General features: G+C 50.4%; 39 protein-coding genes and 1 tRNA gene (2 of these 40 running past the window's edge). 29 read left to right on the forward strand and 11 right to left on the reverse strand.

All coding sequences use genetic code 11. The features are described from left to right. The 3 genes from Q5866_RS01820 to Q5866_RS01830 form a co-directional block, all read left to right on the forward strand. On the forward strand, nt 1-411 hold the 3' portion of the coding sequence (locus tag Q5866_RS01820) for an efflux RND transporter periplasmic adaptor subunit (RefSeq protein WP_186975037.1). Its footprint begins 729 nt before the window's first position; only the last 411 of its 1140 coding nucleotides appear in the window; its start codon lies off the left edge, out of view; the stop codon is at nt 409-411. Next, nucleotides 408-3509 carry an efflux RND transporter permease subunit gene (locus Q5866_RS01825; RefSeq protein WP_303178399.1) on the forward strand — a complete coding sequence of 1034 codons (3102 nt, stop codon included), beginning with the start codon at nt 408-410 and terminating at the stop codon, nt 3507-3509. Before Q5866_RS01820 ends, Q5866_RS01825 begins: the two co-directional genes overlap by 4 nt. Before the next feature lie 167 nt (nt 3510-3676). Then, complete coding sequence (locus Q5866_RS01830) at nt 3677-5050, forward strand: efflux transporter outer membrane subunit (protein ID WP_186975035.1); 1374 nt, start codon at nt 3677-3679, stop codon at nt 5048-5050. Between the two features lie 682 nt (nt 5051-5732). Here Q5866_RS01830 and Q5866_RS21060 read toward each other — a convergent pair. Next, nucleotides 5733-6107 (reverse strand): hypothetical protein, encoded by a 375-nt coding sequence (locus Q5866_RS21060; RefSeq protein ID WP_366482480.1) that lies wholly within the window; start codon nt 6105-6107, stop codon nt 5733-5735. Here Q5866_RS21060 and Q5866_RS01835 point away from each other — a divergent pair. From Q5866_RS01835 to Q5866_RS01845, 3 genes are read left to right on the forward strand one after another with little or no spacing between them, the layout of a single operon-like run. Further along, entirely contained in the window at nt 6021-6725 is a 705-nt protein-coding gene (locus Q5866_RS01835; RefSeq protein ID WP_368502001.1) for a FimB/Mfa2 family fimbrial subunit, read from the forward strand. The two genes, Q5866_RS21060 and Q5866_RS01835, sit on opposite strands and share 87 nt — an antisense overlap. Before the next feature lie 42 nt (nt 6726-6767). Continuing rightward, entirely contained in the window at nt 6768-8912 is a 2145-nt protein-coding gene (locus tag Q5866_RS01840) for a fimbrillin family protein (protein ID WP_186975033.1), read from the forward strand. 32 nt (nt 8913-8944) lie between these two features. Beyond that, the gene (locus Q5866_RS01845; RefSeq protein ID WP_303178403.1) at nt 8945-9856 is read left to right on the forward strand and encodes a hypothetical protein; all 912 of its coding nucleotides are present in this window, start codon (nt 8945-8947) and stop codon (nt 9854-9856) included. Nucleotides 9857-10014: 158 nt separating this feature from the next. On the opposite strand, the gene Q5866_RS01850 is transcribed toward Q5866_RS01845, so the two are convergent. Continuing rightward, a complete protein-coding gene (locus Q5866_RS01850; protein ID WP_186975031.1) occupies nt 10015-12315 on the reverse strand; it encodes a bifunctional dihydroorotate dehydrogenase B NAD binding subunit/NADPH-dependent glutamate synthase in 2301 nt (766 codons plus the stop codon). A 172-nt stretch (nt 12316-12487) separates the two neighbouring features. Between Q5866_RS01850 and Q5866_RS01855 the strand changes: the two genes are divergently transcribed. From Q5866_RS01855 to Q5866_RS01895, 9 genes are all read left to right on the forward strand, one after another. Further along, nucleotides 12488-12826: a translation initiation factor gene (locus tag Q5866_RS01855; protein WP_186975030.1), complete on the forward strand. Its 339-nt coding sequence runs from the start codon at nt 12488-12490 to the stop codon at nt 12824-12826. A gap of 12 nt (nt 12827-12838) precedes the next feature. Beyond that, nucleotides 12839-14173, forward strand: a complete 1335-nt coding sequence (locus Q5866_RS01860; protein ID WP_186975029.1) for a sigma-54 dependent transcriptional regulator — start codon at nt 12839-12841, stop codon at nt 14171-14173. A 404-nt stretch (nt 14174-14577) separates the two neighbouring features. Beyond that, nucleotides 14578-14658 carry a potassium-transporting ATPase subunit F gene (locus Q5866_RS01865; protein WP_186975473.1) on the forward strand — a complete coding sequence of 27 codons (81 nt, stop codon included), beginning with the start codon at nt 14578-14580 and terminating at the stop codon, nt 14656-14658. Nucleotides 14659-14663: 5 nt separating this feature from the next. After that, nucleotides 14664-16370 (forward strand): potassium-transporting ATPase subunit KdpA, encoded by a 1707-nt coding sequence (kdpA, locus tag Q5866_RS01870; protein ID WP_186975028.1) that lies wholly within the window; start codon nt 14664-14666, stop codon nt 16368-16370. A 22-nt stretch (nt 16371-16392) separates the two neighbouring features. Next, complete coding sequence (gene kdpB, locus Q5866_RS01875) at nt 16393-18426, forward strand: potassium-transporting ATPase subunit KdpB (protein ID WP_303178407.1); 2034 nt, start codon at nt 16393-16395, stop codon at nt 18424-18426. Between the two features lie 9 nt (nt 18427-18435). Continuing rightward, on the forward strand, nt 18436-19014 hold the full coding sequence (locus Q5866_RS01880; RefSeq protein WP_303178409.1) for a K(+)-transporting ATPase subunit C: 579 nt from the start codon (nt 18436-18438) through the stop codon (nt 19012-19014). A gap of 301 nt (nt 19015-19315) precedes the next feature. Continuing rightward, a complete protein-coding gene (locus Q5866_RS01885) occupies nt 19316-20020 on the forward strand; it encodes a hypothetical protein (RefSeq protein WP_303178411.1) in 705 nt (234 codons plus the stop codon). 14 nt (nt 20021-20034) lie between these two features. Next, nucleotides 20035-21159, forward strand: a complete 1125-nt coding sequence (locus Q5866_RS01890) for a sensor protein KdpD (protein WP_303178413.1) — start codon at nt 20035-20037, stop codon at nt 21157-21159. 14 nt (nt 21160-21173) lie between these two features. Further along, nucleotides 21174-22622: an ATP-binding protein gene (locus tag Q5866_RS01895; RefSeq protein ID WP_303178414.1), complete on the forward strand. Its 1449-nt coding sequence runs from the start codon at nt 21174-21176 to the stop codon at nt 22620-22622. A 159-nt stretch (nt 22623-22781) separates the two neighbouring features. Here the strand turns inward: Q5866_RS01895 and glgP are convergent, their stop codons facing one another. The 5 genes from glgP to Q5866_RS01920 all read right to left on the reverse strand — a co-directional run bounded on the left by glgP (nt 22782) and on the right by Q5866_RS01920 (nt 33805). Next, nucleotides 22782-27026: an alpha-glucan family phosphorylase gene (gene glgP / locus Q5866_RS01900; protein WP_303178416.1), complete on the reverse strand. Its 4245-nt coding sequence runs from the start codon at nt 27024-27026 to the stop codon at nt 22782-22784. A gap of 5 nt (nt 27027-27031) precedes the next feature. After that, the gene (locus Q5866_RS01905) at nt 27032-28381 is read right to left on the reverse strand and encodes a glycoside hydrolase family 57 protein (RefSeq protein WP_303178418.1); all 1350 of its coding nucleotides are present in this window, start codon (nt 28379-28381) and stop codon (nt 27032-27034) included. Between the two features lie 93 nt (nt 28382-28474). Continuing rightward, on the reverse strand, nt 28475-29758 hold the full coding sequence (locus Q5866_RS01910; RefSeq protein WP_099291986.1) for a glycosyltransferase family 4 protein: 1284 nt from the start codon (nt 29756-29758) through the stop codon (nt 28475-28477). Between the two features lie 35 nt (nt 29759-29793). Beyond that, a complete protein-coding gene (locus Q5866_RS01915) occupies nt 29794-31737 on the reverse strand; it encodes an amylo-alpha-1,6-glucosidase (RefSeq protein WP_303178420.1) in 1944 nt (647 codons plus the stop codon). Nucleotides 31738-31822: 85 nt separating this feature from the next. Continuing rightward, the gene (locus Q5866_RS01920) at nt 31823-33805 is read right to left on the reverse strand and encodes an alpha-amylase family glycosyl hydrolase (RefSeq protein WP_303178422.1); all 1983 of its coding nucleotides are present in this window, start codon (nt 33803-33805) and stop codon (nt 31823-31825) included. Nucleotides 33806-34180: 375 nt separating this feature from the next. Between Q5866_RS01920 and Q5866_RS01925 the strand changes: the two genes are divergently transcribed. After that, nucleotides 34181-34795: a WbqC family protein gene (locus Q5866_RS01925; RefSeq protein WP_303178423.1), complete on the forward strand. Its 615-nt coding sequence runs from the start codon at nt 34181-34183 to the stop codon at nt 34793-34795. A gap of 93 nt (nt 34796-34888) precedes the next feature. Here the strand turns inward: Q5866_RS01925 and lpxB are convergent, their stop codons facing one another. Continuing rightward, complete coding sequence (gene lpxB / locus Q5866_RS01930) at nt 34889-36025, reverse strand: lipid-A-disaccharide synthase (protein ID WP_303178425.1); 1137 nt, start codon at nt 36023-36025, stop codon at nt 34889-34891. Between the two features lie 146 nt (nt 36026-36171). On the opposite strand from lpxB, the gene mtaB reads away from it, so the two are divergent. The 6 genes from mtaB (at nt 36172) to Q5866_RS01960 (ending at nt 41725) form a co-directional block, all read left to right on the forward strand. Then, nucleotides 36172-37473 carry a tRNA (N(6)-L-threonylcarbamoyladenosine(37)-C(2))-methylthiotransferase MtaB gene (gene mtaB, locus Q5866_RS01935; protein ID WP_292268171.1) on the forward strand — a complete coding sequence of 434 codons (1302 nt, stop codon included), beginning with the start codon at nt 36172-36174 and terminating at the stop codon, nt 37471-37473. Between the two features lie 13 nt (nt 37474-37486). Next, the gene (locus Q5866_RS01940) at nt 37487-38506 is read left to right on the forward strand and encodes an NAD-dependent epimerase/dehydratase family protein (RefSeq protein ID WP_303178428.1); all 1020 of its coding nucleotides are present in this window, start codon (nt 37487-37489) and stop codon (nt 38504-38506) included. Beyond that, the gene (locus Q5866_RS01945) at nt 38479-39345 is read left to right on the forward strand and encodes an EFR1 family ferrodoxin (RefSeq protein WP_303178430.1); all 867 of its coding nucleotides are present in this window, start codon (nt 38479-38481) and stop codon (nt 39343-39345) included. Before Q5866_RS01940 ends, Q5866_RS01945 begins: the two co-directional genes overlap by 28 nt. 197 nt (nt 39346-39542) lie before the next feature. After that, entirely contained in the window at nt 39543-40193 is a 651-nt protein-coding gene (locus Q5866_RS01950) for a hypothetical protein (protein ID WP_227215139.1), read from the forward strand. A 67-nt stretch (nt 40194-40260) separates the two neighbouring features. Beyond that, nucleotides 40261-41598: a Na+/H+ antiporter NhaA gene (gene nhaA / locus Q5866_RS01955; RefSeq protein ID WP_303178432.1), complete on the forward strand. Its 1338-nt coding sequence runs from the start codon at nt 40261-40263 to the stop codon at nt 41596-41598. Nucleotides 41599-41640: 42 nt separating this feature from the next. Then, nucleotides 41641-41725: transfer RNA gene (locus Q5866_RS01960), tRNA-Ser, on the forward strand. Nucleotides 41726-41802: 77 nt separating this feature from the next. Here the strand turns inward: Q5866_RS01960 and Q5866_RS01965 are convergent. Continuing rightward, nucleotides 41803-42384: a DNA-3-methyladenine glycosylase I gene (locus Q5866_RS01965; protein ID WP_186978569.1), complete on the reverse strand. Its 582-nt coding sequence runs from the start codon at nt 42382-42384 to the stop codon at nt 41803-41805. Between the two features lie 138 nt (nt 42385-42522). On the opposite strand from Q5866_RS01965, the gene Q5866_RS01970 reads away from it, so the two are divergent. Then, complete coding sequence (locus tag Q5866_RS01970) at nt 42523-43050, forward strand: GNAT family N-acetyltransferase (RefSeq protein WP_303178436.1); 528 nt, start codon at nt 42523-42525, stop codon at nt 43048-43050. A 521-nt stretch (nt 43051-43571) separates the two neighbouring features. Here Q5866_RS01970 and Q5866_RS01975 read toward each other — a convergent pair. Both Q5866_RS01975 and Q5866_RS01980 read right to left on the reverse strand, forming a co-directional pair. Next, a complete protein-coding gene (locus Q5866_RS01975; RefSeq protein WP_099291977.1) occupies nt 43572-44654 on the reverse strand; it encodes a trypsin-like peptidase domain-containing protein in 1083 nt (360 codons plus the stop codon). A gap of 21 nt (nt 44655-44675) precedes the next feature. Then, nucleotides 44676-46034 carry a YbjN domain-containing protein gene (locus Q5866_RS01980; protein WP_227215081.1) on the reverse strand — a complete coding sequence of 453 codons (1359 nt, stop codon included), beginning with the start codon at nt 46032-46034 and terminating at the stop codon, nt 44676-44678. Between the two features lie 188 nt (nt 46035-46222). Between Q5866_RS01980 and Q5866_RS01985 the strand changes: the two genes are divergently transcribed. The 6 genes from Q5866_RS01985 to gadC all read left to right on the forward strand — a co-directional run. Then, nucleotides 46223-49549, forward strand: a complete 3327-nt coding sequence (locus tag Q5866_RS01985; protein ID WP_303178439.1) for a carboxypeptidase regulatory-like domain-containing protein — start codon at nt 46223-46225, stop codon at nt 49547-49549. Between the two features lie 5 nt (nt 49550-49554). After that, on the forward strand, nt 49555-51798 hold the full coding sequence (locus Q5866_RS01990) for a sensor histidine kinase (RefSeq protein ID WP_303178441.1): 2244 nt from the start codon (nt 49555-49557) through the stop codon (nt 51796-51798). 164 nt (nt 51799-51962) lie between these two features. Then, nucleotides 51963-54827, forward strand: a complete 2865-nt coding sequence (locus Q5866_RS01995; protein ID WP_303178443.1) for an ATP-binding protein — start codon at nt 51963-51965, stop codon at nt 54825-54827. Between the two features lie 29 nt (nt 54828-54856). Then, nucleotides 54857-56056: an SAM-dependent methyltransferase gene (locus tag Q5866_RS02000; protein ID WP_303178444.1), complete on the forward strand. Its 1200-nt coding sequence runs from the start codon at nt 54857-54859 to the stop codon at nt 56054-56056. A 128-nt stretch (nt 56057-56184) separates the two neighbouring features. Continuing rightward, nucleotides 56185-57393, forward strand: a complete 1209-nt coding sequence (locus Q5866_RS02005; RefSeq protein WP_099291974.1) for an MFS transporter — start codon at nt 56185-56187, stop codon at nt 57391-57393. A gap of 114 nt (nt 57394-57507) precedes the next feature. Further along, nucleotides 57508-57671: the 5' portion of a putative glutamine/gamma-aminobutyrate antiporter GadC gene (gene gadC / locus Q5866_RS02010; protein WP_099291973.1), read on the forward strand. 1375 nt of this gene lie beyond the right edge of the window; only the first 164 of its 1539 coding nucleotides appear in the window; it begins with the start codon at nt 57508-57510; its stop codon lies beyond the right edge, outside the window.

A 57671-nucleotide genomic window follows, 5' to 3' on the forward strand; every position in this document is an offset into this window, starting at 1 on the left:
TCGGTCTACCCGCTGACGGGTATCGTCGATTTCGCCGACCCGCAGGTAAACCCGAAGACGGGAACTTTCGGCGTGCGTGCCGAATTACCCAACCCCGAACGCAGGCTGTTGCCGGGGCAATTCACGAAAGTGAAACTACTGCTCGACGTGCGGGAAAACGCCATCGTCGTACCCACCAAAGCGGTCATTATAGAGAAAGGCGGCGCCTACATCTACGTCGTGCGCAGGGATAGCACGGCAGAAAAGCGCTTTATCGAGATAGGTCCCGAAGTGAACAACACCACCGTCGTGGAACGCGGACTGGGACCCGACGAACTGGTCGTGGTGGAAGGCTACCACAAGCTCACCCCGGGAGCACTCGTGAACCCGGTCAACGCCGCCATTAAAGAAGAAGAGGAGGTACAACCATGAAACCGGGCTTCTTTATCGACCGCCCCATCTTCTCGGCGGTACTTTCCATACTGATTGTCATCGTCGGCGTCATCGGCTTGTTTCAGCTGCCCGTCGACCAATACCCGCAAATCACCCCACCCGTGGTTAAAATCTCGGCATCTTACCCCGGGGCGAGTGCCGTCACCGTGTCACAAGCCGTGGCGACACCCATCGAGCAGGAATTGAACGGTACGCCGGGTATGCTATACATGGAATCGAGCAGTTCCAACTCGGGAGGCTTGTCCATCACCATCACTTTCGACATCTCCACCGACGCCGAACTGGCGGCAGTGGACGTGCAGAACCGGGTGAAACTGGCAGAATCGCGCCTCCCCGCCGAAGTCGTGCAAAACGGCATCAAGGTGGAAAAACAATCCGCCAGCCAGTTAATGACACTCGCGCTCACCTCCGAAGATCCCCGCTTCGACGAGATATACCTCAGTAACTTCGCCACGATGAATGTGCTCGACGTGCTGAAACGTATCCCCGGCGTGGGACGGGTATCCAACATCGGCAGCCGTTACTACGCCATGCAGATATGGATACTCCCCGACCGCATGGCGAACTTCGGGCTGACCATCAAAGACCTGCAAAACGTGCTTAAAGACCAGAACCGCGAGTCGGCAGCAGGTGTACTGGGACAACAACCCATGACGGGCGTCGATATCACCATCCCGATTACCGCCCCCGGGCGTCTGTCCTCCGTCGAAGAATTCGAAGACATCGTCGTGCGGGCAAACCCCGACGGTTCAATCATCCGCCTGCGGGACATTGCGCGGGTATCGCTGGAAGCGAGTTCCTACAACACGGAGAGCGGGCTCAACGGCGAGAACGCCGCCATTCTCGGCATCTTCATGCTCCCCGGCGCCAACGCCATGGAAGTTGCCGACAACGTGAAAAAAGCCATGGAAGAAATCAGCCGCGACTTCCCCGAGGGCTTGGAATACAACATACCGTTCGACGTCACCACCTACATCGCCGAGTCCATCCACGAGGTGTACAAAACCTTGTTCGAGGCACTGTTCCTCGTGATTCTCGTCGTGTTCCTGTCGCTGCAAAGCTGGCGGGCATCCCTTATCCCGCTCGTGGCGGTTCCAGTGTCGCTGGTCGGCACCTTCGGGTTCATGCTGGCGTTCGGGTTCTCCATCAACATGCTGACGCTGCTCGGTCTGGTACTCGCTATCGGTATCGTCGTCGATGACGCCATCGTCGTCGTCGAGGGCGTGGAACGTATCATGGAAGAAGAAGGACTCTCCCCCCGCGAGGCAACGGGTAAAGCCATGAAAGAACTGACGGGAGCGCTCGTCGCCACCTCGCTCGTGCTGGGTGCCGTGTTCGTGCCCGTGAGCTTCCTGCCCGGCATCACGGGGATGCTCTACCGCCAGTTTGCCATCACTATCGTCGTGTCCGTGCTGATATCACTGGTCGTGGCATTAACGCTCAGCCCCGCCATGTGCGCCCTGCTGTTGCGCCCCTCCACGGGCAAAAAAGGCTACGTGTTCCGCAAAATCAACGATTGGTTGGCACGCGGTAACCACAAATACATCCACCTCCTGCAACGGGCACTCGCCCACCCCCGCCGCATCGTCGCCGGGTTCGGTATCGCCATCGTCTTTATCTTCGTCCTCAACCGGGTAATTCCCGGCAGTTTCCTACCCGAGGAAGACCAAGGGTATTTCAAAGTGGAACTGGCTCTGCCGGAAGGCGCCACGCTCGAACGCACGCGTAAGGTGACCGACCGGGCCATAGAATATATCAAGCAGCATCCCGCCGTCGCCCACGTGCAGAACGTGACGGGAAGCAGCCCCCGCGTCGGTACGGCACAATCGCGCGCCGAACTGACCGTCATCCTCAAGCCGTGGGAAGAACGCAAGAAAGGCGATATGTCCCTCAAAGAGGTCATGGACGACATCCGCACCGAATTCTTCAAGTACCCGGAAGCACAGGTATTCCTTTCCACGCCGCCCATCATTCCCGGCTTGGGTGCGTCCGGCGGTTTCGAGTTGCAAGTGGAAGCCCGCAACGGCGCCACCTTCGAGAACCTCGTCGACGCCGTCGACACCTTGCTCAAATACGCGGCACAAGACAAGGCTCTCGCCGGGGTATCCTCGTCCCTGCAAGCGGAAATCCCGCAGTTATACTTCGACGTCGACCGCGATAAAGCCCAACTGCTAGGCATCCCGCTAGCGGACATATTCTCCACCATGAAAGCCTACACCGGCTCGGTATACGTCAACGATTTCAACATGTTCAACCGGGTATACAAAGTGTACCTGCAAGCCGAGGCGCCCTACCGGATGCACAAGGAAAACCTGAACATGTTCTTCGTCAAGACCTCCGCGGGCGACATGGTTCCCCTCACCGCGCTCGGTGCCCCGCAATACACCACAGGTCCCGGCTCCATCCGCCGTTTCAACATGTTCACGAACGCCATCGTGAACGGCGAGGCAGCCCCCGGGTACAGCTCCGGTGACGCCATGCGGGCGATAGAACGGATTGCCCGCCAGCACCTCCCCAACAACATCGGGCTCGAGTGGAGCGGTCTGTCCTTCCAAGAGAAAAAGGCAGAAGGACAAACCGGAATGGTCATGGCGCTCGTGTTCATCTTCGTGTTCCTCTTCCTTGCCGCCCTCTACGAGAGTTGGCTGGTGCCTGTCGCCGTGCTGCTCTCCCTGCCGATAGCCGCCTTGGGCGCGTACCTCGGCGTGTGGGTGTTCGGGTTGGAAAACGACGTCTACTTCCAAATCGGGTTGGTAACCCTGATCGGTCTTGCCGCCAAAAACGCCATTCTGATCGTCGAATTTGCCAAAGTAGAGGTGGACAAGGGAGTCGGTGCCGTCACCGCCGCACTCACTGCCGCGCGTGCCCGCTTCCGTCCCATATTGATGACGTCCCTCGCGTTCGTGCTGGGCATGCTCCCCATGGTGCTCGCCAGCGGCCCCGGCTCAGCCAGCCGCCACTCCATCGGTACCGGAATCTTCTTCGGTATGCTCGTCGCCATTACCGTGGGTATCGTCCTCGTGCCGTTCTTCTTCGTGCAAATAGAAAAAGTTGTTCATAAAATGAAAAAACGATGAGAGTTCGTAAAGTTCATAAGGTTCATAAAGTTCATAAAGTGACGGGTGTCCTTCGGACAATGTTTAACGGCAGCCCTCGCTGCCGTGGACAAAGCGCCCCGCAGGGGTCCATAGAACCTTATGAACCTTATAAACTTTATAAACCTTATAAACTAAAAAACACCGCCATGAAACAATATACAACCATAACCCTCCTCTTCCTCGTCGGAGCTACCTTCTTTTCCTCCTGCAAGCTGGGCAAAGAATACACCCGACCGGAACTCGATCTGCCGGAACAGATTGCCGACACGCCCGCCACCGGTACGCGGACGGTCGCCGACATCCAATGGCCGGAGATATACACGGATACCGTGCTGCAAGGCCTGATACGCACCACGCTCTCGTATAACAAGGATTTACTGGCAGCGGCGGCACGGGTAAAAGAGAGCAGCTTCGCCCACCGCGTGGAAAAATCCAAACTATTCCCGCAACTCAGTGCCGACGGACTGGCGGAACGGGAATACGACCGTTCCCCCGGCAACACTTTCAACGCGGAAGCCGTTCTCTCGTGGGAACTCGACCTTTGGGGCAAACTCCGCTGGGGTTCACAAGCCAGCCTTGCCACCTACCTCCAGACCGTGGAAGGACAACGAGCCATGCAAATGACACTCGTGGCGCAAGTGGCACAAGCCTATTTCGAGTTACAGGCATTAGACATGGAACTGAGCATCGTGCGGCAGACCTACGACGCCCGTGTCGAAAGCGTGCGCCTCGCCAAATTGCGTTTCGAGGGTGGACTGACTTCCGAAACGGCTTACCGTCAGGCGGAAGTGGAGCTTGCCAAGACCCGCACCCTCATACCCGACCTCGAGCGAAAAATACGCCTGAAAGAAAACGATATTTCCCTGCTCACGGGACACTACCCCGGTCGCATTCCCCGCGGCAAGAACATCGACGAACAAACGCTGACTCACGAATTGCCCGTGGGATTGCCATCCACCCTGCTGGAACGCCGCCCCGACTTGCGGCAGGCTGAATACAAGCTGAAGGCAGCCAACGCGAAGGTCGGTATCGCCTACACCAGTATGTTCCCGCAACTGACGCTCACCGCCCGCTACGGACGCGAGGCAGGTGAATTAAGCGACTTTCTTTCCGCCCCTTACTTTTACGTCGGCGGCAAACTGCTCGCGCCCTTGCTGAACGCCGGGAACAACCGGGCAAAACTCAAGGCATCCCGTGCCGCGCTGGAAGCTGAAACGTACAACTACCAGCAAACCGTCCTCACGGCATTCAAGGAAGTCGACAACGCCCTCACCACCTTCTACAAGATACGCGAAATCCGCGAGTCGCGCTCCCGGCTCGAACAAGCCGCCCGCTCGTACATGGAACTCGCCACCCTGCAATACATCAACGGAGTCATCAGCTACCTCGACGTCCTCGACGCCCAGCGCGGTTACTTCGACGCCCAAATCAGCCTCAATAACGCCGTCCGCGACGAACTCCTCTCCGTGGTCAGCCTGTACTCGGCACTCGGGGGAGGATGGGAGACAATTGAAAATTGAAAATTGAAAATGAACGTGCCGCTGAAGCGGGAAAGCCGGGATATTGCTGAAGGTGGCAGTATCCCGGCTTCTTTTCCGGCTATTTTAGATTGAAGGATCTTCACTGCAACTTGCGTTTGCCCTCTTTTTTCAAACGACACCATGATGCAATATTAAAACAATCAGATTACAAAACAATGAATACATCAACATGCTTTTGTATTGTTTTTACAATACTTGTCTAATTTCAACCCAACATTATCCAAAATAAACACAAGACACATTGCTCTGTTTTATAGCAACTTACACTTTTTTTTCCCGTTTTACCCTCTCGAAACCCGCGCCACCAAAGGGCTAGGAACCTTCATAACCTGCCCATAACCTGCTTAAAACCTGCTCATAACCTGCTATAGGCAGGTTATAACAACGTCATTACGACAACATATTTAGTTAATCAGACAGCTCGACGCTTTTCCGGGTTCACACAAGCACGGGTACAAGCACTGTCATGGCTATCGGGCAGGCAGCAAACACATCCACGCTTCAAATACATCGCGTTTTTGTCAAAAAACGACTATTATAGCCCGAAATTGAGCGTTTTTACCTTTTTGCACCAAATTACGATTTGGCAAGTGAAAAAAATACCCTTATTACGATTTGGCAAGTGATATTTTGTTGAATTGTCTCCCCGTGGATTCTATTTTTACTTAGTTTTACATTCTCGAACCACCGCACGCGGTGCTATCCCGGCGAACAAAACACTTATATATAAAAACAGCTTCATGAAACTTTTTCGACGAACTAAAAACAACCTATGACAACAAAAACAATCATCACACGACTCGGGTGCGCCGCCCTGCTCCTCGGCGGATGCGACGTGAAAGACCCGATTCACGATACCCCGCACCCCGACAGCGGACGAATCACACTCGTGACCGAGTGGCACGACTGCTCGGCAGGTACCGGTATCCCCGCCACCTACACGGTGAAGGTGGGCGAATATTCCGCGACGGTAAGCGGCACGACGGTCACGGTAGACCACCTCTTCGAGCCGGGCAACTACCGCCTCGTCGTCCACAACACGCCGGACGCCATCACCGTGAACGGCACCGTGGCGACCGCGGCAGCGGCTGCCACCCCCGCGGGACAGACCGGAACATTCATACACGCCACCCCGGGATGGCTGCACGCCGGCGTCACGAATGTCGCGATAAAGAAGGACAAGGAACATACCGTCACGGTGGTCGCGCGCCAACAAACGCGCCAACTCACGCTCGTTATCGAACCCGCGGGAGGCACGGCGGGTAAAATCGAAAGCATCGAAGGCACGCTTTCCGGCGTTGCCGGAACGCTGGACATAGACGCCGGAACGTGTACTGCCCCCTCGAACGTGGCACTGGCGTTCACGAAGATAACTGACGGCGCGAATACCGGGAAATGGTCGGCTACCGTACGGCTGCTGGGTGTAGCGGACGGGCAACAGAGGCTAAACGCCAAAATCCGCTTTACCGGCGACACCCCCACCCCCGTCACCCTCGACAGCGACCTTTCCACGGCACTCGCCGCGTTCAATACCGACAAGCACATGCCCGTCACGCTGGACGGCGCGGTGGTGGAAACGCCCACGGGTGCGGTACTCTCCGCCACGATTACCGACTGGAATCCCGTCAACGGCAGTCCCGTGGTGGCAGACTGACAACATTGGAAACTGATAAGTAATAATTAAAAAAGCAATGATATGACAATAGCAAATTGCAAGAAACTCCTGCTGCTCGCGGCGCTTCCGGCCATGATGCTGGCATCGTGCAGCAAGGAAGAGCCGGGTGGCAACGACGCCGACAGCCGCATCCCCGCGGCATTTACAGCCGTGGTGCAATCCACCGCTTTGCCGCCGCATACGAATACCGGTGGCTCGTCACCTGCCACCCGCACAGCCCTCGGCCCCGATGGCAACACCGTGTGGACCGCGGGCGACGTCGTGAGCATCTCCATGCTCACCCCCGGCGGCACGCTGCCCGACGACCTCGTCCCCGGCAGTGCCAACGTGCTTCACAACGTAAACCCGGAGGACGGAGCACTGACCCCTGCCGACGGCACGCCGATGTATTACCCGCAAAACACAGCGGTGGACATCATCGCTTGGCACACGAGCAAAGCCCCTGACGACAATTATATCCTCACCCTGAACACCACCGACCAGACCACCGTCGAAAAACAGCTCGCGCTCGACCCCCTCTACAGTAAATTCGAGGGCGTTCCCCGCGGCAATAATCTCGTCGTCCTCGTATTTCACCACCTGATGAGCAAAGTCAAGTTCGATATCACCCTCGGATTGGGGCTGTCCGGCGGTACGCTGACGGATGTACGACTGGCAGGCTTCCCCGAAGAAGGAAGTTTCGATATGCGTGATGGTTCTGTTAATAAGGCGCTTATCACCGATAAGCCTGTTCGTGCGCTGAAATCGGGGGTGGCGGCAGATGGAACGGACGCCAGCTACACCGCCCTGCTTATCCCACAGGAGGCAAATTCCACCCCTCGCACGATAGTGGTCACCGTGAATGGCAAGGAATACACCGGCACCCTCCCCGCAACCGATGCCTACGCTGCCAACACGATGTACACTTATCCCGTCAGCGTGCGCGAAACCGGCGTTGAAGTGGGGATGCCCACTACCGACGTGCCTTGGACGGAAGGCGAACTGCCCACCGTGACCCTCGACGGTAAAATATTCCGAATTATCCGCAATGCCGACGACCTCAAGCGTTTTGCTGACGATGTGAATAACGGACAGCAGAACCTCAATGCCATACAGACAGCGGATATTGACTTGGGTGGCATTGACAATTGGAAGCCTATCGGTATGCAGTACAGCTCTGATCTTCGGCCATTTACCGGCATTTATAACGGTAATGGATTCACTATCTCCAATCTGAAAATCAGTAATATGCAAAAAGGATCAGCTGCCGGCCTTTTCGGGATGACAGACGGCGATGCTCTGCTGACCGGCATTCACCTGCGCAAGGTGGAGATAATATCAGGCAAGGCAATAAATGTCGGAACCCTCGTTGGATTTAATGGTAGTGCTTCCACTGTTTCCCTATGCTCCGCTCAGGGGAAAATCAATACGAGCGAACATGACCCAAATGTCGGCGGATTAGCGGGATTTAACAATGGTACTATTACCCGTTGCCGGACGGACGTCGAGATAATAGCAGATCGCATAAGACTATTCGGACAACGTTCAGCAGGCGCCGGAGGAATAACAGGAAGAAACTTCGGTGGCCTACTATTTGCCTGCCACGCCATCGGCAGCGTCACTATGGAGGTAAATACATCTGAAGGTAACTCTATATATGCTGGAGGAATTGCCGGGTATAATTCGAATGATTCTGGCTCCACTATCTACTGTTGTATAGCTGAAGGTGATGTCTCCGTTACATCTGAAACAGAAGACATCAATATCTATGCCGGAGGATTGGTAGGCTGTCACTATGGACACTATGGAGGACTACTCAATAGTTGCTACGCCAGCGGCACCGCTACAGCCAGCACTATAGAGGCAAAGGTAGGCGCTATCGTCGGATTCATGAGCGGCGATAATGTAGATTGCTGCTACGGCGCCGGCGTCGGTGGTAAAGGCACATCCAATTGCGGAAATACAGCACGTCTTATCTGCAATATCAACCCTGGAAAGGGCGAGATACTCCAACTCATGAGTAGATCCTATTCGGCGCCCGGCACCATCACTTGTTACGACCCCGACGCCACGCCCGCCTATGGTATCGACACCTACAGCTCTGGGGATGTAAAATCAAGCGACTTCTGGTTAGCAGGCGACGGAACATGGCCCGTCTTGTACTTTACCCGGAAAACTCTTAAATAACCCATCCATTCACATTAAAACGTAATAACGATATGAAACATAAACTCCTTTCCACCGCCGCCGTACTCCTCCTCGTCCTGCTGACCTGGAGCTGCACCGCCACCGACGACCCCGTGCCGGCGCCCGTCACGTCCGCCTCCCGGGAACTGAGCATCACCATCGGTCCCCGCCCGGCATACACTGCCGGAGCCACCCTCCCCGCCACCCGTGCCGTCCAGACCCCCGACGCCGCGCAGTGGGAAACGGGCGATGTCATCTGGCTCCACGTCGGTTTCGATTGGACACCTGCCGGAGGCACCCAAGCGAATAAAACCTATATCTCCGCCCTCCGCTACAACGGTGCCGGGTGGTCTCCCCTCAGTGTGCAGGACTCTATAGACCTCAATACCTCCGGCATCAAGCCTGCCATTGGCGGACCCATTAATTTCTCCGGCTTCAAACGCCACCCCCGTTGGCCCGCCGAAGCCCTTGCCGACGGCACCACCGATGCAAAAGTCCGGTTCGAAGCATACTATCTGGGCAAAAGCATCCCCGTTGATGGCATCCTCTCTCTGGGCTATACCACAGACGTGATGACAGGTAGCGATAGCTTCTCTCCCGGCGTCCCTGCCGTCATCAGCCTTGAACACAGGTATGCCCGTATGCACGTTGCAAACGAGGTTGACGGGGCTGAGCTCATGCTTAGTAATGCAAAATACTATTACGAGTGGAATCTTAGTAACATGACCGCTAAAGAACGGGAAAACGGATATTTCTTAAGCGTCCCCGCCAAAGGTGGATATCACTTCGCGGCGATCGACAACAGCTCCAAAGTCTTTCTTAACCGCCGCAACTACAACCTCCTCCCCGGTCGCACCGACGAGTCCGGCAACGAGGTATACAACGGCTTCACCTACACCCTCATCCCGCTGAAGAACGGCACGGTGACGCCCGGTGACTGGTAAAGGAACAAAAATCGGCCCTCGCTTACTCGCCAGTTTCCTCTATAAACAGAGGAGGAACTGAAATACATTCCGAAACGCTAGAAAAGCGACCTGTAACTTGCCGCCTTCGGCAAATGCAACTTGCAACTCGCCGAAGGCGACTCTAAACAAAGGCGACTTCAAGCTTTGAACATCTCGTCAATATGTCGCGCGGCACGACGACCGTCACCCATGGCGAGAATCACGGTAGCACCACCCCGCACGATGTCCCCTCCGGCGAAGAGGTCGGACAGGTTGGATTGCATCGTTTCTTCGTTGACCACGATTGTGCCCTTGCGGGAAACTTCCAGTCCGGCAACAGAATTCGGGATAATCGGGTTGGGCGACACGCCCACCGCCACCACCACCACGTCGGCGTCAATCGTGTACTCGGAACCTTCCACCGGTACCGGGCTACGACGTCCGCTGGCATCGGGTTCTCCCAATTCCATCTTCTGCACCCGTACTTGTTTCACGCGTCCCCGTTCGTCAGCGATATACTCCACGGGATTCGTCAACGTGATAAACTCGCATCCTTCTTCCTTGGCGTGTTTCACTTCTTCCAGACGGGCAGGCATTTCCTCCTCGCTCCGGCGGTAGACAATCATCGCGCGTTCGGCACCCAGCCGTTTCGCCGTGCGCACGGAGTCCATCGCCGTGTTACCGCCACCCACGACCACCACGTTACGACCGTGATATACCGGGGTATCGGAATCCTCGCTGTCGGCACCCATCAGGTTTACCCGCGTCAGGTACTCGTTGGAGGAAAGGATACCGTTGTAGTTCTCCCCGGGAATATTCATGAAACGGGGAAGCCCCGCTCCCGAAGCCACGTAGAACGCCTCGAACCCTTCCGCTTTCAAATCAGCCACGCTGTCGGTCATTCCCACGATAAAGTTCGTGACGAATTTCACGCCCATTTTCTTCAGGTTCTCGATCTCCACGTCCACCACGCTATTGGGCAAACGAAATTCCGGGATACCGTATTTCAACACGCCGCCAATCTCGTGCAACGCCTCGAACACGGTAACGTCATACCCTCTCTTTGCCAGATCCCCGGCACAAGACAGCCCGGAAGGACCGGAACCGATCACCGCTACTTTTATACCGTTAGCCGGGGCAACCTCGGGCACGGATATATGTCCGGATTCCCGCTCGTGATCCGAGGCGAAACGCTCCAGATAACCGATAGCCACCGACGGCTTTTTCAATTTCTGTAAATAGAAACACTTGGACTCGCATTGTTTCTCCTGCGGGCATACCCGTCCGCACACTGCCGGGAGGGCACTCGTGCGCTTCAACACGGCAGCCGCCTGCAAGAACTCACCCCGCTCGATGTTCTTGATGAAACCGGGGATGTCGATACTCACGGGACAACCTTCCATGCACGTCGGCGTCACACAGTCCATACAACGCGTTGCCTCCCGCACGGCCATATCCGCCGTCAGCCCCAAGTTTACCTCGATGCGCTGACTCTTGATACGCTCGGCGGCAGGTGTCTCGGGCATCACCACCCGCTCGATCGCGGTACGTTCTTTTCCCGCCACTTTCTGGCGAAGTTCCTGACGCCACGCCTCGTTACGGTCGCTCACGCCACTCTTCACCTCTATATTCTCGTGTTTTATTTCCGCTTCATGTTGTAATTTAACGGCTTCATCATCCTTGAAACCACCCAGACGGGCAAGAATCTCGTCAAAGTCTATCTGGTGCGCGTCGAACTCCGGACCGTCCACGCAGGTAAAACGGGTCTTCCCGCCTACCGTCACGCGGCAGGCACCGCACATCCCTGTACCGTCGACCATAATGGCGTTCAAACTCGCTACCGTCGGTATGTCGTGTTTCCGGGTTACTTTCTCGCAGAATTTCATCATGATAGCCGGACCGATGGTCACCGCGAAATCCACTTTCTCGCGGGCGATCACTTCCTCCATACCCTCGGTGATTAATCCCTTTTTCCCGTAACTGCCGTCATCCGTCATGACAATCACCTCGTCGGAAGAAGCCCGTATCTCGTCCTCCAGTATCACCAAGTCTTTCGTGCGCCCGGCAATCACGGAGATCACCCGGTTGCCCGCTTCCTTGAACGCTTTCACGATAGGCAACAGGGGAGCTACCCCGACGCCGCCGCCACAAGCCAACACGGTACCTACTTTTTCGATATGAGTCGGTTTGCCGAGAGGTCCCACCAAATCCGTCACGTATTCGCCAACCTCCAACGCGCATAATTTTCGGGAAGAAACTCCCATCACCTGTACCACCAGCGTGATCGTTCCTCGCGCCACGTCCGCATCGGCAATCGTCAACGGCATACGTTCCCCTTTTTCCCCGACACGCACGATCACGAAATTACCCGGCTTCCGGGATTTGGCAATCAAGGGAGCCTCCACTTCCAGCTTTACAACCTTCTCTGAAAAATAAGTTTTACTTACAATTTTGTTCATAATCCATCTGTTAGTCCATTGAATTTATTTCTGCCCCGCTATCGTTTTCGACTTCAAGCCGCAAAGATAACGAACACGGTTAAAAAAACAACCAATTCATTTTCAATTTTCAACTTTCAATTTTCAATTGTATATATTACTTTTGCCAAAAGGAACAATAATAAAGACTACCATGAGCAACAAGAACGACAAGAAAGGACGCGTGAACGTGGTGTACTCCACGAACCCGGACTTCCGGTACGAGTATGACGAGGAGAACGAAACGGAAACGCTTGCCCCGGAGAAGCAGAACCTGCGGGTGACGCTCGACTCGAAGCAACGCAAGGGAAAGACGGTGACGCTCGTGCAGGGCTTCGTGGGGACAGAGGACGACCTGAAGGAACTTGCCAAATTGCTGAAGAATAAATGCGGCGTGGGTGGATCGGTGAAGGACGGGGAAATCATCATCCAAGGGGAGCTGAAAGAAAAGATACTCGCTATCCTGCGTGACAACAAATACAGGGCGAAATAGCCCCGTTTCTATATGGACAATATTTTAATCATCGACGACGAACCGCAGATACGCAAATTACTTTCCCGCATCATCGGGCTGGAAGGTTACGAGGTATTCCAAGCGGCTGACTGTCAATCCGCGCTGAAACAACTGAAACTGCACCGCCCGCGAGTCGTGCTGTGTGACGTCTTCCTGCCTGACGGGAACGGGGTTGAACTCGTTTCCGCGATAAAGACGCTTTACCCGGAAATGGAAGTGATCCTGCTCACCGCGCACGGGAATATCCCCGACGGGGTGCAGGCAATCAAGAACGGGGCGTTCGATTACATCACGAAAGGCGACGATAACAACAAAATCATCCCGCTTATCAGCCGTGCCATGGAGCAGGCAAAAAAGAATCTCGGCGAAAGCGTGAAATGCAAAGAGAGCCGCGCTTATTCCTTTGACACGATACTGGGCACGTCGCCCTGCCTGCAAGAAGCCGTGGAACTCGCCCGGAAAGTATCGGCAACTGACGTCACCGTGTTGCTCACCGGCGAAACGGGCACGGGGAAAGAGGTCTTCGCGCAAGCCATACACCGGAACAGCCGCCGCGAGGCACGGACTTTTATAGCGGTGAACTGCTCGGCGTTCAGCAAAGATTTGCTGGAAAGCGAGTTGTTCGGGCACAAGGCGGGGTCGTTCACGGGAGCCCTCAAGGATAAAAAGGGATTGTTCGAAGCCGCCGACAACGGCACGATCTTCCTCGACGAGATCGGGGAAATGGCTTACGAGTTGCAAGCAAAGCTGTTACGGGTGCTTGAAGCCGGGGAATACTTCAAGATCGGCGACACGAAGCCCACGAAAGTGAACGTGCGCGTTATTTCCGCCACCAACCGGGATTTGAAGCGGGAGATCGAGGCGGGACATTTCCGGGAAGACCTGTATTACCGCCTTTCCGTGTTTCAAATCCACCTGCCGCCGCTACGGGAACGCAAAGAGGATATCGAAGTTCTGGCACGGTCTTTCGTGCAACATTTCTCCCGACAACTGGGAAAAACGATAGAGGGCATGACACCCGAATACCTGAAAGCCCTGCAAGCTGCCGAGTGGAAAGGTAATATCCGGGAATTGCGCAACGTGGTGGAACGCGGCATGATCGTCTGCGACCGACAACTGACGGTGCAAGACCTTCCTTTCGAATTGCAACATAAGCGAAGCGAAACCACCACACAAAATCATTCCGAATTTGAACTTGCCGCCGTGGAAAAACGCCATATCGCCCGCGTACTCCAACACACCCGGGGCAATAAAACTGAAGCCTCCCGGCTGTTGAAAATCGGGCTCACCACGCTGTATCGAAAAATCGAGGAATACGGACTGTAAACCGGCCACACGAAGCGGGTGCACTATTCAGTGATTTGGTGATTCCAACCGTAAAGGAAAGATTCAGAATTGAAAATCATAAATCACCTAATCGCCAATCTCTGAATCATAGCATCTTTCCATTCTGGTAGGCAACCTTTTCAAAATGGAAGGGTCGCACGCTCGTGCGTTCTCCGCCGCATCGCAATAACACTCTTTATACCAACACATTGCCCCTACTCCACCCGTTTTGGTACGCCGATGGCATACACAAGGGGAGTAAACAACAGTATTCACTAAAAAAGAGTAGTTATGGATTTATTTTCATTCGGATTTCTGGTATGTATCCTAAGCGGCGCGGGCTGCTTCTGGTTTTTCTACAAATGTATCGATTGGTTCGAGAAAATTTAAAAGGGAGATTAATCATGTACACGGCATTATTTATCATTAGTATTATAGCATTCGGGTATTTGATGTATGTTCTTGTCAAACCCGAGAAATTTTAAACGGTATGAATACGGAAATTTTAGGTGTTATCGCGCAAATACTCCTGATGGGGCTGATTGCCTACCCGTTGGGAAAATATATTGCCAAAGTTTATAGAGGCGAGCAGACGTGGTCGGATTTCATGAAACCGATCGAACGATTGATTTACAAGTGGAGCGGTATCGACCCGGAAGAGGAGATGAACTGGAAACAATTCTTGAAGGCGTTGTTGATCGTGAACCTTTTCTGGTTTATCTGGGGTATGGTGCTTCTGGTGACGCAAGGTGTGCTGCCGTTGAACCCGGACGGGAACGAGGGACAGACCGCACACCAAGCATTCAACACGTGTATCAGTTTCATGGTGAACTGTAACTTGCAACATTACAGCGGCGAGAGCGGGTTGACGTACTTCACGCAATTGTTCGTTATCATGCTGTTCCAGTTTATCACTGCCGCCTGCGGTATGGCGGCAATGGCAGGAATCATGAAAGCACTTGCCGCCAAGACGACGCGGACGATCGGCAACTTCTGGAAATACTTGGTGTTGAGTTGTACCCGTATCCTGTTGCCACTGTCGCTAATCGTCGGTTTTATCCTGATTATCGAGGGTACGCCCATGGGATTCGACGGCAAAATGGAAGTAACGACAATGGAAGGCACCACGCAAATGGTATCACAGGGACCGACCGCGGCTATCGTGCCGATCAAGCAATTGGGAACGAACGGGGGAGGCTATTTCGGGGTAAACTCTGCCCACCCGCTGGAAAACCCGACTTACTTGTCCAACATGGTGGAATGTATAGCCATATTACTTATACCCATGGCGATGGCGTTCGCGTTCGGGTTCTACCTGCGCCGCCGGAAACTGGGATATTGCATTTACGGGGTGATGCTTTTCGCTTATCTGGTTGGCGTGTGCATTAACGTGAGTCAGGAAATGGGCGGTAACCCGCGGATTGACGAGCTGGGCATCGCGCAGGAAAACGGAGCGATGGAAGGAAAAGAGGTACGCATCGGCTCTGCCGGTACAGCCTTGTGGAGTATCACCACGACGGTGACTTCCAACGGTTCGGTGAACGGTATGCACGACTCCACGATGCCGCTTTCCGGAATGATGGAGATGTTGAACATGCAAATCAACACGTGGTTCGGTGGTGTCGGCGTGGGTTGGATGAATTACTTCACGTTTATCATTATCGCCGTGTTCATCAGTGGATTGATGGTAGGACGTACCCCCGAATTTCTCGGCAAGAAGGTGGAAGCGCGGGAGATGAAAATAGCATCCATCGTGGCCCTGCTGCACCCGTTCATTATCTTGGTCGGAACGGCGTTAGCGGCTTACCTGTACGTGCATGCCCCACAGTTCGTGGCGAACGAAGGCGGTTGGTTGAACAATCCCGGTTTCCACGGGTTGAGCGAGATGCTCTACGAGTACACGTCATCGGCAGCGAATAACGGTTCCGGTTTCGAGGGATTGGGCGACAACACGTGGTTCTGGAACTATTCTTGCGGTATCGTGCTGATTCTCGGTCGTTTCTTGCCCATCGTCGGGCAGGTCGCCATCGCCGGGTTGCTGGCAAGTAAGAAATTCGTGCCGGAAAGCGCCGGTACACTGAAGACGGACACGGTGACTTTCAGCATGATGACATTTGCCGTTATCTTTATCGTGGCAGCCCTGTCATTCTTCCCCGCGCACGCTTTGAGTACGATTGCCGAGCATTTAAGTTTGTAACATTTATTGGAATTTTTGAGATATGAAAAACAATCAAACCACTTCCCTGTTTCCCAAAGAACAGGTAATGGAAAGTTTAAAACAATCATTCGTGAAATTGAACCCGCGGGTGATGATAAAGAACCCGATCATGTTCATGGTGGAGGTTTGCTCCGTGATCATGTTCGCCGTCATGATATACTCGATATTCAACGATGAGCAGGGTTCATTCGCTTACAACGCTTGCGTGTTCGTCATCCTGTTTATCACGCTGCTATTCGCCAATTTCGCCGAGGCAATCGCCGAAACACGAGGCAAAGCGCAGGCAGACAGTTTGAGAAAAACGAGAGAGGAAACTCCCGCCAAACGCATCGTGGACGGGAAAATCCAACACGTGAGCAGTTCACAATTGAAGAAAGGCGATGTTTTCGAGTGCGAGGCAGGTGACGTGATTCCCTCGGACGGGGAGATCATCGAGGGACTGGCTTCCATCGACGAGAGTGCTATCACGGGGGAATCCGCTCCCGTTATCCGGGAGGCCGGCGGGGACAAAAGTTCCGTGACAGGCGGTACGAAAGTGCTGTCCGACCGTATCAAGGTACTGGTTACCACCCAACCGGGAGAGAGCTTCCTTGACAAGATGATCGCCCTCGTGGAAGGCGCATCCCGCAAGAAAACCCCGAACGAAATCGCGTTGACTATCTTGTTGGCAGCATTCACGCTGGTATTCGTGATCGTGTGCGTGACGTTGAAACCGTTCGCCGACTACACGGGAACGGTAATCACTATCGCGGCTTTCCTATCCTTGTTCGTGTGTCTTATCCCGACCACCATCGGGGGACTACTTTCCGCCATCGGTATCGCCGGAATGGACAGGGCACTACGTGCCAACGTGATTACCAAATCGGGAAAAGCGGTAGAAACAGCCGGGGACATAGATACCCTGTTGTTGGATAAAACGGGAACGATCACTATCGGTAACCGGAAAGCGACACGGTTCTACGCAGTGGAAGGTATGGAAGAGAAAGCATTCATAGAGGCTTGTATGCTCTCGTCCGTGTCTGACGAAACGCCGGAAGGGAAGTCCGTTATCGAACTGGCTCATGAATCCGGCTTGCGCGTGCGGGGATTGCACACGGAAGGCGCACGGATGATTAAATTCACTGCCGAAACCCGTTGTTCCGGTATCAACCTGAAGGACGGTACCGAGATCCGGAAAGGTGCGTTTGACACGATCCGCAAGTTAACGGAAGAAGCCGGGAATAAATTCCCGACGGAAATCACGAAACTGGTCGAAATGATTTCGGCAAACGGAGGTACCCCGCTAGTGGTAAGCATCAACAAGAAGGTTGCCGGGGTTATCGAGTTGCAAGATATTATCAAACCGGGTATTCAAGAGCGTTTCGAACGCCTGCGCAAAATGGGTGTGAAAACAGTGATGGTGACGGGTGATAACCCGCTGACGGCAAAATACATCGCCGAGAAAGCCGGGGTGGATGACTTTATCGCCGAGGCTAAACCGGAAGACAAAATGGAATACATCAAGAAAGAACAAGCCGCCGGAAAGCTGGTTGCCATGATGGGTGACGGAACGAACGATGCTCCCGCCTTAGCACAAGCCAACGTGGGAGTTGCCATGAATAGCGGTACGCAAGCCGCCAAGGAAGCCGGTAACATGGTAGACCTTGACAACGACCCCACGAAGTTGATTGAAATCGTGGAGATCGGAAAACAGTTGCTCATGACACGAGGTACATTGACAACTTTCTCTATCGCCAACGACGTGGCAAAGTACTTCGCCATCGTTCCCGCCCTGTTCATGCTGTCAATCCCCGAACTTGCTGCGTTGAATATCATGGGATTGCACAGTCCGGAAAGTGCTATTCTCTCTGCCATCATCTTCAACGCGATCATTATCCCCATCTTGATCCCATTGGCACTGAGAGGCGTACAGTACAAACCGATCGGGGCTTCCGCCCTGCTCCGCCGCAACCTGCTGATTTACGGTGCAGGGGGTATCATCGTTCCGTTCGTCGAAATTAAATTGATTGATCTAATTGTTGGTTTATTCTTTTAATTGAAAGTCATGAAAAATTTTATAAAGTCATTTAGAATCACGATCGTCTTCTGTATCTTCTTCTCCGTGTTTTATATCCTCGTACTGTGGTTATTCGCCCAAGTAGCCGCACCAAACGGCGGCAACGCGGAAATCATCGAGCTGGACGGCAAAATAGTGGGAGCCGCCAACGTGGGACAAACCTTCACGCGGGACATCTATTTCTGGGGACGACCTTCCTGTGCCGGTGACGGGTATGACGCATCAAGTTCCAGCGGTAGCAACAAAGGACCTACCAACCAAGAATATCTCGACGAGGTAAAAGCACGGGTAGACACCTTCCTCGTGCATCATCCCTACTTGAAACGCAGTGAAGTTCCTGCCGAGATGGTAACCGCAAGCGGTTCCGGGCTAGACCCGAACATCACACCGGAATGCGCTTACGTGCAGGCAAAACGTGTAGCCGAAGCCCGGAAGATGAGCGAAGAAAAAGTGTTGTCCATCGTGGAGGAAGCCGTGGAGAAACCGTTCCTCGGTCTGTTCGGTACGGAAAAAGTAAACGTGTTGAAACTAAATGTAGCATTGGAAAAAGCAGCTAATAATAAATGAAAGTTACCGCTATTCCGCAGTAGGGAGAACCCAAGAATCTGGTAAAACTCCCTCCCGGCTTCGCCGTACTCCCTCTATAAACAGAGAGAGAGCTTAGTTACTCAACGTCTTCGGTATGAGGCACCAGCTCCTCCTCTGTTTATAGAGGAAACCAGCGATTAAGCGAGGGCAGAAAGAGAGCTTGCTCTCGGTTTGCCGAGCGGGAGCTGGTTCGAGACCGGCTTCCGGGCTCACTTGGCGGCGAAGCAGACGGAGGAGTTTTACCGAAGCGGAAATAGTAGTAACACAAAAAGAATTTAACATGAAAAAGAGTTTTAGAATTATTGCATTGGGACTTCTTATGATGATTCCGTTTATGACAAAAGCACAAGACAAACTGAAAGTAAACGGTAAAATAGACTTCGCCAGCGATTATATTTGGCGGGGAGCCTACCAAAATTCGGGCTTCTCCGTCCAACCCACGCTGGGACTCGCCTACAAGAACTTCTCGCTGAGCGCATGGGGCAGCCAGAGTCTGACAAAAACGGACGGAGCGCAGGAATTTGACATCAACTTGAGCTACTCGTTCAATCGCTTCTGCCTCACCCTCACTGACTACTGGTGGAACGGCATCACCAATCCCTACGGCGACTACAAGAACGACCACCACTTCGAGGCATCGCTGACGTACACGTTCGGGGAAAAATGCCCCTTGACGCTGGGATGGGCAACGATGTTCGCCGGAAGTGACGATAATGACGAGGGAGAGCGTGCCTACTCGACTTATATCAGCGCATCATACGTGCTCAACTGCCCGGCAGAGATCTCGCTTACTCCTGCCGTCGGTTTTACCCCGTGGAAAGGGATGTATTACGCGGAGAAAGCCGGATTCACGGATATTTCTCTGAAAGCAAGCAAGTCAATCAAACTCGGGGAACGCTTTTCTTTGCCTATATTTGTACAGGCAATCGCTTCCCCGGTTTTTGACAAAACCTATCTTATCGCCGGGTGGTGCATCGAGTTCTAAATAAAAACAAGTTCATGGGCAAAGAAGAAAACGTACAATATTTCCTAGACCTAATCAAACGGTCGCGACGAGGCAAGTTTAAAATCTACATCGGCATGATTGCCGGTGTAGGTAAAACTTACCGTATGTTGCAGGAAGCGCACGAATTACTGGAGAACGGCATCGACGTACAGATCGGGTATATCGAAACACATGGACGTACCGGAACGGAAGTCCTTGCGCAAGGGCTTCCCGTCATCCCGAGAAAGAAAATATTCTACAAGGCGAAAGAACTGGAAGAAATGGATCTGGAAGGAATCCTGATGCAACACCCCGAACTGGTGATCGTCGACGAATTGGCACACTCCAACGTGGAAGGCAGCCGGAACGAGAAGCGGTGGCAAGACGTCATAGAGTTACTGAATGCCGGAATCAGCGTGATCTCCGCCGTCAATATCCAACATATCGAGAGCCTGAACGAAGAGGTGAAGAACATTGCCGGAATCGAGGTCAAGGAGCGTATTCCGGACAGCGTGTTACAGGAAGCGGACGAGGTCGTGAACATCGACTTGACCGCCGAAGAACTGATCAACCGATTGAAAGCCGGGAAGATTTACCGTCCGGAAAAGATTCAACTGGCGTTGAATAACTTCTTTAAAACAGAGAATATCCTGCAATTACGGGAATTAGCCTTAAAAGAGGTCGCCTTCCGTGTAGAGAAAAAGGTAGAAACGGAAGTTGTCGCCGGGGATATGGGTATCCGGCACGAGAAATTTCTCGCCTGCGTCAGCAGCAATGAAAAGACTCCCCGCCACATTATCCGCAAAGCCGCCCGACTCGCCGCACATTACAATACCACGTTTATAGCCCTCTACGTGCAAACACCGCGGGAAAACGCCGACCGCATCGGGCTCGCCACGCAACGCCATCTACTGAACCACTTCAAGCTGGCTACCGAACTGGGGGGCGAAGTGATGCAAATCGCTTCCCCGCACGTGTGGAAAACCATCGTCAATACTTGCCGCACGAGGCAAATCACCACCATCTGCATGGGGCAACCGAGTTTCAGAATGCCTGCTTCATGGATAAAAATCAACAGATACAGAAAATTCCTAAACGCAATGAGAGAAATGAACATTGATTTGATTATACTCGCGTAATAAAACTGAGAATCATGAATATAAAGGCAAAATTAACGATAGGGATAGGGGTTCTGGTTGCCATGATCATATTGCTGGTCGCCCTGTCGGTAGTAAACTTACAAATACTGACCGCAACCGAGCCGGACAGTCCGGCTGCCGCCCCCGGTCTGAACCGGGCTTTGTTATGGATCGCTATTGTCGGGATTACATGTATCGGTATAGGGATAACCATGTTGATACGCCTCCCCTCCTCGATTAACAAACCGATCAAGGAATTAACCGACGCCATCACCGAGATCGCAAACCATAACTACGAGAAACGCTTGAATATAAAGGATAATCAAGAATTTTCAGTAGTATCCGAGAACTTCAACCGTATGGCACAACGCCTTGCCGATTATCACGCCAGCACGCTGGCACAGATGATGTCGGCAAAGAAATACATGGAAACCATCATCAACAGCCTCAGCGATCCGATTATCGGACTGAATAACGAGATGAAAATCCTCTTTATCAACGACGAAGCCCTGAATGTACTGAACCTGAAACGAGAGGAAATATTGAACCAAGCGGCACAGGATATTGCCCTACGAAATGATCTGCTGCGCAGACTGATACGGGAACTGGTCGGCAAACACCCGCAGGAGAAGCAGGAACCCTTGAAAATCTATGCCGACAATAAAGAAAGTTATTTCCAAGCCAAATACATGACCATCACCCAACCGGGTAAAAACGGCAAAGCCCCCGAAAAGAAAGGGTACGTGATCATGCTCAAGAATATCACGGAATTTAAAGAACTGGATTCCGCCAAAACTACTTTTATTTCCACGATTTCCCACGAGTTGAAGACACCCCTCTCCGCTATTCTCATGAGCCTGCAATTGCTGGAAGACAAGCGAATCGGTGCACTAAACCCGGAACAAGAGGATTTATCCAATAGTATCAAAGAGAACACGGAACGACTGTTGAACATCACGAGCGAATTGCTGAATATGACTCAAGTCGAGGCGGGTAAACTCCAACTGAAACCCAAAATCACGAAACCGATAGAATTGATAGACTACGCTATAAAAGCGAACCGGGTACAGGCAGAGAAATTCAACATCCAGATTGAAGTGGAATACCCCGAAGATAAAATCGGCAAATTGTTCGTTGACAGCGAGAAGATAGCATGGGTATTGACAAACCTGTTAAGCAATGCCATCCGCTACTCGGCGGAGAACAGTAGAGTTATTATCGGAGCCTGCCAAACACAAGACGGATATATCGAATTGTACGTCCAAGACTTCGGAAAAGGCATCGATCCCCGCTACCACAAAAGCATCTTCGATCACTATTTCCGCGTCCCCGGAACAAAAACACAGGGCAGCGGTCTAGGACTTTCCATCTCCCGCGACTTCGTGGAAGCACACAGCGGAACACTGACGGTACAAAGCGAATTAGGAAAAGGAAGCACGTTTACAATGCGATTGAAAGCCTAGATACCATTTTAGATTTAGCGATTTTAGATTGAACTTCTCCGTCAGCAGAGCTACCACCTCCTCTATAAACAGAGGAGGAGCTAGAATACAGTCTTAAACGTTAGAACCTGCAACTCGCCGAAGGGGTAGTCCAATCTAAAATTTAAAATCTAAAATTAACTAAACCCACTTCACCAAAGCAAAATCCTGCCTGTGCGGTAACAAGATATTCTTCGGGAATATCCGCAAGCCCAGCATGAACTGCCCGGGATCATCGGGAGTTACCTCGATCGAGTAAAGTCCCTTACCATTCTCGAAAGATACGGGAACGAACTCCTGCGTGAAGCAAACCTCGAGCCGCTCGTCTTTCTTCATCATGGCAACCAACTCAATACCCACGTCGTCAAGAGATAATTCCCCAAGCTCGAGAGTAACTTTGGCCTGATAGGATTTCCCGAGAGAAATAATCTGCTTGGATTTATCCGGTAATATCAAACCGTCTACCTGCACGGAATCCCATTCGCGGCTTACCTTCTTCTTCCACTCCGCAATCTGATTCGCCAAAGCATAGTTATTCTCGCTCAAACGGTGATAACGGCGGGACATCGGAAGATAGAATTTATCCTCGTAATCCGACAACATCCGGTTAGACGTGAAGTTTGCCGCCACCTTGGCAATCGTGTTCTTGATAAACCCTGCCCACGAAGCGGAGATCCCGTCGGCCGCCTTATCGTAGAAAGCGGGGGCGATCTCCGACTCGATAATATTGTATATCATCTCGGAATCCAGTTCATTCTGAAATTCCTGATTCTCGTATGCCCGTTCCATCGGCAAAGCCCAACCGGCATCCTTCTGGTAACCTTCCACCCACCATCCGTCGAGGACGCTGAAATGCATCACCCCGTTCATGGCGGCTTTCTCGCCACTCGTACCGGAAGCCTCCTGCGGCCGCGTGGGCGTGTTCATCCAAACATCCACCCCTTGCACCATCAGACGTGCCAAGTCCATATCGTAATTCGGCAGGAACAATATCTTACCCAAGAACTGCGGGTATTTCGACACTTCCACGATACGTTTAATCAAATCCTGTCCCGCTTGATCCGCCGGATGTGCTTTCCCCGCGAAAATAAACTGCACGGGACGATCCGGGTTATTCACGATCTCGTTCAAACGATCGAGGTTGCGGAACAACAGGTGTGCCCGCTTGTACGTCGCGAAACGACGGGCAAAACCAATCGTCAGTATATCATCCCGCAACGTGTCCTGAATATCCACGATCTGTTTCGGGGTAAAATATGCCGTGACCTGCTCGTCCGCCAAACGATGCTTGATATGACGGATCAACCGGGAACGCAAGATGTTGCGCGTTTCGCTGATGATTGAATCGGGCACTTGATAAATACCCTCGAAACAAGCCTTATCGTAATGATGCGTCTTGAACTTCTCACCAAACACGCCTCCCTGTATCTTTTTCCACTCGGGAGCCGCCCACGTCGGGTAGTGCACCCCGTTAGTCACGTAACTGATATGTAACTCTTCCGGCATGTACCCCGGCCACAAGTCCTTGAATATATCCCGGCTCACCTTGCCGTGCAGCCAGCTGACACCGTTCACCTCCTGCGACAGGTTCGCCGCGAGGAAGCTCATGGAGAACTTCTCGTTCGGGTCGTTCGCGTTTACCCGTCCCAGAGCCAACATCTGTTCCCACGTGATCTTCAACCGATCAGGCACGAACCAGAAATAAGTCTTCAACATACCTTCCGAGAACGAATCATGTCCGGCAGGGACCGGGGTATGAGTCGTGAACAACGAAGAAGCGCGAACCACTTCCATCGCTTCCGCGAATGAAAGCTGACCGTCCGCCACGTATTCCCGCAGGCGTTCCAGACCGGTAAACGCGGCATGTCCCTCGTTACAATGATAAACATCCGCCTCGATGCCCAGCTTGCGCAAAGCACGGATTCCACCGATACCCAACAATATCTCCTGCTTCAAACGGTTTTCCCAATCCCCGCCATACAGGAAGTGCGTGATACTACGGTCTGCCTCTTGATTATCCTCGTAATCGGTATCCAACAAATAGAGTTCTATCCGTCCCACGTTCACTTTCCAGATACGGGCATACACATCCCGTCCGGGGAAGGTTAAGCTGATAGTCAACCAATTGCCATTAGCGTCACGCGCCGGGGCTACCGGAATCTTCGTGAAATCCTGCGCCTCATACTCCGCTTCCTGATTACCGGCAGCCGAGAATTTCTGGGTAAAGTAACCGTAACGATACAACAAACCTACTCCCGTTATCTTGGTTTTCTTGTCACTTGCCTCTTTCATGTAGTCCCCGGCAAGGACACCCAAACCACCGGAATATATCTTCAATGACGAATGTAACCCGTACTCCATGCTGAAGTAAGCGATAGAAGGCTCACTCATCTGCTTTTTTTCCTCCATGTACTTCGAGAACTTATTGTACACGGCCTCTAAACGTGCCACGAACTCCTCGTCATTCTCCAACTCCTTGTAGCGATTCAAAGAAATCTTGTCCAACAAGGCGATGGGATTATGACGAGTCAACATCCATTGCAACGAGTCGATGCTCTTGAACAAATCAATAGCCTCCTCGTTCCAGCACCACCAGAGATTATTCGTCAACTCCTCCAACGCCCTCAACCGTTCCGGGATGGAACGATGAATGATAACCGAAATCCAGTTCGGCGTGGCAGAAGCGCTCTTCTTCTCGATAAACGACCATTGCTCCTCCTCCACGACCGGAAGTTCGGCGATACGCTCGTTCACCTTGCCGACAGCCACGCAGTAGGCATCGTTGTAATAGGACACCAGATTCTCCCACAAGGCAATCTTGGACACTTCTTTCGCATTCTTGCATATAGCTTGGAAATCCCGCTTGTTCATGGCGGCGACCTCCTTTATCTTGTCGGCTATCTTCCGTACCACTTCCTCGTTGTTCCGGTCATCCCGACGAATCACCTCAATACCGGGATGCGCTTTCTTGTAATGGGATTCCACCCACAACCCGAATCCCGCCAAAGTCGTCGTGATAGTCGGCACCTTGAACGCCAGACTTTCCAGCGGCGTGTATCCCCACGGTTCATAGTACGAGGGAAACACTGTCAAATCCATACCCACGAGCAGGTCATAGTAAGGCATATTGAATACCCCGTCATTCCCGTTCAGGTAACTCGGACAGAAAAATACTTTCACTTTGTCCTCCGCCCGGTTCAACAACTGTTCCTCGCCCAGTTTCCGCAACACGGGATCGTTCTGCGGGTCGGACAATTCGTGTGTCATATAGGGCAACACGGTTTCCACCGCTTGATACGGACGTTCCAGATTATTTACCAATTCCCGGTTCACGCCTTTGAAGCCTGCCGGAACAAGAATGAAAGCAAGTATATCCCGTTTGTTTTCCGCATTCCGGTTCAAACGTCCCAACGCCTCGACAAACACGTCCAGTCCTTTGTTCTTGAACTCGTAACGCCCGCTGATGCCCACTATCAACGCGTCTTCCGCCACAGCTCTGCCCAACTGCGCCTGAGCAACTTTCAACAACCTATCACGCCCTTCCTGACGTTTCCTCGGGTAATTCGCCTCGTCCGGCGTAAAACTATTCTCGAACCCGTTCGGGGTAACCGTATCCACGTTCTTACCCAAGAAATGTGCACACTCCAACGCCGTGATATCACTCACCGTCGTGAAGGCATCCGCCCATTCCGCCGACTTACTTTCCAACGACTGTTTAGCAGTCACGCCAAAACGCCTTGCCGTTTCCGCGGGGTCATAATCTTTCATCGGATCGTATAACGGCAACCCGTTCCCGGCGATACTACGCCCGAGTACCGTGGCATGAGTAGTGAACACGCACCCGATTTGCGGCATCACGTCCCGCAAGTAAAGCAACCCGCTTCCGGTCATCCACTCGTGGAATTGCGCTATCACCTGCTGACGTGCGGACACATGGTAACGCACGAAACTCTCGATTACTTTTCCCGCCGTGAACCCGAACAACACGGGTTCGATGTAGTCCCACTGTCCCGTGAGCGAATCCACTTGAAACTTATCCCAGAAAGAGGTCAGTATCTGATCTTTCTGCGGGATAAACGAGGTGAAATCCACGAGTATTACCGCCGGGTTACCCGCGATATTCCAACGTCCCACTTTTATACGCAACCCCTCCTGTGCGGCTTTCAAACGCCACGATTTAAACAAGTGGGGATCTTCCGTGAACTCGGGGTTCGATACATCATACCGCCACACGTCGGGTCCGATCAATATATGGTTGTTCTTGAATTCCCCGGCCATACTCAACACCTTCGTTGAGATCACCGTGTGTATACCTCCAACCTTATTACACACTTCCCAGCTTACCTCGAACAAATAGGCGGGATTTTTCAATTCCAAATTGTTCATACTTTTTAATGTTTTGACTTAACTTTTTTCTCCTTGTCGTCCACCTTTTTTGATGTCTTCGCAGAACTTTCCGCACTCTTTTTTTGAGGCGTCCTCGTCGTTTTCTTTGATTTCACGGGGCTTTCCTCTTTATCGGTGTCCTTTTCATCTACAAGTATACGCTTTTTTTCCATATCCTCCACCCTCAAGATAACATCACTTAACACATTCATGTAATTAATAAATGCCTCGTAAGGAGTTTCGTAAGGAGAAACGTAACGGTGGAAATCATTATCCGAGAATAGTTTTGTCCTCATGTAATAGAAATGGTCGCTCGATTGCAAACGCCAGTAATCCTTATCCAGAGCCTGATCGTTTAACGCCCTCACCCGAGGTTGTATCTTGAACAACTCCTCGAATGCCTCCGTTTGCAGTTCGTTCCCTAACCATCCTGTAATATCTTTTTCTTCATCCGGCCATGAAATCGGGTATGGCACGTGCAAGGGTGCCACGGGTTGATGCTTCTTCACCACCTCTTTCGGCGTCAAAAACTCGAAATCCGTCATGGAGAATATATATTCCGGCAACGATCGCATAAACTCGAAAATACCCGTTTCTGCGGATTGGTTCTCGCCGAACGTTTCGTAATTCATAAAGAGATTCACTATCTCGCTCTCCGCCGCACTCTCGTTCAACCAACGGGCGTATTTATCCGCCGTGATCGGCCACTCGTTCCAATCCCGCTCGCCAAAACGCATGGAAAGATCATCACTCAACCGGGAATTCTTCAACAGCAACTTCAGTTTCGGGTTCGCCGCATTCGTGTACAGGAAATTCGGACTCTTCCATCCCAACACATGCTTCGCCCCGTCCGTCAGCATCGCTTCAAATCCCATCGCGGCCACCCGCTCCCCGATCAGATCGGAATATATCAACGAAGAATTGCGCAGCGTCACCGGTTTCTGACCGAACAACTCCTCCATTCTCTCCACGTGCCGCTTCACCTGCAACTCGAATTCATCGGTAGACGAGAGGGATGCCAGCGAATGGGGATAAGTTTCCGCCAGAAACTCCACGCACCCGGTCTTCGCCAACTCTTGGAAACTCTCTATCACCTCCGGGGTATGCAGGGCAAACTGTTCCAATGCCGACCCGGAAATGGAAAAACTCACCTTGAAATTCTCCCCGTAATGCTTAATTATATCCATGATTAACCTGTTCATCGGCAAATAGCATTTCTCCGCCACCCGCCGGATTGTCGAGCGATTCACGTACTCGTCAAAATAATCATGACGTTTGCCTATATCAAAAAAGCGATATCTTCTCAGTCTCACCGGTTGATGTATCTGAAAATAGAAACACAATGTCTTTCTCATAACCATACATTTTTAATTGAGAATTGAAAATTGAAAATTGAAAATGACTTCTCTCTTTTCTTCCTTTTCAACCGTCTATTTTTATTACTTAATTTAAATTCCTAACACGTTTTCGTACACCTCTTTTACTTTTAAAGCGGCATTTTCCCATTTCAACTGATTGACTTCCTCCAATCCTTGTTCACCCGCCATTTTACCCAGTGCAGGGTAAGACAGCAAAGCGTACATGGCGTCCGCCAACGCATCCACATCCCAATAATCAACTTTAATAGAATGCTTCAAAACCTCTGCCACCCCGGATTGTTTGGAAATGATAGTGGGTACACCCGCCCTCATTGCCTCCAGCGGAGAGATACCGAAAGGTTCGGAAACAGAAGGCATCACGTACACATCGCTGTACGAGAACATCTTCTGCACGTCGTCCCCCCGCAAGAATCCGGTGAAATGGAACTTTGTCGCTATCTTCAACTGTGCCACCCGACGGATAGACCGGTTGAACAGGTCACCGCTTCCCGCCATAACGAAACGCACGTTAGGATAACGTTTCAAGACTTTGTACGCTGCTTCTATAAAATACTCGGGACCTTTCTGGAAAGTGATCCGTCCCAAAAACGTAACCACCTTCTCTTTCACGCCCCGTTCAACTTCCATGTCCTCGCGTGTTTGAAAATCCACGGCGTTATGAACGGTCACCACCTTGTCGGGATCAATACCGTAACGATTAATCACGATATTACGCGTCAAGTTACTCACGGTAATCACCCGGTCGGCGACCTCCATTCCCCGCCGTTCGATATCATACACCTGTTGGTTCACGTGCTCCCCGCTCCGATCATACTCCGTGGCGTGCACGTGAATCACCAGCGGTTTGCCCGAAACCTTCTTTGCCACAATCCCGGCAGCATACGTCAGCCAGTCGTGCGCATGTATAATATCAAAATCCTGTTGCGCCGCTATCGTCCCAGCCACCATGGCGTAGCGTGCAACCTCCTCCATCAGATTCGCCCCGTATTTACCGGAGAACTGAAACTTGTTACGGAAAGTGATATGTTCCCCGTGCTCCCCGGTCTTCACCGCTTCTGTCACCGTCCTCTCGAAAGTTTCCGGATCGAGATAAGGCACCAGATTGGAACCGATCTCCATAAAGTTCACGTTCTGCCAGTATTCGTCCAATGTAGAATACTCGCTCATCATTTCTACATCACTCGCATTAATGATCTTTGCAACACTTTGGTCTTCATCACCCCCGGCCTTAGGCATAACGAACATGATTTTGACTCCATGTTTAGCCAATCCCTTCGTCAAGCCGTAACTGGCCGTTCCCAAGCCCCCTGCAATATGTGGTGGAAACTCCCACCCAAACATCAATACTTTCATATTATATAATTTATATGTGTGGCAACATGAATGATTTATTCATATTTTCTAATTAATTCCATGCTTCTCAAGACTTCTCCCACACTCCAAGCTTGAGATATGCTTCCGTTCGGGTGATGTGGAGGATCACCGTCATACACTTCGGCAATCGAACATACCCCGTAAAGCGTCATATCATCCTCGAATCCGTCCAACAACTCCTTCGCCTCGGGTAAAAACTGTTTCCCGTACAACTTCAAATTCGCTTCTATATACGCCCCGATCAGCCAAGGCCATACCGTACCTTGATGATACGCTTCGTCCCGGTGATTCTGGTCGCCCTCGTAATGCCCGTGATAATTCGGGTCCTTGGGTGATAAGGTACGGAGTCCCTTGGGAGTCAACAATTCTTTAGTAATCACCCTCAACACGCTTTCTTTCATGTCGTCGGTAATCGGGGAATAAGCTAAAGAACAAGCGAATACCTGATTGGGTCTTACCCACAGATTCTGTCCCCGCTCGTCCGCGTAATCCGCCAGATACCCCTTTTCCTCGTTCCAGAAAGTTTCCACGAACGACTTCCGTATCAACTCCGGCATATCTTTCCATTCTTCAACAAATTTCTTGTCTTTTGCCTCTTCTGCCAACTTTAACGAGTAGCAAACGGCATTGTACCATAATGCGTTGATCTCAACGGCATACCCGGCTCTGGCTGTCACGGGCACACCTTTTACCACGGCGTCCATCCACGTCAACGCTTTGCCGGGCTGCGACGCCCAAATCAGACCGTTACCGTCCATGTGCAACCCGGGGTTAATACCGTCCCGGAACGCCGCCAGAATCGCTTTCATCTTGCTCCCGTAGGTCTTCCATATCACTCCCGGTTCGTTCAGAGCCTCGTCATACTGTTGCACTGCCCAGAAGTACCACATCGGGGCATCTATCGAGTTATATGCAGCTTTATCCCCCTTACCGATATTCGGGAACAAGCCGTTGTGTAACTGCCGCGACATCGTGTCGAGCACTTCTTTACACTCCTTCAAGTTGCCGCAAGCAGCCAACGTCAAACCGGGCAAGGCTATAAACGTGTCACGTCCCCATCGCCCGAACCACGGGTAACCCGCCACCACCTCCGTGTCTTTACCGTCATGCACGATAAACTGTGAGGCGGAATAGGTCAGGCAACTCTCGCAATCGTCACGGTGTTTCCGTTTTTCCTCCAATTGTTGGAACTTACGTTTCAAACCGCCGGTTTTTACTTCCTCCGTCGAAGCGGAGAAAATGATACTCTCTCCTTTCTTGATCGGCACTTCCAAGTATCCCGGCACGAACAAATCTTCCTTGTAATCATACCCGCGTGCCTTCTCCTCCAAGTATTCTATATTATAATACCAGTCGGGTACCGCCACGAACTCGTTCGCCTTGCTCAACTGCATATTCAACGCCGGAAACCCGACGTAGAGCTTCGAACGGATACCGTTTTCAACCGTCTCGTACTTCGTGTTTGCCATCATATTCGCCCGGCTCAACGCGTGCGCGTTGCGATAGGCAAGAAACGGCTTCAAACGCAGAAACGTATCAGAATGAGCGTCTTCCAATGTATAACGTATCAATAACTGTGCCTCATTGTGCACCATCAAGATTTCTTTTTTCAACACGACACCTCCTACCCGATACGTCAATGTAAACAGCGGATCATATTCCAGATCCACGATATATTTATGCCCGCGAGGCTCGTATATCCCGGGGTATTTGTGTATACCCAAGTTAAATTCCTTGCCGTGCTGAACTATCGTTTCGTCCAACGAGGACAACAACACGTGGTTCTCCCCGCCGAACTCCTTGATCGGCACTACCAGTAACCCGTGATACTTCCTCGTGTTACAACAGACTATGGTCGTCGAAAAATATCCCCCGGCCCTATTGGTCGAAAGTACCTCTCTTTTTAAGGAATATTCCAAGTTAACCAATTCTTCTTTGTTGAAATTCAAATAACTCATGTTTCAATTTTAGATTTAATGATTTTAGATTTATAATTGCAGATTTCATTAATCGTAAATCGTCAATCATAAATCATAAATTATTCTATGATCGTCGTAAGATCATCCCCGTTCTCGCGGGTATATATAAACTTAACTGTCCCCGACCGGGTGACACGTAACGGGTGAAATGTTCCGTCCCGTGGTTTATTCGTCCCGCCCCGTCAAATGCCTTGTCATCCGTGTCCAGAATGTAGGTAAACTTACCGGAAGGCGCGTCAAACTTGTAATCCGGGAAAGACTTCTCCGGGTTGAAGTTAAACACGAACATCACGTCCCCCCGCGTAAAGATCAATATCTGCCGCTCGTTATCCCGAACCAGCGGTTCCGGACGCCAATCGAACACGCGGTTATCCGTTACAGCCTGCAACATGGCTTTATCGAAAACGTTGAGGAAACGGAAACGCAGGTTCTCGTCGTCAACCAAACTCCACAACCTCCGGGCATGCTCGTAGCTCCAACCATTGCCCTCCCGCGGGAAATCTATCCATTCCGGATGCCCCCACTCGTTACCCATGAAATTCAGATAACCGTCCGCCGCCGTGCCTATCGTCACCAGTCGGATCATCTTGTGAAGCGCCATGCCCCGGTCTACAATGACATTCGAGTCAAACACACTCATCGAAGTGTAAACGGCCTTATCCACCAGCCGGAAAAAGATCGTCTTGTCACCCACCAACGCTTGATCGTGACTCTCGGCGTAACTAATCGTGTGTTCCTCATCCCGCTTGTTCGTCAACTCGTAGAACAGATCGCCCACGTGCCACTCCTCGTCCCGTTTCTCTTTCAGCAATTTAATCCAGTAATCCGGCGTACCCATGTTCATCCGGTAATCGAAGCCCATCCCCCCGTCCTCTATCGGGGAAGCCACGCCGGGCATACCGCTCACGTCTTCGGCTATGGAAATCGCATCGGGCAATACTTGATGAATCACCCGGTTTGCCAAAGCCAGATAAGTGATCGCGTTCTCGTCCTCGTTCCCGTCGTAATACATCGAGTATTCCGTGAAACTCCGTTCGATACCGTGATCCCAGTAGAGCATACTCGTGATCCCGTCAAAACGGAAACCGTCAAAGTGAAACTCCTCCAACCAGTATTTACAATTCGACAACAGGAAATTCAACACTTCATGTTTCCCGTAATCAAAACAACGCGAATCCCACAACGGGTGGTGTCCCCTCGCGCCGGGATAGAAATACTGGTCTTCCGTACCGTCAAAACGACTTAATCCCTCCTCCTCGTTGTTCACCGCGTGGGAATGCACGATATCCATGATCACCCGAATCCCCATACCGTGTGCCGCGTCAATCAAGGCTCTCAACTCTTCCGGAGTCCCGAAACGGGAACTCACGGCGAAGAAATTAGCCACTTGATAACCGAACGAACCGTAATACGGGTGTTCCTGTATCGCCATCAATTGTATCGTGTTATACCCCAAGTCCACGATCCGGGGCAACACGAACAAACGAAATTCCGTGAATGTCGCCACCCTCCGGTGCTCCGTCGCCATACCGATATGCGCCTCGTAAATCAGGGGATTCTCCGCGCGAGGCGGTCGCTCATTGTGCATCAAATAGGGATGCAGCGGCTCCCATACCTGCGCGCTGTACACTTTCGTGTATTCGTCCTGTACCACCCGTCTGACGTGTGAAGGCAGACGTTCGCCGCTCCCGCCGTCCCATTCCACCAGTAGACGATACAGCATCTCGTGAGCCAATACATCCGCCGGAAGACGAATTTCCCAATTCCCGCTGCCCGCTTTGGTAAGCGCGTAATCGGGATGCTTACGCCAATCATTAAACTCCCCGAGGAAATAAATCGCCGTGGCGTTCGGTGCCCATTCCCGGAACACCCATTCGCTCGCCGTCCGGTGTAACCCGTAATATAAATAAGAGTTACACGAATCAGCCAACCGTGTAGTCCTGTACGTGAATTCCCGCTCCATATCCAGCACCTGACGGTGCCTCCGCTCGATAATCCCCTCGTACGGCCGTAATAATTTATCTTGTTCCACGAGTTTTAGCATCATATATCTTTTTTTAATCAATTACTTTTCAAATCAACCGCTTTAATGTTACAATCCGGTTAGAAAACGGTTACCATTAATTTACGTGGAATCATGGCTTTTGTTCTATTCACGGGTAAAAAATTATCCTCCTTTCTTGCCAACCCGTGAAGTCCCCCACCGAACCGGGACAATATTCTTTTCGCCTTACAATATACAACAATTGAACCACATTCCATACTTTTTAGGTATATATTTGTCAAAAAAGAGAAAATATTACAGATTTCCGTTCAAATGAAAAATTCTTATCTTTGCCACGCTAAAAAAGCCACAAAGCCGACACGTTTGATTTTTCAATCATAAATCAAGAAATCATAAATCGTAAATGAACAAAAATATATGAATATACTCGTCAACACCGCCTATTTTCCCCCGATTCAATACTTCTCGGAGATCAAGAACTGTTCGGAAATACTCGTCGAACAACACGAGAGTTACGGGAAACAAAGTTATCGTAACCGTTGCGACATCATGACCGCCAACGGCGTCATGACCCTCTCCGTTCCTGTCGTGAAAGGGGCTTCCCTCAAGATTCTCACGAAAGACGTACTCGTTGACTATTCCACCAACTGGCAGAAACTCCACTTCAAGGGCATCGAATCCGCCTACAAAAATTCGCCTTATTACGACTATTATATTGACAACCTTCTTCCCTTCTTCGAGCGAAAAGAAAAATACCTTCTCGACCTCAACACGAAAATATTACGCGAGCTCATGGAAAACATCGGTCTTAACCGCCCCCTCGCGTTCACGGAAGATTATTACCCCATCCCCGCGAACCACGACGACCTTCGTGATGTCATCCACCCCAAACCATCCCGCCGCCGCGCAGAACGCCCTTTCACGCCCAAACCATACCACCAGACCTTTGCCGAGCGTTTCCCATTTACCCCCAATCTCAGTATCATAGACCTGCTTTTTAACATGGGGCCAGAAACGGGGGGGTATCTTTAATTCGCTGAAAGCGAATTAAAGGTTGCATTTGCCTACGGCAAGTTACAAGTTGCTTCGGGAATCTTTTCAATCACTCAATCTAAAATCTAAAATCTAAAATCTAAAATTAGTAAGTTCCTTTATCATCATCTCCGCGAACCGCTCCGACGCACCGGGTTCTCCCAACCGTCCGTTCACTTCACGATAACCGGACAACATCCGCTCGCGGTTTTCCCCGTCGGGCAGGATAGCGGAAAGCTCCCGCAGGATATTGCGTTCGTTCAGCTTTTGCATAAGCAACTCGGGCACCACCTCCCTCCCCGCGATCAGGTTCACGAGAGAGATATATTTCACTTTCACGAAAGTCTTGAACAGGAAATAACTGAGAGCACCACCTTCCCCGCTATAACAAACCACTTGCGGGGTTCCGAGGATAGCGGTTTCCAGCGTCGCCGTGCCGGACGTGACCAGCGCGGCACGGGCTTGCTTCACGAGGCGATAAGTCTGCCCGTAAACAATCCGCACGTTCTTCCCTTGAATATAAGGAGCGTAATCGGCATCCATCATCGAGGGCGCCCCCGCAATCACGAACTCGTGGTCGGGGAAATGAGGCATCATCAGCAACATCTTCGGCAGCACGTGCTTCAACTCCTGCGCACGGCTACCCGCCACGAGAGCGATAATCGGTTTGCCCGACAACCCGTTCACGCGGGTAAACTCCTCGAATGATTCATTCTTGTGATCCCGATCGTGGATAGCATCCACCAGCGGGTTGCCCGCGTAATAAACCGAGTAACCGTACCGGGCGTAGAAATCCACCTCGAAAGGGAAAATCACGAACATCCGATCGACCAAGCGTTTGATCTTCTTCACCCGTCCTGTGTTCCACGCCCATATCTTCGGCGATATATAATAATAGACAGGGATACCCGCCTCCTTGATAAACTTCGCCACGCGCAAGTTAAAGCCACCGTAATCGACGAGAATCACGACATCCGGTCGCCACGCGAGAATATCCCGGCGACACTCGTCGATATTCGCCTTAATCTTGTCGAGATTCTTCAACACGGTAAGAAACCCCATGATAGCGGTATCCTTGTAATGACGCACGATGTCACACCCGGCGGCACGCATCAAATCCCCACCCCACCCGCGCACCTCGGCGGCAGAGTCATGGTGTCTTAATCCCTTGATCAAATTCGAGGCGTGCAAATCACCCGATGCCTCCCCGGCTATAACGTAATATCTCATCTCTTCCAAATATTATTGACGCGGCAAGTTACAAATTATTTCATCATCGCGCAAAACCGTCCCACCTCGTCATTTTCAATTTTCAACTTTCAATTTTCAATTGCATATCGTATCTTTGCCCCCTAAGATGTAAAAAACAATCACGCATGAATATAGCAGGGAAGAGAGTGGCGTACGTCACTTTAGGATGCAAACTGAATTTCTCGGAAACCTCCACGATTAAGCACAGCCTCGAACAGGCGGGAGCGGTGACCGCGGGAGAAAAAGAGGGAGCGGACATCTTCGTCATCAACACGTGCAGCGTCACCGACATAGCGGAGAAAAAGGGACGGCAACTGATACGGAAAATCGTGCACCGGAACCCCGGCGCCTACATAGTCGTGGTAGGATGCTACGCGCAGTTGCGGGCACGGGAAATCATGGCTATCGAGGGAGTGAACCTCGTGCTCGGCGCACGGGACAAATTCAACGTGGCACATTACCTCACCCATCTCGAAGAACAGGAAAAACAAGAACCGCACTCGTGCGACATCTTTAAAGTGGGCAACTTCGACCTCGCTTACTCCTATGGCGACCGCACCCGCAGCTTCCTCAAGATACAGGACGGTTGCGACTATTTCTGCACCTATTGCACCATTCCTTTCGCTCGCGGGCGAAGCCGCAGCGCCACCATCCGCGCCGTACTCGATGCTGCACGGGATGCCGCCGCGCGAGGCATACGGGAAATTATCCTCACGGGCGTGAACACGGGCGACTTCGGGCGGGGCACGGGCGAAACCTTCTTCCAGCTCCTGCAAGCCTTGGACGAGGTGGAAGAAGTCGAGCGTTTCCGGGTATCGTCCATCGAGCCGAACCTGTTGACGGACGAAATCATCCGCTTCGTGGCATCGTCGCACCGTTTTATGCCGCACTTCCACGTGCCGCTGCAATCGGGCAGCAACGAAGTGTTGCACCTCATGAAGCGCCGCTACGACCGTGAACTGTTCGCCGCCAAGGTACGGGAAATCAAAACCCTTCGCCCCGACGCCTTCATCGGCGTGGACGTGATAGCGGGAGCGCGGGGAGAAACGCCCGAGGCATTCGAGGATGCGCGGGAATTTATCGCGGGACTCGACGTGTCGCAACTGCACGTGTTCCCTTACTCGGAACGCGCCGGAACCAAAGCACTCGAAATCCCGTATATCGTGTCGCAAGCGGAAAAACACCGCCGGGTAAACGTCCTGCTCGACATATCCGAACAGAAACTGCGCTCGTTCTACACGGCACACGAGAACGAAACGCGTCCCGTGCTGTTCGAGGACAGCGAAACGGACGGGTCTATATGCGGATTCACGGATAACTACATCCGGGTGGAACTGCCTTACGACCGGACACTGGCTAACCGCATCGTGCCCGTCAAGTTAGGCACGATAAACGCGAACGACAACATGAACGGAACAATAAACTAAAACGACAAGCAACATGAATATCCTAGTAACGGGAACAGCGGGTTTCATCGGTTTCTACCTAGTGCGGAAACTACTGGCATCGGGACATACCGTGTATGGTATCGACTCTATCAACCATTATTACGACGTATCACTCAAACTCGACCGCCTGCACGAGTGCGGGATAGACCATCCCGAACCGAAAAAAGAAATCGTGTCCGCGCGATACCCCGCTTACACCTTTTGCCAGATAGACCTCTGCGACGCGGAAGCCGTGAACCGGCTGATGGAAACCCGCCACTTCGACGCCGTGGTGAACCTCGCGGCGCAGGCAGGCGTGCGCTACAGCCTGACGAACCCGGAGAGTTACGTGCAGAGTAACGTGGTAGGCTTCCTCAACCTGCTGGAAGCGAGCAAAAAAACGAACTGCAAGAAATTCATATACGCCTCGTCATCGTCCGTGTACGGGAACAACCCATCCGTACCCTTCAAGGAAACGGACAACGTAGACCACCCTATCAGCATCTATGCCGCCACGAAGAAGGGCAACGAACTGATGGCGTTCACCTACGCGCATCTCTACAAGCTGCAAACCATCGGGCTGCGCTTCTTCACGGTATACGGGCCGTTCGGTCGCCCGGACATGGCGCCCATGCTCTTCGCCAACGCCATACGGAACGACGAAACCATACGCGTCTTTAACAACGGCGACCTGTCGCGCGACTTCACCTATATCGACGATATCGTCACGGGAATCGAGAAAATCGTCACCACTCCCGGCGTAATTCGGGAAGATGTACCCGGCGTACCCGCTACCATATATAACATAGGGCACGGCTCCCCCGTGCAACTCATGGATTTCGTCCACCTGCTGGAAGAAAACATGGGACGCGTTGCCCGCAAAGAATTCGTGGGGATGCAGGCGGGTGACGTCTACCGGACATGGGCGGACACCACCCGGTTGAAAGAAGACTACGATTACACGCCCTACACCTCGCTGGAAACGGGTATCGCCCGCTTCGCGCGATGGTTCAAAGAATACTACAAGAAATGAGAACGATAAAACGAGTGCGGGCGGTCTACTTCAGCCCGACGGGAACCACGCGGAAAGTGGTCGCCACCGTGGCAAAGCACATCGCGCGGGCGTTGAACGCCACTCGCGGCGAGTATGATTTCACCTTGCCCGAGGCGAGAACCGCCCCGTTGACCTTCGCCGACGACGAACTCGTCGTTTTCGGTACCCCCGTCTATGCCGGACGAGTACCCAACGTGCTACTCCCCTACCTCGCCACCATAGCAGGTAACGGGGCTTTGGCAGTACCCGTCACCGTGTTCGGAAACCGGAATTACGACGATGCCCTCGTCGAACTTCGGGACATCCTCGCCCGCGGCGGGCTCAACCCCGTCGCCGCCGCCGCTTTTGTCGGGGAACACTCGTTCTCCCGCGTCCTCGCGAAAGACCGTCCCGACACGCGCGACCTCGACACCGCCGCCGCCTTCGCGCTTCACGTTGCCGCCACGTGCAACACGCTCCCCGCGGAACCGCCCCTCGTCGAAATACCCGGCACCCCTTATCCCTATCGCGGGTATTACACGCCCCGCGACCGTCACGGCAACCCGATAGACATACGCAAGGTGAAACCCCTTACCAACGACCGCTGCAATGACTGCGGACTGTGCGCCAAAGTCTGCCCCATGGGCTCGATCAACCCCGACAACGTGAAAGAAATCACGGGTATCTGTATCAAATGCGGTGCCTGCATCAAGAAATGCCCCCGGGATGCCAAATATTACGATGACGCCGGATACCTCTATCACCAGCACGAACTGGAAGAAACGTACCCGGGAAGAGCCGCGGTCGGCCTTTTCTATTCGGGGAGTTATGATTTATGATTTATGATTTTAGATTGAAGGATTTATGAGAGTCGCCTTCGGCGACTCCTCCACGCTTACTTATCTGCAACTTACCTGTAACTTATCTATAACTTATCTGCAAATTCAGATAAATACTTGATAAAGTAAATATTTTTTACTAATTTTAAGTCGTCGAGGAACGTGGGAGGATATGTTACACCTTAAAATCGGCTACCATGAAAACAGAAGACGAATCAAACGAACGACCGCGCAAGTACCGGGTAAACGGAATCACGTTCTACTACCGCAACGGGAAACTATGCGCCATGCCAAGTACCCGGGAAAAAACGAAAAAACCGCCGACGGAAAAACAAATCGAATCGAGGGAAGCCCTCGAAATCGCAACAGATTGCGCGATTAACTTTTTCAGAACCAACGGTATACTGTGCATAGCGTGGGACGCTTACGCGAAGCTATTCCGCAAAAACCGCCTCGATATCTTCAAGATGATTAACTACCCCGTGCTTGACGCGAAATTGCTAGGTGTGGACTACTTCCCCGATTTCTTTTTCTGCAAGGGCAAACTCGTGCCCCCGCGGGAAACACGGGTAAACCGCGAAGACCTGTTGCTCTTTCCCACGTGGGAACATCCCGACAGGGAATACGGCTTGTCAAACCCGGACGACCTGCTGATGATGGGGTATTTCTACGAATCGCGCCCCGACATACCGTTGCTCGTCATGACGGATGTCACCCGCGGCGAACGTTTCGCCCAAATCCAACTGCCCGACCTCGGCTACCCGTCGACGGAGACGCTCCACCTCTACCTCTTTTTCTGCTCGCCAGACTGGACGACATTCTCGGACAGCAGGTACGTGAAAGCATGATAATTCTAAATTCTAAATTTTATTTATTAGATTCGCGACGAATTAAATTTCATAAACCGCATGTAAAATGGTCAAAGAAACTTTCAAGTTTTCCATTAGAAGACTGATACAAACCAAGATTAACGGGGGTATTATTCTTCTATTCGTGGCAGTGGCGGCAATGCTTATCGCTAATTCCCCCCTGCAAGAGCATTATGCCTCCCTCTTGTCGAAAAACATTTCCCTCACTATCGGGAATTTCAACCTTTTTGACCGCCATGACGGCAATCCGATGACGTTACTCGACTTCATCAACGATGCTCTCATGGCTATTTTCTTTTTCTCCGTGGGACTGGAAATCAAACGGGAACTACTCGTCGGCGAACTTTCCACCCCGCGCAAAGCCCTGCTCCCGGTGGTAGCAGCCTGCGGGGGTATGATTATGCCCGTTCTCCTGTTCTGCCTCATCGGGCAACCCGGTCTTGCCATGCGGGGAGCCGCCATACCTATGGCGACCGACATCGCGTTCTCGCTCGGGGTGCTTTCCCTGTTGGGTAAGAAAGTCCCCCTCAGCCTCAAGATATTCCTGACCGCTTTCGCCGTGGTGGACGATATCGGGGGTATCATCATCATTGCCCTGTTCTACAGTTCCCACCTCGTGATGAACTACATTATCGCCGCCGCCGCGGTGGTGGCACTCCTTTACATCGGGGGACGGCAAGGCATACACAACAAGTTGTTTTTTATCTTTTTCGGTATTGTCGTCTGGTGCCTGTTCATCAACGCGGGGATACACCCCACCATCGCGGGGGTTATCGTGGCGTTCACCGTACCCGCCCGCCCGAAACTGCATATATACAAATACGTCAACAACATCCGGGAGAGCCTCAAACGCCTCCCCGAAGACTCGAACGAAATCATTCTCAGCAACTCGGAATTATCCATACTGAAAAGTATCGAGTCGGCGTCCGACAAAGTGGTCAGCCCGCTACAAGCCATGGACGACGACCTGCGCTTCCTCGTCAACTACATCGTGATGCCGCTTTTCGCTTTCGCCAACGCCAGCATCTCGTTCGAGGGCTTCACGCTCGCCTCGCTGCAAGGCGTGTCGATAACGATCTTCATATCGCTCGTCGTCGGCAAACTGGTCGGCATCTTCTCGTTCACCTACCTCAGCATCAAGGCGGGATGGCTCACGATGCCCGACAAAATGAACACTCACACGCTTTTCGGCATCTCCCTGCTCGGGGGTATCGGCTTCACGGTTTCACTGTTTATCGCCAACCTCTCGTATTCCGGCATAGGCGACGAAGGAGCCATGTTGCTCAATCAAGCCAAGATCGGGATCATCGGTGCCTCTTTATTCGCGGGAGTATGCGGTTACTTTTACTTGAAATACGCGCTGAATAAAAAAACACGAAAATAATTTTGAAAGCCCGATAAAGTCTTTATATTTGCATCCGCATTTGGAGAGGTGGCAGAGTGGTCGATTGCGGCGGTCTTGAAAACCGTTGTACCGCGAGGTACCGGGGGTTCGAATCCCTCCCTCTCCGCGAAAGCAAGTCACTGAAAGAGAGTTAGTACACGAAAACTGACTCTCTTTTTGTATCTAAAGGGATTCGAACCCTTTCTAATTCATACATCTTTTCCGGCAAATGCAATCCGTCAGGTGGTCGTTGATAAACCCCGAAGCCTGCAAGTGGGCGTAACAAATCGTCGTTCCGAAGAATTTGAAGCCGCGCTTTTTCATATCCTTGCTCATCGCGTCGGACACGGGAGAGGACGCCGGGATATCACTCAATGACCGCACGGTATTGATAATTGGTTTTCTGTCGGGAAAGAAAGAGAGCGTATAGTCGTAGAAACTCCCGAACTCCTTTTGCAACGCGAGGAACAATCTCGCGTTGGTGATTGTCGATTTGATTTTCAGGCGGTTTTTCACGATGCCGTCAAACTGCATCAACCGCTCGACATCTTCATCAGTCATTCGTGCCACCCGCCCGGCATCGAAATCACAAAAAGCCTCACGGTATCCTTCCCGCTTCCGAAGAATGGTTATCCAACTCAACCCGGCTTGGGCACTCTCCAGTACAAGAAACTCGAATAGCTTCTTGTCATCGGTTACTAACCTTCCCCATTCCTCGTCATGGTATTTCACGTACAACTCATCGGTTCCGCACCAGCCACAGCGTTCGTTTACTATATCTTGCATAATCATATTACATGTTTTCGAATTTAATTATCCGGTAAATATAGCGTATATTTACCGGATAGTAAAAACAATTACCGAATAGCGAGTAATTTCCCTACCTTTGTCCTCAAACTTGTAAATAATCAACGTCAGGCAAACATGGAAAATATAAGTATTCAAAGAGTGACTTCCGGTGATATCCACCGGTTACAGGAAATCGGCAGGCAGACTTTCTCCGAAACATTTGCCGAGGTAAATACTGCCGAAGACATGGAGAAATACCTGCAAGAGAGCTTCTCTTCAGAAAAATTGTCGGAAGAACTTCATGACCGGAACTCGGAGTTCTACTTCGCGGCTGTTGACGACCATATTATCGGTTATTTGAAACTGAACTTCGGGGCGTCCCAAACGGAACTGAAAGACTGCAAGGCGCTGGAGATAGAACGGATTTACGTGCTACGGGAATTTCACGGGAAAAAAGTCGGGCAACTACTTTACGAAAAAGCCATACAAGTGGCAAAGCAGATGAACGTCGATTATATCTGGCTGGGAGTCTGGGAAGAGAACCCGAGAGCCATAAAATTTTACAAGAAAAACGGCTTTGTCGCGTTCGACAAACATATTTTCAAGTTGGGTAACGACGAACAAACCGATATTATGATGAAACTGCAATTGGAAAAACACTGAATGCGAAAAACTGTCGGACTACAGCCTCGCTAAAAAACGATAACTTGCCGAAGACAAAATTCGTCCATTCGTCGATAAAATCAGCCTATTCGTTGATTATATTTTGAAGATCGGGTATTCGGTTATACTTTTACTACACAACTAAAAATAGAAACAAGAGAATAGTGTTTATCATTAAACTTAGACGGCAATAAAGTTTGCAACCACCAGAGGCGGGCGGCACACACAACCCCTCCAATTGATATTCATCCCAACACAAAATTGGTACCTGTGCTACCGCCTCATTTCTTTTCAAAATAACACGGCGAGCCGGGAGGAAGTTCTTTGATTAGGTGATTTAATAAAGCGTTGCTCGTGCGGCTGGAATCATTCAATCCAAAATCTCTAAATCTAAAATTAATAAACTCCTCCGTCTGCTTCGCAGCCACCTCCTCTATAAACAGAGGAGGTGCTGGAATACAGTCTTAAACGCCAGAGAAGCAACTTGTAACTTGTGACTCGCTGAAGGCGACTCTTCCCCCCTAAATAGCGTCCTTCTTCGCGTATTCGGAAAATTCGCAACCGAAGGTGTCGGCGAGGTAATTATCCAATTCGTCGGCTTTGAAAGCCATATTTGTCAAGTTTTTCTGAACTTCCTCGCCGTATTCGGAGAACACATCCGAGATATGTACCCGATAGGAAATGTAAATCTGATTACCGTCCAAACCGAATTGATAAGGACGCACGTCCGCGTTGAGCAAGTATGAAAGCACGGGTTCGAGATTCTTTTTCGGCAACACGTTGAGCGGTGAAGTGCAGAACAGGTATTGGCGATTGTAAACAAACATACGGATCTCGGAACTTCCTTTATGGAATACCCAACTCTCGTATCCCACGCGGGCAAGCACGGGATTAATGCCCATCGCCTCGATGGCTTCCTCGCAGAACACGGCAAGGTCGGTCAACGTTCTTTCCTTGAACACGTTTTCCGGCAATTTGTCACCGCAAGAGGGGCAATATTCTTCCTCCTCGGATATGAACTCGTCGCAACTGTTACACTGCACGTTAAATATCGAGGTATCGAGGTCGGCAATCTGTTCGAGCAACTCGCGCAAAGAGGCAACCGGAATACCGAATCCCATGTTATCGGCATTATTGAGTTTACTTACCGTGATAGCCACCAGCTCGTTGCTGTCGTTGAACATCGGTCCCCCGCTGTTACCGGGATTCACTGCCGCGTCGGTCTGGATATAGTAACTATCATTCATCAACTGACGGGGCGAAGATACAGTACCCTCGGTAACCGTGAAAGGCATACCGAAAGGATATCCAGCCACGTTGATTCTCTGCCCGATAGAAACTTCGTCGAGGGCGGATAACGCGATCTCGGGAAGCGCGGAAAAATCACCGTCCGCTTTCAGCAAAGCGATATCGCGCGCGGGATTGACCAATACCACACGGGCGTAAAATCTGTTTTTGTCGTTGTCTTGCAGAGCCACTTCACGGAACCCTTCCACGACATGATAATTTGTTACAAATAAATCATAGTTTTTCAGGTAGAAACAACTGCCTGATCCGCCGGCATGGTTTACTTTATAGACGGCTTTAAATATATTCTGTTCCATAATGTCAAAATTTCATCCTTGTTATTGATTGTTTCCCAACCCGGCAGCCAGTTCCTGTACTCTACGCGTGTATTCCTCCACGCTGATCTGCCCTTGCATCATCTGCATCTGCAAAGTCTGCACGTTGGCCAGATATTCCTGCATACCGCCCTGCATGGCTTGTTGCATTGCCTGTTGCATATTCTGGGCTACCTGATTCATATCCACGTTAGCGAAAGCGTTGTTCACCATCGTTCCGAAATCCACGTCCTCGTCATCATCATCCGCGTCGAGTTCTCCTTCCATGATGTTATCCATTGCCTCGTGAAGAATCCGCGCCGCCTCATCCCACGGCATGGCCGAAGTCTTCGTCAACGCTCTCGTTACAACAGTATTCACGTCGTCCTGCACGTCATTGTAGAAATACATCTCGTAGAACTTGTACACGATCATCAAGCAACACGTCTGGTAATCCCTCGCCTCGAACGCTTGGGTGGCGCGGTCGTATGTTCCCTCGAAATTCTCCTGTATATTCTTTAGATTGGAACGACGTTTCGGGGAGATAAAAGTTTCCACGAAATACAAGTCTTCCGCCAATTCTTCTTTCGTCATTGCTTGGACACGGGCAACCACGGACTTACCGTAATTCACCACTTCCGGCAGCGGGATGTCCTCCCGGTCCATTTCCCTAACCGCTTTATTCAAGTCATTGAGTAACTGTCCTTGCGGGTGAGCGTAGTAAAGGATTTTCAACAGGGTAGTGTCGAGCACGTTCCACGCGAAACCGTATTTACGGTCGGCCTCGAAGCCTTTCACCGCGTCCATACATTCCCGACAACTCAACTGAATGACCTCGTACACGTTATCAAGCGTTTCCGCATCGAAAGGCGTTACCTTGGGTTCATAAATACGTACTGCCCCGAACTTCGTTTCGAACTCGTCGTCGTATTTATCTCCCGTGCGGCATATCTCTTCCAACACGTAATACATCTTGTAAGGCTGTGCTAACGCAAGCGGGCAGCTGTATTTGAAGAACAGTTTTTCATCCCGCAACTCGATCTGTGCCAGATCCATGTCATTAAAATTCAAGCCTGCTACCTGACGCAACAAAGGTACTCTGCCTTTGTCCGGCAATGCAAGGAACGGCGCCATAACGTTTACTTGCCCGTCCTCGATCTTTATCGATACCACGATCGAACCGTGCGGAACGTTAAACTCTGTTCCTGCCGAATTACCGTATTTCTCCCGCAAGTCCGGGTTCACGTAATCGAGCAAGGTATGGAAAGCTTTCAGGTAATCTCCGTTCTCGAAGGCTTCCAAGCTTTCGTCGAAGGCATCGACGTTGATTTTACTTTCCGTTGATGTTATCGTGGAAAGATTAAATGTCAAGGTTTGTTTCATGACTTATAAGGTATTAAATAATTAATAACAACTTCACGCACTCATCCACGCCATACACGCAGAAAGTGCGATAAAAATAGGGAAAAATCTTTTCCCTTCACAGACTGGCGAAAGTTTTTTTGTTTTCTCTGTAAATATTCATCATATTTGCAGTGTGTAAAATGGTGTAATCAAGAGAATATAAATCAATGAAAATGCAAGAAGGGGAACATGGCAACAACAAGTCAGTATTTACGTACTTGATTGACAAGTTTCTCGTGTGTGTTTTGTTTTTATCATTTTACATAGGCAGTCAAGCACAAGTAACTACCTCGTCTTTGAACGGGTACGTTTCGGATGGCAGAGATTCCCTCCCGGGAGCAACGGTAATCGCCACTCATACCCCGTCGGGAACCCGCTACGCCACTACCGCGAACAACCGGGGACGGTATCAACTGGACGGCATGAGGACGGGAGGCCCTTACACGATAGAAGTTTCCTTCGTGGGATTCCACCGGGCTGAAATCACGGGTATATATATACAGTTGGCAGGGAAACACACGTATAACGTCACGCTAACACCTTCCGCGAATCTGGATGAAGTAATTGTAAAAAGTTCCAAATCCAAACACTCGAACGGTAAAACAGGCGCAAGCGTTTACATCGACGCTTCCCGCGTGAATATGTTCCCGAATATTAGCCGCAAGTTGACCGATATCATCAAACTATCGCCTTACGCCAACGGAAACGGTATCGGCGGACGGGACCAACGCATGAATAATTATAGCGTGGACGGGGCGAATTTCAATTACAACATGGGATTGGACGGGAGCGTCCTGCCGGGAGGCGGAAACCCGATATCGCCGGATGCCATCGAGGAAGCCATGATAAACATCGCCACGTATGACGTCCGCCAGACGAACTTCATCGGGGGAGCTATCAATATCGTCACGAAAAGCGGGACGAATCAATTTCAAGGTTCGGCATACACCTATATTAAAAACGAGTACTTGCGGGGCAATAAGGTGGACGGTTACAATTTAGGCGAACGGGAGAAAGAAGCCCGGAATATATACGGTTTCACGTTCGGGGGACCTGTCCTCAGGAACAAACTCTTCTTCTTCGTCAGCGGGGAACGCGAGAACTCTCCCGCCCCGATACACAAGTGGAAACTCTCGACGGACGGAAAAGAAGACCCGCAAAACATGATTTCGCGGGTGACGGCGGAAGATATGAGCCTCTTCTCGAAAGACTTGAAAGAAATGTACGGGTATGACACCGGGTCGTGGACGAACTTCGACGGGAATACCACCGTGTACCGCCTGCTGACACGCGCGGATTGGAATATCAACGACCGGAATAAGATGATGCTCCGATTGAACTATACCGCGTATAAAGATGATAACAATCTGGTCGGGAATGCCCTTTCCATCAACGGAAATCCCGTGAGTCGATATTCCATGAGTTTCCGCAACTCCACTTATCAAGAAGAGAGTGACGTGTATTCGCTCACGGGGGAATGGCATAGTTATTTACGCGAGAATATCGCCAATCAGTTGCTGGTGAGTTTCACTTTTAACGACTGTAACAACCGGAAATGTAAGGGGGATTTCCCCACCGTGGATATCATTAAACCGGACGAGGGAGGGGCGGAATGGGCTTTCATGAACGCGGGATACGAGCAACACGCGTGGAATAACGGTATCAAGGAAAGAGTATGGGCAGTCACGGACAACCTTTCCATCCAGACGGGAAAACATTATATCACGACCGGATTCAGTTTTGAATTACAGGATTTATCCAATAATTACATGCGATACGGTGCCGGGTATTACCGGTATGCCAGTTACGAGGATTTCGCGAACAAGGCAGCCCCGGTAGCCTTTGCCCTCTGCTACTCCCTCACGGGCGGTAAACTCGCCCCGGCAAAGGTTAATTACCGCCAGTTCTCTATTTACGCGCAGGACGATTATCACGTCACAAGCAGATTGCTGCTCACGTACGGCATACGTATGGACATACCGATATACGCGGGTAAGCGCCTCGAAAACCCGTCCATCGCCGACTACACGTTCAACGGGGTGAAATTAAGTACCGCTTATTGGCCTGAATCCACTCCTTTATTCTCTCCCCGTATCGGTTTCAACTACGACATATCGGGCACCAACACGCTAAGCCTTCGCGGGGGTACCGGAATCTTCACGGGACGTTTCCCGATGATATTCCTCTCGAAGATGCAGGAAGGCAGCGGGATGTTGAAGAATACCGTATCGACCGCGAAAGCAGGGGATGAATTACTTGCCGCGTTAGCCGGGGGAATACGCACGCGGGAAGAGATATTGCGGGATATTGCCCCGCTGTTTCCCGACCGTTTCCGGCTGGAACCGGGAAGCGTGAATAATATCGCCACGATAGACCGTCATTTCAAGATACCGCAAGTATGGAAGAGTTCGTTGGCCGTTGACTACCGGCTGCCTCTCCCCTTCAACTCGCTGCTCACGCTGGAAGGTATGTTTATCAAAGACCTGAACGCCATCGTGCAACGGGATATGAACGTGATCAGCAATGACGACGGGAAGATGTCCCGCTTTACCGGAGCGGACAACCGATACCGCTACCCCGGAAACACGGAGAAACGGATACACGAGGAAATCACGAACGCCATCTTAATGGACAACAGCGGAAAGGGATACAGTGCCAATTTCAACGTGACGTTGAACATGGAACCAATCGCGGGACTCGGCTTCATGACCGCCTACACGTACACGACCTCGAGAACCATGACCGACAACAGAAGTAATCAGGTAGACAACGCGTGGATGCAGGAACCTTCCGTGATGGGACCTAATAACCAAGAATTACATCGCCCGCAATACATGCAAACACCCCACCGGGTAATCTCACAAATCAATTACACGAGAACGTACGCGCGTCACTTCACGACCTCGGTAGCCATTTTCTACGAGGGACAATATGCCGGAAACTATTCCTACCTGTACAACACGGACATGAATAATGACGGGATAAATTACGACCTGATTTATATTCCCCGCGACCGGAACGAACTTCATTTCGCGGATAACAAGGTGGGCAACGCGACCTTCACGGCGGAAGAACAACGGGATGCTTTCTGGACATTCGTCAATCAAGACCCGTACTTGAAAAAACACAAAGGAGAATACGCGGAGGCTTATGCAGCTTACCTGCCGTGGTTCAACCGCTTTAACCTGCGGGTTGTACAGGATTTCAAGATACGAACCGGAAAGGTGAACAACACGTTGCAGGTGTCGGTAGATATCATGAACGCAGGCAATTTAATCGACAACTCGTGGGGAGTTTCCAAGGTGGCTACCGCGGGTAATAACGGTAAATTACTCCAACTGAAAGAAGTAAACGAGGCGGGAGAACCCGTTTACACGATGTGCACGATAAAAAAAGACGGACAAGATATATTGCCTTACAAAACCTTTGAAACCAAGCGGTCGTCAGACAATTGCTGGCAATTACAGATCGGTATCCGTTACATTTTTAATTAAGAACTATGAAATTCAGAGTCTATATTATTCTATTTCTGTTATCGCTCGCGACAGGTTGCTCCACCCCCGCGAAACACGTTCTTGTTATCCATTCATACGAGGAAAGTTTTCCTTTATACCCGGAGTACGACGAGATGATAGCCGATAATTTCAGTAATAAAGGGATAAAAGCGAATATTCGTACTTTCTACCTCGATTGCGAAAGTCACCGGGAACAGGAAGAAATCGACAGGATATCGCACCTGCTTGATTCCCTGTACGATTGGCGACCGGATATTATCCTCGTGAATGACGATCAAGCGACCTATTCCCTGCTTATGACCGGACATGAATTGCTAAAGATGACCCCTGTTGTTTTCGCCGGAGTCAATTATCCCAACTGGTCGCTCATAAAGAAATTCCCGAATGTCACCGGATTCCATGACAAGATAGATATCTTGAAAAACATGGAAGTCATAAAAGAATTTAGTCATCGGTCCACGTGTTTCACGTTACTCGACTCCACGTTTCTGGACCGGAAGATTCGCGCCGATATAGACCAACACTTGAACAATTATACGACACTCAAGCACGTGGAGGATTTCGTGGACTCTTTAAATCAGGATGCAGAGAATAATTACAAGATAAACATCTATCTGGCAAGAAGAAAAACCAAGGGCGAAACCCCACCCGCGGAGAAATACATCAGCATGGATTATCTTTGGGAAATGAGTAAGTTCAACACGGGAAATCCTTATTTACAATTGAAATACGATTTCTCGACCGTGACCATCGCTAATTTCTACATGAACAACCGTTATTCGGCGATATACGAGATGTTCGGGTGCGGATTCAGTTTCCGCGGCGGATACATGACACCCCTGTCGACACAGGTTAAGGAAGAAGTTGACCTTGCCGTCCAAATCCTGAACGGGACAAGACCGCAGGATATCCCCGTCCGTGAAAGTGCCAAGGCCTACGTCGTGGATTGGCAAACCATGAAGAAAGCGGGTTTCAAGCAAAAGGATATCCCAGCGAAGTACATGATTATCAATTTGCCCTTCAAGGAACACTATCCCAAGACATGGTTTTTTATCATTTTCAGTTCTCTTGCTATTTTACTCACCTTGTTCACTTGGTTGACCTTTTTATACATGCGCGAAATAAAAATGCGCCGTCAGGTATTGTATGATCTGGAAGAAGAAAGAGAGTCGTTGGCATTGGCAATTGAAGGCGGAAATACTTTCGCATGGAGAATCAAACGTGATATGTTGCAATTCAAAAATGCTTTCTGGAAATCTTCCCATATAGGAAACGCTTCCCTATCCGTGGACGAGTTTACCGCCTTTATCCACCCGGACTACCGGACACTGTTCAGGCAGTATTGGCAAAAAGTTCTGACACAAGGAACTCACACAATAGAGCTTTTGTGTGATTTCACGAAGGAAGGTTACCAATGGTGGGAATTTCGCAGCAGTACCATGGATAGTATGTCCGGTCAACAGAAGACAACCGGATTGATCGTGAATATCGACGAGTATAAAAAACGGGAACAGGAATTGATTGAAGCCAGAGAACTGGCAGAAAAAGCCGAACTGAAACAATCTTTTCTGGCAAACATGAGCCATGAAATACGTACACCGCTAAACGCCATTGTCGGTTTCTCCAACATCCTCGTGTCCGGGGTGGAACTCGACGAAGATGAAAAGCAACTCTACATCAACACGATCAACACGAATAGCGAATTACTGCTTAAACTTATCAATGATATTCTGGAAATCTCCCGTATCGAATCGGGATACATGTCTTTTGATTTTCAAAAATACCCGGTTGCCACATTGATAGACGAAGTATATAACACGCATCAGGTCATCGTACCGTCTCACTTGCAATTTCTGAAAGAATGTGATAAGGCACAACCGGAAATTTACGTTGACAAGAGCCGACTCACGCAAGTGCTGACGAATTTCCTCAATAACGCGGGCAAATTCACCCCAAGCGGATACGTCAAATTGGGCTATCAATATTTCCCGAAAGAAAAACAAGTACATATATTCGTGGAAGACAGCGGAAAAGGCATCCCGAAAGCGGAACAAAAGATGATATTCAGCCGTTTCTACAAACAAGATGAATTCGCACAGGGTACCGGATTGGGACTATCTATCTGCCAAGTTATTATCGAAAAACTGGGCGGACGTATTGTCTTATGGTCCGAACCCGGTAAGGGCAGCCGTTTCACGGTAATATTGAGTTGTGACGTGATAGGTTAGAGCGCTTTCAGCGCAATATATACGTCCGCAGGACAGGGCAAAACACGGAAGATTAATAAAAGCCTTTTCACAACTAAATAGTGGTATTTTGAGATTAATTATTTACTTTTGTCGGGAAATAGATTGGCAAAATAGAATAGATCCCATTTCCAAAAGACGTGATTATGTCAAAAACAGGTAATACCACTATCTCGAATAGCGAATTAGAGAGTTTGCGAGAAAAAGAACTTATACTCCAAGAACTGCAAAAAACAGCCAAGATCGGGTGGTGGAAAGTGAATTTCGAAACACATGAAATCCAATGCTCGGATTACGTGGTGGATATACTGGGACTTAAAGGGAACACGCTAACAACAAATCAAGTTCTGAACTTGATTAACGAGAAATACCGTCAACGGGTGAGCGCAAACCTCCCGCACTTGAGAAACCAGAACTTCTACGATGAAATATTCCCTATTATGACAAGATTCGGGGAAATGTGGATACATTCCAAAATCGGGAATAGAGTCATTGAAGAGGACGGGACGGTCACGGCTACCGGTTATTCCAAGATTCTGGAAGAAGAAGAGAATATTCTCATATCAAAAGCAAGAGAAGAGAACCAGTTGAAAGAACTGATGTTACGCCAGTATTCCCTGTCACAATCCTTATCCAAATTTCTTAAAAACCCGGATTCAGACCAAGTGATTACCGATACGTTGAAAGAGGTTCTTAAACAATTTGACGGGGATAGAACCTATATTTTCAAGTACGATAAAAAAAAGGACACGCAAAGTTGTATATACGAGGCGACAAAACCCGGCGTGCAACCGGAAATAGATACATTACAAGACATGGATTCCAATCATATCGGGTGGTGGAGCAAACAGATACTCAATAATATCCCGATTATTATCAATCATCTCGACGAGTTGCCCCCCGAGGCAGAAACGGACAGACAAGTACTGGCACGTCAGAATATTGCCTCCCTGTTGGTCATTCCCCTCGCCTCCAGCGACGGGATATGGGGATACATGGGCATCGACATCGTCAATCGTCCCCGCTTGTGGACTCACATCGATAAAGAATGGTTTTTCGCCATATCGAATATCATCAATATTTGTATAGAATTACGCACCTCGGAGAGAGAAGCACGGGAACAACAACAATATTTACAAAAACTATACGATCACATACCTATCGGCTATCTCCGTTTGCAACTGATTTATGACGAGAACGGACAACCGTGCGATTTTAAATACCTTGACTCCAATCCCGCTTTCAACAGAATATCAGGAACACCCCCGAATTATTTCGACGGTAAAAATGCCAAAGATTTCGGAATAGAAGATCCAGAGAGCTTGCTCCGCCTGCATAATATCGTTTTGCAAAAGCAAGCAACGGAAAGCACCCGATTCATGGAAAAAACAGGTTTACAATACCGCCTGACTCTTTATTCGCCGGGAGAAAACGAGGTTGTGGCCTTATTCACGGATATCACGGAGCAACAAAAAGCGATCAAAGCACTCCGGCATAGCGAGGAAGCCCTGCGCAATATATATAAAAACATCCCCGTGGGTATCGAAATATATGACAAGAACGGTGATCTGCTCGACTTGAACGACATAGAGGCCGAGATGTTCGGTTTCAACCGGAAAGAAGACGTGCTCGGGGTGAACTTGTTCGAAAACCCCAATCTTCCGGCAGATAAACTGGAAGAACTACGGCAGGGTAAAGAGATCATGTTTCCGCTTATATACAAATTTTCGAAGATCGACAAGGTATATTACAGCACAAAATACACGGGAAGCAAGAACTTGACCGTGAAAGGTACCTGCCTTTATGACACAAACCACAACGTTGAGAATTACTTGCTTATCGTGATAGACAACACGGAAGCGTTCGAGAACTACCGGAAGATCGAAGAATTTGAAACCTTATTCAACAATATCGCTGAATTTTCCAAAGTGGGTATATGCAGGTGGAACCCGTTACAAAAGACATTCTTCGGCTCGGATGTCTGGTTTTACAACCTCAACCAACAACCCCGTCATGTTCAGGATATCGAGGATGTCCACGAGTTCGTATGCCCCGAGGACACCGTGAAATTGCAAGGGTTTCACCAGCAAGTACTGGAAGGGAAAAGCCGGGAATTCGCGGACGAGGTGAGAGTGCGGGTCGGGCAAGAATGGCGCTGGTTACGTGTCCGCTTTAAAGTCAAAGAATACAACCCGCAAAACGAGATAATCGAAGTGATCGGGTTGAATATAGATATTACCGAATCGAAAGAAACGGAACAGCACCTTCTGAAAGCCAAGTTACGGGCGGAAGAATCCGACCGGTTGAAGTCCGCATTTCTCGCTAACATGAGTCATGAAATACGTACCCCGTTGAATGCCATCGTGGGGTTCTCGGCTCTCGTCGCGGAAACGGAAAGTATAGAAGAACGGGAACAATATCTTTCCGTTATCCAGAAAAATAACGAACTGCTCCTGCAATTGATTTCCGATATATTGGATCTCTCGAAGATCGAAGCCGGGACATTTGATATTTCTCTCGCTGTTTTTGATGTCAATAACCTGTGCAAGGAAGTCGTTTGCCTGCACACGATGAAATTAACGACAGAGGACGTGACACTCTCGTTTGAGGAGCATATTCCCCGATGTTTTATTTATAGTGACAGAAACCGGATCGCTCAAATCTTATCCAACTTTATCAATAACGCACTCAAATTCACGGAAAAGGGAAGCATCCGCCTCGGATACCATGTCACGGGCGAACGCATCGAATTTCACGTGCAGGACACGGGAATCGGCATCCCGGAAGAAAATATCGGGCACGTGTTCGAACGTTTCGTGAAACTCAACTCGTTTATACGAGGCACGGGGTTGGGGCTGCCTATCTGCAAAAGCATTATCGAAAAGTTGGGCGGAGAAATCGGGGTGGAATCAACCGTGGGCAAAGGATCACGTTTCTGGTTCAGCTTACCCTATAATCCGACAATGGAACCCAAAGAAATTGATGAGCAAGCGTTGTTTTTACCGGATTAATTTCCCTATTTTTGCACGAGTAAAAAACAATGTCCGACACGATGCTATTGTCTTCCGAAATACTTGACTTCGTCAGGGAACATCTCGATGATGATCCCGCTCGATTGCAATTTCAAAGAAAGAACTACCCGGATAACCGGGTGGATATAGCTGTCGAACAAATCCATGCCCGTGCGAGAATCAAAGACAAGCTCCCCTCGTGGTTCGCTCATCCCGGTATATTTTACCCCTCGGCATTAGCAACGGAACAATGTTCGTCGGAACTTACTGCCGGCTACAAGGCATGCTTGATATCGGGCAACACGCTCTGTGACCTCACGGGGGGAATGGGTGTCGATTCTTATTTCTTTTCCCGTTCGACGGGTAAAGTAACCTACGTGGAACAGAATCCCTCGTATTGTGAAGCTGCACGTTATAATTTCAGCATACTGGGAGCAAATAACATAGAAGTAATACACGGGAATGGCACACACGTAGCGGGGACTCTCGCGGCCGACACGTATTATATAGACCCCTCCCGCCGGACTCATGATAACAAGCGTATCTTCGCTCTTGCCGATTACGAACCTAACGTACTGGAAATAAAAGAGAACATACTCTCCCGCGGCAGCCGCTTGATCGTGAAAATATCTCCCATGGCCGATATCACGGCAGTCCTGCGCCTCCTGCCGGAGACGACCGAGGTACATGTGTTGTCGGTGAAAAACGAGTGCAAGGAGCTTTTGTTTGTACTGGACACAACGCCGGAGCAACACGCGTTAACGATACACGCCGTCAACTTTCCCGCTTCACAAATCGTGCAGAGATTCACTTTCACGCCGGAAGACGAGGGAGAAGCGCAACCCGACATGACGGATACGGTGGGTCAATACCTTTATGAACCCAATAGTTCCATATTAAAAAGCGGTGCGTTCAAGATTCCGGCAAATCGTTATGGGCTAAAGAAATTACATCGGCACAGCCATTTATATACCGGAGATACGTTAATCCATGATTTCCCCGGTAGAATATTTCAAGTGGAAGAAGTCTTCGACTTCTCCAGCAAATGGCTGAAACAGATAGCCAGAACAATCCCGAAAGCAAACATCACTACCCGAAATTTCAAAATATCGGCAAACGAAATCCGTTCCCGAAGCAAGATGAAAGAAGGTGGAGATATATTCCTACTAGCCACGACATTGAATAATGAAAAGGCGGTCGTCATTCGATGCCGCAAACCCGAGAATTGACGATTTCTCGATTTATGATTAGCACAAAGAAACAGGGCAAACAGGGAGAAATCTAATATTTAAAATCTAAAATTAATAATCTTTTCCTTCTCTCTCCCGTATAGGGACTAGAACTAAACGATACCAAAATGAAGATACAAACAGGTCATGGTACGATCACGCTGACTGCGCTTCTTGCCATTTATTCTATTTCCATGGTTACTTCCCTGCCGGGATTAGCCATATCCCCTATCTTGGGCGATCTCGAACATATTTTCAAAGGAGCAAGCGATTTGGAATTACAAATGCTGGAATCCCTTCCCTCGTTTATTATTGTACCCTTTATCCTGCTGGCGGGACGACTTTCCCTACATGTGAACAAAAAACGGATTCTCATTATCGGGTTAGCTATCTTCTTCGGGTGTAGTGTCGTGTACCCTTTCAGCAATTCTCTCGCGCTATTACTTGTTATCAGTGCGTTGTTGGGAATTGGCGCCGGAATGATCATTCCTTTTTCCACGGGACTTATCGCGGATAACTTTTCCAAACGCTATCGTACCCGGCAATTGGGTATTGCCTCATCAATCACGAACTTAACGCTCGTGTTGGCGACATTCCTCGCCGGAGTCCTTGCCGATATCAACTGGCATTACGCCTTTCTGGTATATTGCCTGTCGGGGATTTCTCTGTTATTCGCCTTTAAACTGGACTCCACACCACATACTGTTGCACCCAAAACGACGACCGCCTCCACTACCCCATCCGCGTCAAGCACGAAACACAATTGGCCTGTTTCTTTGATGCTTCTTTATTATTTCATCACCTTTTTGGTTTTAACCGTACCGTTCAATCTCTCCATTTACATGGAAACAATGAAACACTACAAGGATCCGGACATTGCCGGTACGCTTATTTCCGTGTTCTTCCTCGCCATGACAATACCGGGATTTTTTATCAACAACATTATTTCAGTTTTGAAAACATACACGAACTTCATCGCCCTTTGCGCTATTGCCGTCGGTTTTATTTTATTCATACTGAAAGCAGGTCCCGTTATACTGACGATAGGTATTATACTCATCGGGTTAGGTTACGGAGCCATGCAACCGATCATATACGACAAAACTTCCTCAAGCACGGTGGAATCACACGCGACATTTGCCCTTGCACTCGTTATGTCAATGAATTACGTCGCGATTATCACCTATCCGTTCATCACCCAATGGCTGCAAGACCTCTTCTCCACGGACGCCTCCTACTTCCCGTTCTTGCTAAGCATGATACTGGGTGGAGCCTTTACCGTGTACGCTTATTTCAGAAGAAACAGTGCCGCCCTCGGTATGCAAACTCAAAGTTAAATATTGTGAGTAGAACAACCTTCATTTCCCTACTCCCGTATTTATCCCATGCAAGAGATCAAAATGAACTAACCATCATATTAAATATAACATTCTAAACTAAATTAATTTAAGATGACAACAAATTCAAACACGAAAAGTACCGCGATGAAACTCGGCGTAATGACCTTGGCGATCATGAACGTTGCGGCGGTAGTGAGTCTCCGTGGACTTCCGGCAGAAGCCGTCTACGGATTGAGTTCCGCGTTCTACTACTTGTTCGCGGCCATCGTATTCTT

The sequence above is a fragment of the uncultured Butyricimonas sp. genome (genome assembly GCF_959596855.1).
In the GTDB taxonomy this organism is placed as follows: domain Bacteria; phylum Bacteroidota; class Bacteroidia; order Bacteroidales; family Marinifilaceae; genus Butyricimonas; species Butyricimonas muris.

Excerpts from the sequence above, each read along its gene's own strand:
- Q5866_RS02005 (WP_099291974.1), top strand. The coding sequence starts at position 56,185 with ATGAAGATACAAACAGGTCATGGTACGATCACGCTGACTGCGCTTCTT.
- Q5866_RS01850 (WP_186975031.1), bottom strand. The coding sequence starts at position 12,315 with ATGAACAAAATTGTAAGTAAAACTTATTTTTCAGAGAAGGTTGTAAAG.
- Q5866_RS01995 (WP_303178443.1), top strand. The coding sequence starts at position 51,963 with ATGTCAAAAACAGGTAATACCACTATCTCGAATAGCGAATTAGAGAGT.
- Q5866_RS01855 (WP_186975030.1), top strand. The coding sequence starts at position 12,488 with ATGAGCAACAAGAACGACAAGAAAGGACGCGTGAACGTGGTGTACTCC.
- glgP (WP_303178416.1), bottom strand. The coding sequence starts at position 27,026 with ATGAACAATTTGGAATTGAAAAATCCCGCCTATTTGTTCGAGGTAAGC.
- Q5866_RS01950 (WP_227215139.1), top strand. The coding sequence starts at position 39,543 with ATGAAAACAGAAGACGAATCAAACGAACGACCGCGCAAGTACCGGGTA.
- mtaB (WP_292268171.1), top strand. The coding sequence starts at position 36,172 with ATGAATATAGCAGGGAAGAGAGTGGCGTACGTCACTTTAGGATGCAAA.
- lpxB (WP_303178425.1), bottom strand. The coding sequence starts at position 36,025 with ATGAGATATTACGTTATAGCCGGGGAGGCATCGGGTGATTTGCACGCC.
- Q5866_RS01860 (WP_186975029.1), top strand. The coding sequence starts at position 12,839 with ATGGACAATATTTTAATCATCGACGACGAACCGCAGATACGCAAATTA.
- Q5866_RS02000 (WP_303178444.1), top strand. The coding sequence starts at position 54,857 with ATGTCCGACACGATGCTATTGTCTTCCGAAATACTTGACTTCGTCAGG.
- Q5866_RS01940 (WP_303178428.1), top strand. The coding sequence starts at position 37,487 with ATGAATATCCTAGTAACGGGAACAGCGGGTTTCATCGGTTTCTACCTA.
- Q5866_RS01975 (WP_099291977.1), bottom strand. The coding sequence starts at position 44,654 with ATGGAACAGAATATATTTAAAGCCGTCTATAAAGTAAACCATGCCGGC.
- Q5866_RS01885 (WP_303178411.1), top strand. The coding sequence starts at position 19,316 with ATGAAAAAGAGTTTTAGAATTATTGCATTGGGACTTCTTATGATGATT.
- Q5866_RS01985 (WP_303178439.1), top strand. The coding sequence starts at position 46,223 with ATGAAAATGCAAGAAGGGGAACATGGCAACAACAAGTCAGTATTTACG.
- Q5866_RS01990 (WP_303178441.1), top strand. The coding sequence starts at position 49,555 with ATGAAATTCAGAGTCTATATTATTCTATTTCTGTTATCGCTCGCGACA.
- kdpB (WP_303178407.1), top strand. The coding sequence starts at position 16,393 with ATGAAAAACAATCAAACCACTTCCCTGTTTCCCAAAGAACAGGTAATG.
- Q5866_RS01895 (WP_303178414.1), top strand. The coding sequence starts at position 21,174 with ATGAATATAAAGGCAAAATTAACGATAGGGATAGGGGTTCTGGTTGCC.
- Q5866_RS01840 (WP_186975033.1), top strand. The coding sequence starts at position 6,768 with ATGACAATAGCAAATTGCAAGAAACTCCTGCTGCTCGCGGCGCTTCCG.
- Q5866_RS01845 (WP_303178403.1), top strand. The coding sequence starts at position 8,945 with ATGAAACATAAACTCCTTTCCACCGCCGCCGTACTCCTCCTCGTCCTG.
- Q5866_RS01905 (WP_303178418.1), bottom strand. The coding sequence starts at position 28,381 with ATGAGAAAGACATTGTGTTTCTATTTTCAGATACATCAACCGGTGAGA.
- Q5866_RS01965 (WP_186978569.1), bottom strand. The coding sequence starts at position 42,384 with ATGCAAGATATAGTAAACGAACGCTGTGGCTGGTGCGGAACCGATGAG.
- kdpA (WP_186975028.1), top strand. The coding sequence starts at position 14,664 with ATGAATACGGAAATTTTAGGTGTTATCGCGCAAATACTCCTGATGGGG.
- Q5866_RS01925 (WP_303178423.1), top strand. The coding sequence starts at position 34,181 with ATGAATATACTCGTCAACACCGCCTATTTTCCCCCGATTCAATACTTC.
- Q5866_RS01830 (WP_186975035.1), top strand. The coding sequence starts at position 3,677 with ATGAAACAATATACAACCATAACCCTCCTCTTCCTCGTCGGAGCTACC.
- Q5866_RS01865 (WP_186975473.1), top strand. The coding sequence starts at position 14,578 with ATGTACACGGCATTATTTATCATTAGTATTATAGCATTCGGGTATTTG.
- Q5866_RS01920 (WP_303178422.1), bottom strand. The coding sequence starts at position 33,805 with ATGATGCTAAAACTCGTGGAACAAGATAAATTATTACGGCCGTACGAG.
- Q5866_RS01825 (WP_303178399.1), top strand. The coding sequence starts at position 408 with ATGAAACCGGGCTTCTTTATCGACCGCCCCATCTTCTCGGCGGTACTT.
- Q5866_RS01890 (WP_303178413.1), top strand. The coding sequence starts at position 20,035 with ATGGGCAAAGAAGAAAACGTACAATATTTCCTAGACCTAATCAAACGG.
- Q5866_RS01915 (WP_303178420.1), bottom strand. The coding sequence starts at position 31,737 with ATGAGTTATTTGAATTTCAACAAAGAAGAATTGGTTAACTTGGAATAT.
- Q5866_RS01970 (WP_303178436.1), top strand. The coding sequence starts at position 42,523 with ATGGAAAATATAAGTATTCAAAGAGTGACTTCCGGTGATATCCACCGG.
- Q5866_RS01910 (WP_099291986.1), bottom strand. The coding sequence starts at position 29,758 with ATGAAAGTATTGATGTTTGGGTGGGAGTTTCCACCACATATTGCAGGG.
- Q5866_RS01980 (WP_227215081.1), bottom strand. The coding sequence starts at position 46,034 with ATGAAACAAACCTTGACATTTAATCTTTCCACGATAACATCAACGGAA.
- Q5866_RS01880 (WP_303178409.1), top strand. The coding sequence starts at position 18,436 with ATGAAAAATTTTATAAAGTCATTTAGAATCACGATCGTCTTCTGTATC.
- nhaA (WP_303178432.1), top strand. The coding sequence starts at position 40,261 with ATGGTCAAAGAAACTTTCAAGTTTTCCATTAGAAGACTGATACAAACC.
- Q5866_RS01945 (WP_303178430.1), top strand. The coding sequence starts at position 38,479 with ATGGTTCAAAGAATACTACAAGAAATGAGAACGATAAAACGAGTGCGG.